Here is a 57,671-nt window from a genome sequence, read left to right on the forward strand (position 1 = left end):
CTAGTATAAATGTTAAAATACCGACACGCCCGATAAACATAAGTACAATGAGTACAAGTTTACCAACAGTTGTTAAATCTGGCGTAATACCTGTCGATAGTCCTGTCGTCCCGAAAGCAGAACAGACTTCAACAATTAAACTCATAAGCGGTACATTTTCCGTAATAGATAAAATAAATAGTGCTGTGGCACATAATAAAATCCCCATTGTCATAACGACAGATGCTTTCAGCACGTCCTCTTCATGTAGCTGACGTTTGAAGACTCTAACCGTTCTCCCGCCTCTTGCAAAAGTGTATAGTGACAATATACTAACAGCAAATGTTGTTGTACGTATCCCGCCCCCAACCGAACTTGGAGATGCTCCTATAAACATTAATATACTCATAAATAAAAGCGTCGGTTGTGACAATTCAAGTATATCCATTGTAGCAAGTCCCCCGCTTCGCGTCGTCACAGATTGGAATAGTGTATAGAAAACTGTTTCATGCCATGACTTTCCTGCTAAAAAATGATTTCGTTCTAGTAAAAAAATCATAATCGTTCCAACGACCACGAGCGCAAAAAATGTTGTTGTCGTCAATTTTGTAAATAGCGAAAAACGAAATAGTTGCTGTCTCCTTTTACTAAGGAATTGTTTCACTTCCATTAATACAGGGAAGCCGATTGCTCCTAAAATAATAAGTAACATATGAATCATTTGAACAATGTAATCTTTTTTATACGGAATTAGCGATTGTCCTGTTAAATCAAATCCACCGTTCGTAGTTGCACTAACAGCCGCAAAGAAACCGTGAAAATAAGCTTCTTGCCAAGTTGGAAAATAAAGTAGGAATCTCGTGCCTAATAATATTGCTCCAATAAGTTCTATCGAAATAATTACAATTAAAATAGAACGCATCAATTCTACAAGGCCTGATAAGTTCCCTTGATTATGGTCTGCCATAATGAGTCTTCTTCTCTGCAAACCAATCTTTTTCCCCGTTATGATCCAAACAAATGTACCAAGCGCCATAATTCCTAAGCCGCCTAATTGCAAAATAAGGGCTAAAATAATAATTCCTGCCGTAGTAAATGTATCTGAAATTGTAACAACAGACAGACCCGTAACACTTACCGCACTCACAGATGTAAATAGAGCATCAATAAATGTCCATTTCACACCTGCCTTCGTAACAAACGGTAAACTAAGTAATATTACCGATACAACTACTGCTAATAAATAAAATAAAACAATAAGTTGTACGGGACGTAATTTTTGTAAAAACTTTTTTATATCTCTCATTCCATCACTTCGCTACCTTTTTTCTATCGATTAAATAAAGAAAAATCTTCCCTTTCTTTATTTGTAAGTAACTGCTCAAATATTTTTGCAAATACCATTCCATACACAGTTCCATTACCTCCATGCGGTAATGCGTAAAATAAATTATGTATCTTTTTGTCTTCTTTTAAAATAGGAAGACCATCATGACTACTGCCAAATGCTGCTGCCCAATAGTAGTCTGCCTGTATAGTTTTATACTGCGGGAACATCTCTTTTACAATGTTAATAAGGATGTCACGCTTATGCAATAATTTCGTATCACCGATTGTTTGAATTTGCATTGCTTCATCTAATCCGCCTACAATAATACGGTTTTTATACGTTCGAAAATATAAATACGGCCGTGCTGTTTCCCAAATTAATGATCGCTCATACCAACCTTCAAACTGATCTATTTCATTTGTTACAATTGCATAAGAAGTTTCTACTATTGCATTTTTTTCTTTCTTTCCAAAAAGTGTTTCATAACCCGTCGCCATAATAATATTCTTTGCTACAATTTGATTTCCTGTTTTCGTATAACAAATTAAATCATTTTGACGTTTTTTTATATGTATGGCCTCTGTATGTTCATATATAGTAGCACCCATTTGATTTGCTTTATGCAAAAGGCTATGCGCTAATAAATACGGATTTACCTCAGCATCACCGTGTGTATATAATGCCGCTTGTTTTGTAAAAGGATACCGTTCCTTAATATCAGATGCTGTAAAATACTCAACTGGAAACTCATAATTCTGTAACGTTTTGTATTCCTCTTGTAAAAATAAGACGTCTTCACTTTTACTTGCATAATATAAACTATTTCGCGGAATAAACTGGGGATCGATATCGAGAGTCGGTACAACTTTCTCCATTGTTCGTAACGCTTCGTAACAAAGCTTATATGCTCGTACCCCTTTTTCTTCACCAAATGTATGGATAAGTGAGGTTAACGATTTATCATGAAGAAATTGTAATAACCCTGTATTCGCAGCTGTGCTACCACACGAAATCATATTTTTTTCAATAAGTATAACGCGCATTCCAATTTTCGCTAACGAATACGCTATTTGAGCACCTGCTTCGCCGCTTCCAACTACGAGCACATCACATATCATATCATTTTCTAACGATGGATAACAAGGTATAGAAGCTCCCGTATCCCAAAACAACTTACCAGTCATAAGCTTCATAATTATACTCCTACAATATAAATTTCTCCTTTCTATGTTTTGTTATTTTCCATAAAAAAATCCAACTAACATAGGCTAGTTGGATTTTTTATTTTTACTTCGAACGCTCGTCAAGCCAATCTCCAATCGTCGGATACGTTTGTTTTATAGCTGTTCCGCCATAAACGATTGACATATGTCCCGTTGGTAAACATACATATTGTTTATCTGTGCTAGAAATATGATCCAGCAAAGCTTCTACTTGGCATGGCAGGGCGATATGATCACGTTTCCCTGAAATATTTAAGACATTCGCCTTAATATTTGCAAGGTCTACCTTTTGTCCACGAATAACGAGTTCACCCTTAACCAATTTATTGTTTTGATAAAAATCACGAATCCACTGTCTGTATGATTCACCTGGGAACGGAATACCATCGCCAACCCACTTTTGAACTAACCTCCAGCTTTCAACGAAGCGCTCATTCTCTGAACGATCTACTAAAGCAACATATGGACCAACAAAGTTCGTAATTGGTTTTAACATTTTGTTTCCGAAATCAATCATTTCTGGCGGAATATTTCCAAATGTATCAACCGCTTTATCTAGATTGAAGTATTTCTCATCTAATAAAGGACCATATAATCCTGTTTCAGAGAAATCAAAAGGACTTGTCATAAAGATTAGGTTACGAATTGGCATGTGCGGATGAAGTGCCGCATAAATAGAAGTTAACGTTCCCCCCATGCAATAACCAAGTAAAGAAATCTCGTCCGATTTTGCAGTTCGCATTACTTTTTTCACTGCTTTTGCAATATAATCAAACACAAAATCATCAAATTTCAAATGACTATCTTCTAAACCAAATGTGCCCCAATCAAGCATATACACATCAAAACCACGGTCCACTAGATATTCCACTAAACTATTTCCAGGAGTTAAATCCATAATATATGGTTTATTAATAAGAGCATATATTAATAGAATTGGAACTCTTTGTGTTTTTTCTTGTTTTGGAATGTAGCGATAAAGCTTCGTCTTATTCTTCGTCCAAATAACCTCTTTCGGCGTTAATCCTACTTGTGGCTCTGGTTCACGTAATAAAATTTCACTCGCCCTTTTCACTCGGCGGTATGCTTTTCGGTATTCTTCTGGGTATAGCTCTAATTGCTTTTCCCATTCTGTTGCGAATGTAGTCATTTTTCTATCTCCTTTTTGGTCAATTTCCTTCTAAAAAAAGAAGTGCATTCCTGCTATGGATATGCACTTTTTTCTTACTTCATTACATATATAATCCGCCGTTAATGTTTAATTGCTGACCTGTGATATAAGCACCGTCACGGCATAGGTATACTACACCTTTTGCAATTTCATCAGCTTGACCAAAACGTTTTTTCGGGATTTTCGCAACGATTTTTTGGCGTACTTCTTCTGGTACTTCTGCTACCATTTCAGTATCAATAAATCCTGGGCAAATAGCGTTTACAGTTACATTTGTTTTTGCAAGCTCTAATGCTAATGATTTTGTAAATCCTAGCATACCTGCTTTCGCTGCTGAGTAGTTTGTTTGTCCAAATCCACCGGCTTGACCAATAATAGAAGAAATGCTAATAATTCTACCTTCTTCTGCTTCCGTTATGTATGGAAGTACCGCGCTTGTCGTATTAAACACACTGCTTAAGTTCACGTCAATTACGCGTTCCCAATCTTCACGATTTAACTTTTTGAATGTACGATCTCTTGTAATACCAGCATTATTAACAAGAATATCAACTTTACCAAAATGATTCACTGCTTCTTCTACAAGTCGATTTGCGTCTTCTACTTTAGAAACATCTGCTTGAACTGCATAAACGTCATGTCCTTCTTTTCCTAGTTCATTTACCAAGTTTTCAGCTGCTTCTTTGCTGCTGTTATAGTTAATAACAACTTTTGCGCCCTCTTGTGCTAACGCTACTGTGATCGCTTTTCCAATCCCTTTTGCCCCACCTGTTACGATTGCTACTTTTCCATTTAATTGAACCATTTCTTTTCCCCCTTAAATGAATTTGTGAACGACTATTATGAATCATTTTGGTACTCATACTATGGAGTCCCTATATAATTATGTTTCGCTGTTTATACATAGAAAAGAGATTCTCCCTTTCTCTTTCATATGTTATAAACAAGCGCTATTATCACTTTTTATTTTCTGGCTTATTCGTAGGTTTTACTTCTTCTTTTACAGGTTCTTGTAGTTTTGCTAGTACTGCATTTTGCTTTTCTAGCAATTCTAAAATTTGATCAACTTTCGTTTCTAATGTGCGAATATCTTGTTTTACTTTCGTAACATCGCGCTTTAATGTAGGAGCTTGTCCTACTGACTCTACCTTATCTTCTAGAAACTCCTCAATGTTATCCACTTTATTTTCTAAGTTAATAACAAGCGTAGCCACTCTAGCGATATCCTCTTTCGTAGGCACATTCACCTGCTCTAAATAATTTTTTGTCGTATCATTTAATGCTTTTTGATAAAACAAATTCAAATCTAGAACGCTGCCCATCCAAGCAGAATATTCTTCTGTTTTAATTGTTTCATTGAGCGCTTTTCCCCAAAATGTTTCGGTTTGTTCATAAGCATTTTTCCATGCTTGTAGTGGATCGAATTTTTGATCAATCACTTTACCTACACTCCCTTTTTTGTTTTTGAAACAATTCAACCTATTCATTATTTTCTAATATTCTGAATAAAACTTCAAGTCTATATTTTATTTTTTTCTATTTTCTAACAAATGTATTGACTTTAAAAACAGATAGGTGTAAATTGCACTTATAAGCAAAAAATTCCATCTAACTGATTCATGAGGTGATGCACAATCATGCTACATAATGAACCAGAACAACGCGAAAGTTTGGAGAACAACCAAGCAAAACAACCAAACTCCATGCCAAAAAACTTCTTAGTTCCCTTCTTACTTCTCTGTCTTAAAGACTGGAGTCTTCATGGTTACAAACTTATTCAAATGCTAATGGATATCGGCTTTTCTTCTGTTGACCAAGGTAATGTGTACAGAACACTACGCAAATTAGAAAAAGAAAACCTTATTTCTTCTACTTGGGATACAAGCGACGGAGGGCCAGCAAAAAGAATTTATTCTTTAACTGAATATGGAGAGCAATATTTAACAACATGTGCGACTTCTTTTGAGCATTATCAAAATATGTTGCGGACGTTTTTCACGTTATACACCAATGCATTCTTTCCATTTTCTACTTCTCCAGAAAAGGATGAAAAAGATTCTTCATCTTCACCTGGTGATACAGCAGAGTAATCTGCGTTCACAATATGTAAAAAAACATTTGGGGGTCAAACAATGGAAACTAAACCATACGAATTAGTCGATGCATTTTGGAAAAACTGGTCTCAATCACTTTCCCTTTTCTCTTCAGCTGGGAAACAATTAGAGCAACTTACTTTAGAAACATTAAAACAACAACAAGATGCTTTGCATAAATTAACATCAGGAGTAGATGAACTAGAAAAAGAACTGCAACAATTTACTACTCAATTCAATAATCAGTATACAGATTACGTGAAGCAATTAACTGGGAACTCCTTAAATGATCAAATTAATGAGTGGCAAGACAAATGGAAAGAGCTTTCTGCTCATATGCAACAGCTAACTGTTTCTCCTACAAAAACATCTTTGTCTATCCTTACTCAAACAAGCGGTCAATTTGAAGAAACAACGAAGCAATTTATTGAACAACAACAATTACAACGTGAAGAGGCTCAAAAACAGTTAGAAGGTTTTTTGGAAGATTTCAAGACAAAACAGTTGGAACTCGCAAAAAAGTTCGAGGAAAACTCAAAAAATCTATTTACTTCCATCAAGTAAGAAAAATGTGGGAGCTAACTGCAGCACAAACAAAACTCTTTCTTCCTCCTACTACATCAAGATGGCTAGCATTTTTCGATATGGAAAAGAAGGAGGACAAAATGAATCCATTTCAAGAAGCACAAACCGTCCCGGAGCTTCGTTATGATGAGATTCAAGTCGGTGATCAAGCATCACTTACAAAAACGATTACGGATGAGGACGTTATCAATTTTGCAAAATTGACTGGAGATGTGAATCCTATTCATATTTTAGATTCTTTTGCAAAAACGACAATGTTTAAAGAACGTATTGCTCATGGTATGCTCGTTTCAAGTTTTATTTCTACCATCCTTGGAACGAAACTCCCGGGTAAAAATACGATTTATTTATCTCAAAACGTTTCATTCCGCGCTCCTGTCAAAATCGGCGATACACTTCGCGTTGTAGCAGAGGTCATCAAAAAACGTGACGATAAAAAAATCATTACGTTGCAAACAAATATATATAATCAATCGGATGATATTGTCGTGGAAGGTACAGCGACAATACTAAAAAAAGAGTAGCAAAAATTGCTACTCTTTTTTCTATCCAATAACTTCTAATCACACCGATTACTTCCGCGTATGAGCACGCCGGTTCCACATAAAATAACGGTACCAGTTCAGATACATACTTAGCTGAACTGGATTACTCATAAGGATGTGTATCATCATGGCAAAAACAAACAAATTACTAGTTCCAGGTGCTGAACAAGCACTTGATCAATTTAAATATGAAATTGCACAAGAATTCGGCGTAAGCTTAGGGTCTAATACTGCATCACGTTCTAACGGATCAGTTGGCGGTGAAGTAACAAAACGTCTTGTTTCTTTAGCTCAACAACAATTACGTGGATAACAATATAACATATGGCTTAGAGGCAGATATTCTCTGCCTCTTTCTATTTTTAACATACATAATGGTGCTTTTTCACATACTAGTAAAAGCAAACTGAAAGGAACGATATGTAACATGAAACGGATTAACATTCACATGAGTCCTCCCCGTGTTCTTACTTTGTCTTTTATTATGTTATCAATTATCGGTACATGCTTATTAAAATTGCCAATTGCTACAACGACGTCTATTTCATGGCTCGATGCTTTATTTACAACCGTTTCTGCTTGTACGGTTACAGGTCTTGGTGTTGTGGACACTGGGAAAGTATTTACCTTATTTGGCCAATGTGTCATTTTAACACTTATACAAGTGGGTGGACTTGGCATTATGAGCTTTGCCGTTTTAATTGCGATTATGCTAGGTAGAAAAATTGGTCTTCAAAACCGAATTTTACTGCAACAAGCGTTAAATCAAACGAATATAGGCGGTGTCATTCGTCTTGCCAAAGCATTATTTTTATTCTCTTTTACAGTCGAATGTATCGCTGCTTTCATTCTTTCTTTTGAATGGATACCGAAATATGGGATTGCTAAAGGGCTCTATTATAGCTTTTTTCATTCCATCTCTGCTTTTAACAATGCTGGTTTTTCTGTATGGAGCGATAATTTAATGTCCCATTCTCATAGCATTCTTGTCAATCTCGTCATTTCCTCCCTCATTATTTTAGGTGGGATTGGTTTTACAGTAATCGTAGATATAAAAAGAAAGAAAAATTTTAAAAACCTTACATTACACTCAAAACTTATGCTCTCTTCTACTCTAATCATCAATATTATTGCGACTGTTTTTATTTTTATATTCGAGTTTCACAATTCTCTTTCTATGAGAGGCTTTACCCCATTTGAAGAAGGCATGGCTGCTTATTTCCAAGCTATTTCAACGCGTACTGCCGGGTTTAATACAGTTGATATTTCCGCATTATCAAAGCCTTCCCTACTATTAATGATGCTCCTTATGTTTATTGGCGCTGGTAGTGCTTCAACTGGCGGTGGGATTAAGTTGACAACATTTTTAATCATGTTTTTTGGGGTATTTAAATTTTTACAAGAACAAGATGATATTGTCGTGTTTAAAAAATCCATTAAAGATACTCTCATTGTCAAATCATTGACCATCGCTATTATTTCTATTTCATTTATTTTTTTTGCTATTTTAATTTTAAGTATTACTGAGCGTGTTCCTCTATTGATGAGTGCTTTCGAAGTATTTTCAGCATTTGGGACTGTCGGTCTCAGTATGAATTTCACACCACACTTAACTATGATCGGAAAAGCTATTATTATCTTTATGATGTTCTTTGGGAAGATGGGACCTTTAACATTGGCTTTTTCATTTGCACGTAAAAAGAACCGAAAAATAAAATATCCGAATGAAGACATTTTAACAGGTTGACAACCGTATAAATTATCCATATAATGAGAGTACAATAGCATATCTCCAAAGGGGAGTAGCGTCCAAGAATATTTCTTGGAAACAAAGTCGTCATTACGTAGAACTTAGTTCTTCCGGCTTTGTTGGCATTTTCATTACATATGTCTAGCAAGACCTTTGCCTATTAACGGCAGAGGTCTTTTTTGCATTCATTACCAAATTCTTCCAAAGTTAATAGGCAGGAGTATGGGGAAACTAAATAGTGGGGAAATTCTTCACTTATTTAGTACTTATAGAAATGAGAGGAGAATGTACATGGATGTATCATTATTATTGGAGTATGGTTGGGTATTACTCATCCTAATTGCACTAGAGGGGATTTTAGCTGCTGATAACGCGCTTGTTCTTGCAATTATGGTAAAACATTTACCAGAAGAAAAACGTAAAAAAGCATTATTTTACGGATTAGCGGGAGCATTTGTTTTCCGATTCGGATCGTTATTTATGATTTCGTTCCTAGTCGATGTATGGCAAGTGCAAGCAATCGGTGCCATTTACCTTATGTTTATCGCTGGTAATCACTTATTTAAAACGTATGTTAAAAAGAATACAGATGAAGAAACTGAAGAAAAAGAAGCAAAGAAAAAACAAGAGAACTTTTGGTGGACTGTATTTAAAGTTGAAGTTGCAGATATCGCCTTCGCAGTTGATTCTATTTTAGCTGCTGTTGCATTAGCAATGACTTTACCAAAAACAGGATTAGGTACAATTGGTAGTCTTGATACTGGACAATTCGTTGTTATCTTTGTAGGTGGACTTATCGGATTAATCATTATGCGATTTGCAGCAACTGCTTTCGTACAAATCTTAAAACGTAAACCAGGACTTGAAACTGCAGCATTCTTAATTGTAGGTTGGGTTGGTGTGAAACTAGCAGTTTATACGTTGGCACACCCTGCATTAAATGTAATTCCACATTCATTCCCAGAATCTACACCATGGAAGCTTACATTCTGGATTGTATTAGTTGGAATCGCAGCTGGTGGTTGGTTCTTCTCGAAAGAAGTAGAAACAAAAGTCGAAAAGAATTTAGACGAAAAAGCGCTGTAATTACAGCGCTTTTTCTTTTTTCCTTGTCCCCTCTCTATGTCCAGAAAAAATTCTATTATACTATTTTTTGTAAGCGTTTTCTAGGTGTATGTATGTCCTTTTTGTGAAACATTGCACAAACTTATTGAAACTATGACAGAATCCATGTACTTTATTCATATAAGAAGTATTTATAGATGATGTACTAAAGGAGCGTATTACTCATGCTAGAACAAGGATTGGATTATGTTGTCAAACTGGCTAAGAGCAAAAAACAAATGTTAGATACAAACCCGATGCAATATTTCATTCGTGCCGCACTTGCGGGTATTTATATCGGTTTTATTATTGTACTATGTTTTAAATTAGGTAACTTTTTTCACATTGCAGATTCACCAGCAACTTATTTAGCTGCTTCTATGTTTTTCGGAATTGCTCTCGTACTTATTATATATGGTGGTGCTGAATTGTTTACTGGAAACACAATGTACTTCACTGTAGCAACTTTAAGAAAAGAAACAACAATTGCTGATACACTTCGTAACTGGTTTGCTTGTTATGCAGGCAATTTAGCTGGCGCTTTATTCTTTGCCTTACTATTTTATGCCACTGGAATTTTCGAAACAATTGATCACGGTCATTTCATGAATAAAGTCGTTGAGGGAAAAATGAATACACCTACAATGCAACTATTCTTTAAAGCAATTTTATGTAACTGGCTTGTATGTCTTGCTTGTTTCTTACCTTCTCAAGTTAAAGGTGATACAGCAAAAATTATGATGATGATGATGCTCGTTTTCACATTCTTCTTATCTGGTTACGAGCATAGCATCGCAAACTTATCACTGTTTGCTTTATCTTTGGTTTCACCGCATCCTGAGACAATTTCTTTTGCAGGTGCTATTCATAACTTAATTCCAGTTACAATCGGTAACATTATTGGTGGGTCTGTATTTGTCGGTATGGTATACCATTACTTAACAAAGAAAGTACCTGACGTGAAACAAGAAGAAACTGAATTAGGAGCAGCTCAACAAGAAGAAATCATTCCGTTGCAAGCGCATATGAAACATTAAAAACTCCAAAGTTTTACTTTGGAGTTTTTAGCTCCCCACATATTTAACAACAAGATTAGGGTTAATCTCTCCTTCTTCCTTTCCCTTATTCATTCTCTGTTTCATCTTATGCATACCGATGACATCATTCGTATGAAAGTGTATTTCATTGACGTATAAACCCTCTTTACAAAAAGCCTCTACAAAATCTAATCCACTTTTTTCTCCCCATCCCATATTGAAATCAAGGGAAAGAACATTCACCTCATAATCTCGTACCATTTGCAAAGCACATTCTACTGTAGTTGCGAGCACGTAACCATACGGACAACTTCTTTGATCATCCATATATACATTCATTTTCTATCCCCTCTCTATTTTGCATACGTGACCAACATGTAACATATTGCCCCAAGACTAATAAAAGGACCAAACGGTATTTGAGTCCTCATTTTCATACGTTTTAATACGAGGCCAGCTCCAAAGAAACAGAGACTAAAGCAAGATGCTAAAAATAAAACGATAAAAATCCCTTTCAGTCCCACTATAAATCCAAGTAACGAAAGTAATTTTATATCCCCTCCCCCAAGCCCTTCTGGATATATCTTTTGCATGCAGTATAACAAAATGAATATAACGCAACTACCAACTATACTATCTATCCAAGTGACTAACGGTATAAAAGCACATTCTAAAATGAGTAAACAAGCAAACCAAGCTAAAATACGATTTGGAATTAACATATATATGTAATCTGTAACTGAAATAATAAGAAGTAACGAAAAAAGTGATAAAACGATAATAAGCTCTCGTTCCACCCCAATCATATATACAGTAAGAAGACATATCATTCCAGTTACAAGTTCAAATACTACGTACAAAATTGAAATTTTCCTCTTACAATTCGTACAACGCCCTCTTTGCATACAAAAAGAAATGATTGGAATCAATTCTTTTGGCTTTAGCACATACTTACAATAATGACAATATGAACGCGGGGTTATGATAGACTCCCCTAGCGGAACTCTCATCGCAATTACCATAAAAAAAGAACCAAACACCATCCCCGCTAACAATGCATATACATAAGTGAACATCCCTTCCTCTCCTTTCCAGAAGAACATAGCAAAAAAAGGAGAGAACTTCTACTTCATATTATCTCTATTCTATTAAAAAAGCAGGCCATTTTCTGGCCTGCTTTCCCCTATTTTATACGATGAAATATACTGCTTTTAATGGTCCATGTACTCCGACAACAAGATTCATTTCTATATCTGCCGAGTTACTAGGTCCTGTAATAAAGTTAATACAAGATGCCACTGTCTCGCCATTTTCTACACGCTTGTTCATATCCTCAACTGCTTGTGTAATACGAGGTACAAGTGTTTCACGTGGAATAATAGCAAAGTATACAGTCGGTAAAAAGTGTAAAGAACGGCCTTGGCCTTTATGACTTTGTACAACGATCGTACCAGATTCGGCTAAAGTATAATCACTAAATGCAATTCCAATATTCGCTCTTTCCGCGATACGCATATTCTCTTCTTTTTTCTCAGGATCCCATACGTTCACTTCAACATTTTGCTTTGGAAGTTCTTCTTTAAATAAAGAAGTCAACCCATAAGAATCAAAACGTTCATCTGCCGATAACATAATAGGTCCCCCGCCGTTTTCAACGATTACTTTTTGAATATCTTCACGTAAACGGTCATTTGTCGTTTCCACAACAGTTGTATGAATGTTTGTACATTGATTTTTAAATACTTCTAACAATTCTTCTTGTGAATAATTTTTTAACGTTTCTTTATTCACATTGTTTTTCCATACTGGACGTTTTACACCATCCGTTTTACGCGCGCGTCCAAGTTCTTTTGCAATATTTTCTAGAAAGGACTCACGGTTTTGAATTAATCCTGTCATTATTTGTCCCCGCCTTTCTTATGATCTTTATACCAATCACGGAATCGTTCTTTACTTGGAGCCGGGAATTCACGAATATCTGTCCAGTTTTTAAGTGGCCCAACACCTTTTGATACACGGTTACCAGATGTAAATGGACTCATTGCTGCTGGCGCCATCTTTGATCCCATTTTATATAAAGCTGCTGAAGATGCGCCCATACTAAACATTTTCATTGCTAATTTTTCTGCAAGTGGAGCACGCCCTTCTTGCTCAACGATAACTTGACGATGTTTTAATAATAAATCATGCAATGGAATTTTTACTGGACAAGCTTCTGTACACGCTCCGCATAAACTAGAAGCATAAGGAAGCTCTTTGTAATCATCATATCCACCTAAAAGTGGTGTTAATACCGCCCCAATTGGTCCTGAGTATATAGAGCCATATGAATGTCCACCAACATGTCGATATACAGGGCATACGTTCACACAAGCAGCACAACGAATACATTGCAACACTTGACGGAATTCAGATCCGAGAATTTGAGAACGACCATTATCAACCACAACTAAGTGGAATTCTTCTGGGCCATCTACTTCCTCTTCTTGAATTGGTCCCGCTACCGTTACATAACTTGTTAACTTTTGACCTACTGCACTACGACATAGTAAACCAACTAAAACATCTAATTCTTCCATTGTCGGAACCATACGTTCCATACCCATAACCGCAATTTGTGTTTTTGGAATCGACATAACAAGGTCGGCATTACCTTCATTTGTTACTAAACAAAGAGAGCCAGTATTTGCAACAGCGAAGTTACAACCTGTCACACCAATTTCAGCATCCATAAATTTTTCACGAAGTTGTTTACGAACAAACTTTGTCATTTCGTATGGATCATCAGAATTTTCATAGCCAAGCTTTTCTTTAAATACGTCACGAATTTGCGTTCTATTTTTATGAAGAGCAGGCGCAATAATATGTGAAGGTGGATCGTTATCTACTTGCAGAATATACTCTCCTAGATCACTTTCTAACACTTCACAACCGATTTCTTCAAGCGCATGGTTCATACTAATTTCTTCTGTTACCATTGACTTTGATTTTACTACCTTTTTTGCCTGCTTCTTTTTTGCAACGTCTTGAATATACTTTGCTGCTTCCTCTTTCGTTTTCGCAAAGTACACATGTCCGCCTCTTTTGGATACATTTTCACTTAACTGCATTAAGTAATAATCAAGATTTTCTAACGTATGTTGACGAATTTCTTCACCGAGTTCACGCCATTCTTCCCAGTTTCCTAATTCATCCGCTGCTTTTAAACGATTCGTATATAAGCGTGTTTGTGCAGAAGATACTGCTCCGCGCATAAACGAATCTTGAATTCCATCGCCAACGCGATCATTAAATTTTTTCTCACTGATTTTCATAGACATAGCTTATGTTCCCCCTTCATGAGCGACTATTCAGTACCTCAGCAATATGCATTACTTTTATTTCTTTTCCTAAACGCTCAATACGTCCGCCAATGTTTAACAAACACCCACAATCTGCACCGATTAAATAATCAGCGCCTGTTTCCATTGCACTATCTACCTTTTCATCTACCATTTGCTCAGAAATTGGAGTCATCTTCACTGAAAACGTTCCCCCAAACCCGCAACAATTTTGCACATTTGGTAACTCTCTCACAGTTAACCCTTTTACATTTGATAATAAAATTCCTGGTGCCTCTGTTACTCCAAGCATACGTGTCATATGACATGATTTATGAATAGTAGCAATCCCTGGTAAACTTGCACCAACATCAGTAACCTTTAAAACGTCTACAATAAATTGTGTAAATTCATATGTTTTATCAGCAACTTTTTGTGCACGTTTAGCCCACTTCGGATCATCTTTAAAAACATGCGGATACTCATGAAACATTGTCGCACAAGAACCAGATGGCGTAACGATATATTCTGCATCTTCGAAAGTTTCAATCATATGTTTCATCGCTTCTTTTGCAGCTTCTACATGGCCGCTATTATAAGCAGGCTGACCGCAGCAAACTTGTGCTTCTGGAAATTCAATTTCACAACCTAAACGCTCCAACACCTCAACTGTTGCTTTGCCGACATTTGTTTCAAACATATCGACTAAACAAGTAACAAATAAAGTAACTTTCATAATTATTACTCCCCCTTTTTACAACTCCACCAACAAACATATGGTCATCAGATGACTAAGGAGAGAAGAAATAGGCTCAACCATGGCCTATCCTCTCCCTCTTCTAAAGAAAACGCTTACTTAATCTCTCTCTATTTTATCAGAAAATTAGATTTTTAAAAGATTAAATTAAGAATTTATATCGTTGCTACCTGTGACAATATGTTCTACATTTGTTAAATGATCTAGCATTGCTTGCTGCGCTAATTCTACATCTTGCTTTAACACTGCATCATATATAACTTGATGCTCTTCTATAAGTCGTTCTGATGTTGTTTGTTCACCATATAAAATAATGCGTCTTGATTCACCAATCGTTTCAGCAATCATCTCTGAAACATGATTCATAAGTTCAAGCAAAATGTTGTTATGCGAAGACTCTGCAATTCCCATATGGAACTGAAAATCTGCTTTTTCACCAGCTTTTTCATCTCCAACGCTCTTTGCCATTTCATCTAACCAATGCTTCATATTTTGTAAATTATCTTCCGTACGTTTTGCCGCAGCTGCTCGAACTGCCCCCACTTCAAGCACCTTTCGTACTTCTAATAAATTCAAAATATCTTCTTTCTTCATCAATAATCTATTGTTTAATGATTTTGTTAATGAAGAAGAATCGAAGTTCTTCACATATGTACCTTCTCCTTGTTTCATCTCAATTAAGCCCATTGCTCTTAGCGCACTTAGCGCTTCACGAACAGCAGATCTACCAACTTGAAACTGCTCAGCTAATTGATGTACAGGAAGTAGTTTGTCACCAGGTTTTAACGTACCATTTTTAATCATTGTTAAAATAGCTTCAGATACTTCTTCATAAATCTTTTTCGGTTTAATAGATTTGTACTCCAGTTAAATCACCTCAGTATCTTCCAAACAACAATTGAAACGATTTATAAGAACTTTGCATCATAACTATTTTAGAACGAATTGGTAAGAAGTACAAATGTTTTGTTCATAAAATCGTCAAAATTCCGATATTTATTACATATTAATTTATATCTTACGTATAATTATTGTCTTCCATATAAAGAGCATGCCCTAAAAATTAGAACATGCTCTCCTCATCCTGTACTTTCAATTTAATACTAACCGTCGTACCGTTCCCTTTTTCACTTTCAATCCGCCACTGTCCGTCATGTATATGAACAATTTGTCTTACAATTGCCAGGCCTAAACCTGTTCCACCATGTTGACGACTTCTCGCTTTATCAACTCGGTAAAAACGCTCGCCAAGGTTTTCCAAATGCTCTGTATCAATACCGATCCCCGTATCTTTTATGTTCAATTCACAGTAATCATCTATCTGTCTGAGCGTTACCATAATATCCCCGTTTTGATTTGTATACCGTATCGCATTATCTAACACGTTATGAAGCACTTGTTGCATACGATCCTCATCAATCATTACAATGATTTCTGGATTTAAATTTGTTGAAATACGAATTTTCTTTTCTATAAACTTAATCTCATACGTATCTAACACATCTTCAATTAGTTGTGAAAAAACGATAGGTTGTTTCTTTAACGGAAAATGTTCACCTTCTAATTGTGCTAAATCTAATAAATCATGAACGAGACGCTGCATACGATCTGCTTCTTTATGAATAAGCTGTGTTACTTTTTCCTGTTGTGGTCCCTTCGCTACACCGTCTAAAATAGCCTCGCTATATCCTTTTATATAACTAAGCGGTGTTCTTAGTTCATGCGAAACGTTGGCTAAAAACTCCTTACGCTTTACGTCTTCTGTCTCCAAAGAATTTGCCATTTTATTAAATGCTTTTCCTAATCGCCCAATTTCATCTTCAGAAGAAATTGTAATTCGTTCTGAGAAATCCCCCGTAGCCAAATGATTGGCAACTCGTTCCATTTGCGAAAGTGGTTTCGTAATAGCAATAATAATTTTTCTACCAATCCATATTGTCAGTAAAGTTATAGCAAGTGCTAACGGTGCTAAAATAAGACCCATATCATATATTAAGTCTTTTATACTTTTTAAAGGAATATAAGAATATACAATACCAACTAATTTTTTATTTTCTAAAACAGGGATGACAACCCCCATAATATTACGATCAAAATGTTCCTCGTATCCTATCTTTGTCACAGTTTTTCCATCTAATAATGCTTGCCTGTCCCCTTCACTTATAAGAGAATGATGGTGCACATCAAATGGTAAACATGCACTTAAATCACGTGGGTTCGATACGAAAAGAACGTCTGAACTAGATATTTGATCAAATGCTCTTACTTTCTCTTCAAAAATTGATATTCCTTCGCGCTTATCATATTGCGCAGAAAGACGCTTCCCTTCCATTACTAATGAATCTTTTAAATTATCAACGTATAGCTTTTCATACGAGTATAAAGATACAAAATAAAGAAAGGAAACTGTTACAAATACTGCACATACTACTGTCAGCCAAAGCTTCTGTACCATCGTAAACATACGTTACACCTCAAATTTATAGCCTACACCCCAAACAGTTTGAATGTAGTTTCCACTTTCTCCAAGCTTCAAACGCATCGTTTTCACGTGCGTATCTACGGTTCTTGTACTTCCGGCATAATCATATCCCCATACCTTTTCCAGCAATTGTTCTCGGCTAAATACTTGTCCCGTATGTTGGCAAAGAAAATAGAGTAAATCAAACTCTTTTACTGTAAGAGAAATTGGCTCACCATCCACCTCAATTTTCCTACTTTTTTCATTAATAAGGATCGGCCCAAACTGAAATTCCTCTTGTTGCTCTTGCTTTGTATAACGCCTTAATACAGCTTCCATACGAGCAATTAATTCACCAGGACTAAATGGCTTTACAATATAATCATCTGCTCCCATACGTAAGCCGTTCACCCTATTCCACTCTTCACCTTTTGCTGTTAAAAATATTATTGGTACATCTGACGTTTTTCTAATTTCTTTACAAACTGAAAGTCCATCCATCTCTGGCATCATAATATCTAGTACAACGAAATCATAATGATTTGTCTCTAATTTTTTCAGAGCTTCTTTTCCATTTTCAGCTTCTTCCCACTCGTATCCGAAATTATCTAAGTACATTCCAACAAGTTGCCTCATATCACTTTCATCATCTACAACTAGCACCCTATATTTACTCATTGTCCTTCCCTTCTCTCTCTATGAGTTGAAACGGTCCTTTTCCGACTTTAATTGTTTGTTTTATTTTCAAATTCTTCATATCCATGACGCACACTTCATCACTATCATAGCTTGCTACGTATCCTTCTGCTCCGCTCTTCAAAAATGCAAATGGGTTTGATCCTACTTCTACAGAAGCCACCTCTTTATACGTGCTAACATCAAACTTTCTAAGCGTATTCGAACCGTGACTTAATGCATATACATACTTATTATCCTTCGTAATATTCACAGGCATAAACGGAGCGTGTAAAGAACGTACCATTTCTCCGCTCTGCAAAGAATACACTAATACTTTCTCATTTACCTGATTTCCATCACCATGTCCGCCAATCCATATTTCTTTCCCATCTGGACTAATTGTTGCCCCCGTTGACGCTGGTGGAATCATAAAGGATTGTATTACTTCTTTTTTCTTTGTATCAATTGTCGTTAGCTTCGTATCATAAAAGTTTAATACAGATAACTGGTTATAGTACTCTACCATCGTTATTGGTCCTTTTCCTGTCGAAACATTTCCTGTTTCTTTTCCATTAATCGTAAAGAACCTTATCTTTTGGGCATTTTGATCGGCAGCAAATAATTGCTTTTTATCTTCTGATACGACTACATTTACAATGCCTTTTCCTGTTTTATATTTTTCCACTTGCCTTCCTTCTGCTAGTGAATATACATACATGTACTCTAACTGCTTACCATATACAAGTATGTCCTCACCATTTGGAAGTAGTAGGGTCCCTGCCATCGGCTCGTTAAGTTCCCATGTCGTAATTAACTTTTTAGTTTGCTTATCGACAAAACTAATACTGCCTTCTTTTATATTCGTTGTTATAATAACACTTTTATCTTTAGCAATCGGTGTATACGAGCTTCCTTGACACCCTACTAATAGAAATAAAAAACAGAGAAGAAAAACATACTTTCTCAAAAGATCCCCTCCATCTTCGGATGATTTCGTTATAATTGTAAAATAACAAATAAATGTGTGGAAAGTGTGAAATTTCCCTTTCCTACTTCATTTACATATATAATGTACAACAAATAGAATTTGAGGTGTGCCAATTATGCTTTTTCCTGATTTAGCGAATAAAATTGTACGAGAAGTACGCAGGCTAATTAAAGAAAATATTATTATCATTAATATACAAGGCGTTATTATCGCAAGTACAGATATAGAAAGAATCGGCCAATTTCATGAAGGCGCACTCCGCTGCGCAAAACAAAAGAAAACTGTCATTATTACAAAAGAGGATGAAAGACGTTTGCATGGCGTAAAAGCGGGTATGAATCTCCCTTTACTATTCCATGACGAAGTAATTGGTGTCATTGGAATTACAGGCGAACCTGAAAATATTTCACAATACGGAGAAATATTACGTAAAATGACCGAACTACTCATCCATGAAAACTACTTTTTAGAACAACTAGAACTTGAACACCGTTCTTATGAGGCATTTGTCTTTGATTGGCTTCAAAATACAGACTGGTCTCCAAGCTTTCTCGATCGTGCCAAAACACTTGGTATTGATTTATATAAGAAAAAACAACTTATTTTGTTCTCTATCGATCGAAATGACACGATGCTTCAGCGTAAGATTTGGCAACATGTACGCAATCTATTAACAAAGGAGCATTTATTTATTCGCTGGGGAAATGATCGATTCATTTTATTTACAGCCACGAACTCCAAAGAGCAAACATATCAATTTTTAAAACGATTAAAACAAGACTGTGAAACTTTGTTTTCTGTTCCTTTATATATCGGGATTGGACAATCCGTTACGCCAAGCAATATGAATTTATCGTACGAACAAGCATTACAAGCTCTTTCCGTATCACTTGCAACGAAAAAGATTGTATTTAATGAAGATTTACGTTTAGAAATGTGCTTACAAGATATTTCTGCGGAAACGCGGGAACAGTTTCTAAAGCGCACCATCAAAAACTTGCTATCATCGCCTGAGCTTATGCACACTTTACGTTTATTTATCGATTATAACCAATCCTATAAACAAACAGCGGAGCAATTACATATACACATTAACACATTGCATTACAGACTTAAAAAAATTGAGGAGTATACAGGACTTGATCCGAAACAATTCAAGGACTTAAACATTTTATACTTCTCGCTCCTCTTATTAGATAATCACACAAAAAAGAATGATAAAATAGATTAATCTTTAGATGATTATACATAGAAAGAATCCCCCGACTTTTTTATCATTATAATGAAAGCACTGTGACAACGTTTTTTATTATGACTAATTACGTTAACAGTTTGAGGGGGATTTCCAATGTTAGAAAAACAAATTATTGATTCATTCGTATCCATTGTTGGCGAAGATAATGTAGATACATCCAATATGGGGCGTTTAACGTATAGTTATGATGCCACTCCAAACTTCCAAGCAATGCCTGATGCAGTCATTGCTCCTCGTAATACAAATGAAGTAGCTGAAGTATTAAAAGTATGTAACACTCACAACATTCCTGTATATGTTCGTGGGTCTGGAACAAATCTTTGCGCAGGGACATGTCCACTTGAAGGCGGTATCGTCCTTATCTTCCGCCATATGAATAACATTTTAGAAATTGATGAAGAAAATTTAACAATTACTGTACAAGCTGGTGTTATTACGCTTGATATTATTAAAGCAGTAGAAGAAAAAGGTTTATTTTATCCACCAGATCCAAGCTCAATGAAAATTTCTACAATTGGCGGTAACATTAATGAAAACTCCGGTGGATTACGTGGATTAAAATATGGCGTAACACGTGATTATGTGATGGGGCTTGAACTTGTCTTACCAAATGGTGATATGATTCGCACTGGTGGTAAATTAGCAAAAGATGTAGCTGGTTACGATTTAACTCGTTTATTTATCGGTTCTGAAGGAACACTTGGTGTCGTAACAGAAGCAATATTAAAACTTGTTCCTATGCCTGAAACGAAGAAAACGATGCTTGCACTCTATGAAGATATTAATGAAGCTGCACGTGCTGTTTCTTCTATTATTGCAAATAAAATCATTCCAGCGACACTTGAGTTTTTAGACCAGCCGACAATTGAAGTAGTAGAAGAGTTTGCTCAAATCGGTTTACCAACTGACGTAAAAGCAATTTTATTAATTGAACAAGACGGTCCGCCTGAAGTTGTTAATCGAGATATTGAAAAAATGGCTAACGTTTGTCGTTCCATGAATGCAGTTGATGTTCGCGTCGCAAAAGATGAAGCGGAAGCAGATGCGCTTCGGACAGCTCGCCGTAGTGCACTGTCAGCACTGGCAAGATTAAAACCTACTACAATATTAGAAGATGCAACGGTACCACGCTCACAGATTGCTCCGATGGTTGAAGCTATTAATGCCATTGCCAAAAAATATAATATTCCTATTTGTACGTTTGGCCATGCTGGCGATGGCAACCTACACCCAACTTGTATGACAGATGCTCGCAACGAAGAAGAAATGCACCGAGCTGAACAAGCTTTTGCTGAAATATTTGCGAAAGCAATTGAACTTGGTGGCACGATTACTGGTGAACATGGTGTTGGTGCGATGAAGGCTCCGTATTTAGAAATGAAGTTAGGTAAAGAAGGTATTGCTGCTATGCAAGGAATTAAACAAGCCTTCGATCCAAATAACATTATGAATCCAGGAAAGATGTTCGCGAAGGACACTCGCAAAAGAGTGGTGGTTGAGCGATGACAACATTAAATAAAGAAAACATTCAAAAGGAATTTAAAGAACGATTAAGTGAAGATGAACTACTAAACTGTATGCGATGCGGTTTCTGCTTACCAACTTGTCCTACTTACATTCAATCTGGATATAAAGAATCACATTCCCCGCGTGGACGTATCGCATTAATGAAAGCGGTCGTTGACGGCTTAATTGAGCCAGATGAAGATGTTGAAAACACATTAAATGTTTGCCTCGGCTGCCGCGCTTGTGAACCTGTTTGTCCATCTGGTGTGAATTATGGGCATTTATTAGAAGAAGCTCGTGATATTATAAATCAAAACAAAAAGTTTTCAATGCCAGTGAGAGCTGTTCGTAAAGTCGTTTTTGAAGGACTTTTCCCGCATCAAAATCGAATGAGAACATTAACAGGATTAATCGGATTTTACCAACGTTCCGGTTTACAAACGCTAACACACAAAACAGGAATTATGAAGTTATTCCCTGAAACACTTGCAACAATGGATCTCGTTTTACCAAAAGTCCCAAAAATGAAAGCAATGAAAGATCGCCCTGAATTTTTACCTGCTGAAATTACAAAAAAGAAACAAGTTGCATTCTTCACAGGTTGTTTAATGGATACGATGTTTTTAGAAACAAATAACGCAACGATGAAACTACTTCAGTTAGCTGGTTGTGATATCGTTATTCCAAAAACACAAAGTTGCTGCGGGGCATTACATGGACATGCTGGTGAGAAAAATGGAGCAAAAGAATTAGCAAAACGCAATATAAAAGCATTCGAAGATTTAAACATCGACTATATTATTACGAATGCTGGTGGTTGCGGAGCTTACCTCGTAGACTACGATTACTTGTTAAAAGATGATTCACAGTGGGCTGAACGTGCAAAGCAGTTCGTTTCTAAAATTAAAGATATTACTGCTATTCTAGTAGAACTAGATTTCCATAAACGTAATGACTTACGAGTCACGCCGCAAGTTATTACGTATCAAGACTCTTGTCACTTACGCAATGTTATGCGAACATCTTCAGAACCTCGTATGTTACTAGAAGCAATTCAAGGCGCAACATACCGTGAAATGAAAGATGCGGATCGCTGCTGTGGTTCTGCTGGTATTTATAACATTGTTCATTCAGAACTATCTATGGAATTTCTAGATTACAAAATGGACCGTGTGCATGAAACAGAAGCAGCAACCATTGTTACTGCAAATCCAGGTTGTTTATTACAAATGAAATTAGGCATTGAACGAGAAGGCCTTTCTCATAAAATGAGAGGAATTCACATCGTTGATTTATTATTAGAAGCAATTGAAACCAACTCGTAATAACTCGTAACATACGTAATAATAGGAAAACGGCTATCTCCTTCGTCTATGTAAAGAGATAGCCGCTTTTTTGTCCGCTACAACATTAAAAATATGTTACTTTATTATAAAAAAGAACAACAGAAACATTACAGTTTTGTAAAAATCAATCCAGTATATTCCTTAAAAAAACGCTCAAACCATTGATACAATAGGATTCTTCATTTTCAATATAGGTACATTTATCCAAAAACCGCGTCTTATAACCAAGTATAAAAATGCTGAAAATTCCTTTTATACTCTATGTTTCTCTTATTTTTCCCCTTTTCCCCTCTTAGGATAAATTAGGTAAATTTTAAGTCTATGAATTTTTTTCCATCTTTTTTCTCACAAAATCTATGCTACGATGAATTTGTCAGTCAGACAGGCTGTCAAAAACAAATCGTGTGAAAACAAATTAAAACTTTATATAGGGGGACACACATCATGAAAAAGCGTGTTTTATTATCTGTAGCTGCTGCAACGGCTCTTACTTTAGGAGTATCTTCTCTAGATGCACAAGCTGCAACAGTACAACCATCTAACATAAAGGTTCAAAATATTCAGCATTCAAAAGTGATGATGAAGCAAATGAGCCAACAAGAATTACAAGCATTCTTACAATCTATGGGCGTTGAGTCATTAGCACAATGGCAACAAGGAAACTTCCAACCAAATTGCATTATTCCTGGTCAACAACCTACTGAAAATGTTGTAACTGAGCAACCGACAGCTAAGCCAGAAACTCAAAAGCCTGCTGAGCAAAAACCGGCCGAGCAAAAGCCTGCTGAAGAAGTTCAAAAACCAGAAGCTCAAAAGCCTGCTGAAAACAATAATACGCAAAAACCGGCTGAACAAAAACCAGCTGAGCAAAAGCCTGCTGAAGAAGCAAAATCTTTAAGCGAGTTCGAACAACGTGTTGTTGAATTAACAAACGCTGAGCGTGCAAAACAAGGTTTACCAGCTTTAAAAATCGACACTGAATTAAGCAAAGTAGCACGCATTAAATCTGAAGATATGCAAAAAAATAACTACTTTGATCATAACAGCCCTACATACGGGTCTCCGTTTGACATGATGAAGAAATTTGGTATTTCTTATACATCTGCAGGTGAAAACATTGCCCAAGGCCAACGTACACCTGAAGAAGTAGTACAAGCTTGGATGAACAGTGCTGGACACCGTGCAAACATCTTAAATAATGGCTTCACTCACATCGGTGTTGGCTATGTAGAAAGCGGCAACTACTGGACACAACAATTTATTACGAAGTAAATAGATTAAAAGAGTCTTCTCATAATGAGAAGACTCTTTTTTACGTTTCATAACTTTCTATTATGTATGAGTATAAAGCGTAGAACATAAACAAAATAGAACCACCACTTATTACGCTAAGTAACACATAAAATCCCCATTTCAAGTTCAAAAACAATGAAAACAATATACTACATGCCATCACTTGAAAAATCCGTCTACTCACTAAACGGATTTTTTTTAATTTGATTGAGTCTTTTTCCGTACTCTGAACTTTTTTAAACGCCTTACTAAGCATAAAGAGAAACATACTAATCCCAATTGTTAGTCCTGTTTGAAAGGATATCATGCTTCCAAAATTAATAAAAAGAATGAGCATATGGATAAACAACATAAATAAAGTAATCGTCTTTAGAAATCCACTTATAATGACATGCTCGTCTTCATTAAACTTATATATATTATGTGAAATAATATACATCAATCCATGTAAGAAAATAATAAGACAAGGAATAAGTGCTATAACAACTTGTTTACTCATAAACTCGTTTGGCCGACCATTTCCATCCCAATGTACCGCCAAATGCTCTGGTAAATATGGATAGAGACATAGAGTAACTAAAAGACAAGCGAAAAATATTCCTAGTATATATTTATATTTGATCAAGTGATTCTCACCTCTCTTTTCTCTTAACGGCTTCGCTTCTTTTAGAGAAATTCCTGCAAAAATCTACTTTCTCAAATTTAAACTTACACTTTACGCATTTACTCTTTGAAATTCTTTCATTGTGTCATTTAATTTTGTAGGAAATGGTACATCCACTTCAATCTCTTCTTTCGTAATTGGATGTAAAAAGTTTATCTTCATCGCATGTAACGCTTGCCTAGACATATATTTCGTTCCTCCACCATATAAAACATCCCCAACTAACGGATTACCATTATAGCTCATATGAACACGAATTTGATGGGTTCTACCAGTTTCTAATTGTAACGTTACAAGCGTAACATTTTGTTTTCTAAAATACTTCTCTACTTTATAATATGTAATTGCTTGATCTCCCTTTGGAGAAACACGTCGTCTCGTCGCATGATGGCGATCTCTTCCGATAGCCGCGTCAATCGTTCCTTGCTTCTTTTTCACTTTGCCTTCTACAAGAGCTGCATATGTTCTTTTAATTTTTCGTTCCATTAATAAACGATCCATAATTGCACCAGCAATTCTATGTTTGGCAAACACGACACCACCTGTCGTATCTTTATCTAACCGATGAATATGACGAACCTTCGTCTCTAAACCTTGCATTTGAAAATGAAAGGCAACAAGGTTTGCAAGTGTTCCCATCCCACCTTTTTCAGAAGGATGCGTATCCATCTTCTCAGGCTTATTTACAATGAGTACATGATCGTCTTCATATACTACATGTAATTCACCATATTCAGGCTCTACATCGTATTCTTCCTCCATAAACATATGAACTTGCAACTTATCGCCTTCTTTTAAAAGCTCATTCCATCTTCTCTGTTCTCCATTAACGGTAACACCTTTTTCCATACGAAGCTGATGTAACAACTTTTTCGGTATTTCCCATTCTATTTTTAATAACGACTCAATGCTTATACCATTCCATTTCGCTGGCACAGTCATTTCGCACCATTCGCCCTTCTTCTTCGTTTCCATACTGTATCACCTTATCTTATTTCTATTGATTCTCTCATTGTAACGGAAAATACACTTTGATGCACCGTCAAAAATAGAGGACAGTCTTATAATAGACTGCCCCTCATGCTCTACGCCTTCTCATTTCCTGCAACACTTCTTCCGCTTTTTGTTCATATGATAAATCTTTAAAGAAATCCGCCAACCTCTTATAATCGTTATACGTATCTAATAAGTCATCCATCTTTTCTGTTTTCATCACTTGTTGTTTTTGCTTCATTTTTACCGGATAACGATAGCCCGATACTTCTTGTATTTTGTAATACTCATCCTCTACTTGAATGACCTTTACAAGTTCCTCTTCTTCCGCATCCATCGTATACCCATCAAAATCCCTAAGCAATTCATAAATAATATGAGTCCATTCATCTTTTGGATAAAATCCTTTTTCTAACCGATAACCGACAATGCGATACATATGCCCATCGTTTTCTGCAAACTGTACTGTATCATTTAGCTTAAATTTAAAATAACGAAACATTGCCTTCACCTACTTATATGTAATGTTCTTATCACATACTATTTGCAAAATGTAGGTCTTGCTATTCATAAAAAAATACTCATCTATAAGATGAGTATTTTTTACGATGATTTTTCTTTTTTCTTTCGAAATGGTAACCACCAGTTCCAGTCTCCAAACAATTTCATTAAACTTGGTACGAGCATAAGACGAATAATTGTTGCATCAAGGAATATCGCTAATGCGACGCCAAGCCCCATTTGTCGTACTGGTAAAATATCAGTAAAAGCAAACGCACCAGTTACAACAATCATAATTAAAGCGGCTGACGTAATAATTCTACTTGTTGACACAAGTCCTTCTAACGTCGCTTGATTATTATCTCCTGTTTCTTCATATAATTCATGGATACGTGAAATAAGAAAGACTTCATAATCCATGCTAAGCCCAAAGACGAGGCCGAAAATAAAGATTGGTAAAACAAATAGAACTGGACTTGCTTCTAAACCAAAATGACCACCTTCAAATAACCAAACAACAATTCCAATTGTTGCGCTTAAACTAAGTATATTCATAATAATTGCCTTAATTGGAATGAGTATAGATCGGAATGCAAATAATAATATAACGAAGGTCGATCCAAATATAACAGACATACCAATTGCAACTTTATCTTTAATTTCATCTTCTAACTCTTGTTGGAACGTCGTCATTCCGCCTAGATAATACGTAACATTCGTTTCTTTATAATTTTGTTTAAAATCACGCACCCACTGTTTCGCAATTTCTGTACGTGGTTTTGTATCTAAAAAGACTTCGATTGTTGTCTTATTTCCTTTCGTATACGCTTCAAATACCGGAGCTATTTTAGCAGCTTCTGGCGACTGTAACATCCCAGCAACTTGATCTGATTTCATTCCATTTAAACTGTCGTATAAACTTCTTACTTCATATACTTTCTTATCATCTTTTAACTTTTGAACGACTTCTTCTACCTTTTGTAAACTTTCTTTTTCTCTCATATCTTTTTTCGTCTCTACCACTAACGTAGCATCAGCATGTGTTTTTGCAGTTTTATTAAATGCCTCTTCGTACTTCTCATATGCAATTCTTGTATCACTTTGTTTAGGTAAAGCTTCTACGTCAGGGAACTGTAAATTAGCTGTACGTAATGGTAATAAACAAATCACAATAAATGTTGTAACAACAATAATCATCGCAATTGGGTGTTTCATTACAAATTGTGCAAATTTACGCCACGCCTTTGCCGGCGTATGTGCTACTTGATTCTTTTTTAATATTCGTTTACCGATTAAGGATAATAGCGCTGGAAGGAGTGTGAGCGAGAATACAATACTCATAATCACAACAATCATTCCACTAATTGCGACAGACTGAATATAATCGATTTTAAAGAAAAACAAACCGGATAGGCCAACGAATACACATAATCCTGAAAATACGATTGCCCGCCCTGCTGTCTGATATGTAATTGCTATTGCTTCTTTTACCGTTCGCTTTGCAACTTCCTCTCGAAAACGATTTACAAATAATAGCGCAAAATCAATAGATAGCGCAAGTCCGATCATCGGTGCAACATTTAACACAAAGATAGATAGTTCTTTATCGCTACCTATAAAGTATAATATGCCCATCGTACTTATAACACTAAGTGCCCCATTTACAATTGGTAAAATAGATGCCAAAAGGCTACCAAATGAAAATAGTAATACGAGAAATGCAATCGGTAACCCAATCATCTCTGCCACTTTTAAATCATTTTGCGTTCTTTCATTAATCTCTTTATTAATTTTTGGAAACCCTGTAGGTGTTACTTTTAATGCTGTATTACTTTCCTTTTCAATTTTATCAGCAAATTGTAATGTCTTTTCCATTCGTTCTTTATTTGTTTTCCCGGAAAATAAAATTGTCGCATAGCCGATATCATCTTGTAACATTTCTTTATTTTGCACTGGATGATGGAAAGATTCATATGTCTCTTTCTCTTGAACATTCTTTACAATTTCCTCTAACTGCTTTTTAAATTCCTCATGTGAAACACCTTTATTTTTTTCAAAAACGAGTAGGAGCGTATCTTGAGACCTCTTAAAATCTTTATCTAAAATTTCTTTCGTTTTTTGATAGTCCCCTTCCGTTTGAAAGCCATCACCACCTAATACTCCCGGTAACTTTGGAGCGAAAATACCCAGTGCTATCGCAAGCAATAATAATGCTACAATTACTGTATAACGAAACTGATATAAAAAAGCGCCTAACTTCCCCCACTTATCTACTTTATGTACATTTGTTTTCACACATTTCACCTACTTTACATCATTCAATTGTTACTTATAATGTATCACATCTTCATACAAACAAAAAACGTCTAAAAAAACTATAATAATAGTTTTTCTAGACGTTTTTCTATCTCTCTTTATGAAGAGCAAACCTCTCAGTAAGTAAACGATGGTAATAAATCGCCATAATTAATAAAATACCACCTACGCAGTAGCCTGCTAAAATATCAGTTGGATAATGTACATTTAAAATGACTCTACTTAATCCAATCGATACGATTACTATTCCCATGAAAAGCGTTATCACATATTTTCCGGTCACACTCTTCAAATTTGCTGCAATGATATAAGCAAGAAACCCGAATGTCATAATAGATAACATCGCATGCCCACTAGGGAAGCTATACCCAAGCGCATCCAACGTTTCATTTAACGACGGACGATCCCTTTTCATAATTTCTTTTATCCCTTTATTCACAAGATGTGTTGTTAAAATGCCCATTGGATATACGATCATCGCAGCATAATAACGTTTTCTCCAAAAAACAAGTAAACTTATAATGAGCGTAGTTACGATTCCAATGGCAGACCCTAATTTTGTATAATGTGAGAAAAATGCAAACGACTCTTCTGTTTGTACTCCTTTTACTAATCCTCGGACATATGTATCCATCACTGTAACGCCACCCGCATGTACGCGCCAAGCAACAATGCCAAATACAGCAAGTAATAAAGCGATACATATCAGCTCATATTGATGTAACTTCTTCTTCAAACGATTTCCTCCTACTATGAAAAAATGCGATTTCTACTGTAGAAACCGCATTTTCTTACTTATTTACCTTTTGTTTTTAGCTCTGTCCAGTAACGATCATAGTCTTTTAACTTATCGTCTACATCAACAAGCCATTCTGTACGATCTAATTCTTCCTTCGTTAAGAAAATCATGTGGTTATCACGATATTCTTTACTATGAAGAGGATGAGCTTTTTCATTTGGATTACTGTATCCAATTGACTCGTAGTTTTTCACACTTACTTTTTCATCTAATAAGTAGTTCATAAACTTCTCTGCAAGCTCTTTGTTTTTCGCACCTTTTGGAATTGCTAACGTGTCAGCCCAAATTGTGCCGCCTTCTTTTGGTACAACGTACTCTACATCTTTATTATCTTTAGCGATAAATGCTGCATCTCCAGACCAAACTGTTCCGATCCACGCATCTTCTGTAATAAATTTCTGTTTAATATTATCTGTATCAAATGCTAATAAGTTTGGAAGCAGCTTCTTTAAATCATCTGCTGCTGTCTTTAACTGCGCATCGTCTTTCGTGCTGTTTGAGAAACCATGCTTTTTAAGACCCATTCCTAACACTTCACGAGAATCATTTAATAAAGTTACATGCCCTTTATATTTCTCATTCCATAAGTCAGCCCAGCTTGTAGGTGCTTCCTTCACATACTTTTTATTGTATGCGATTCCTGTTACACCCCAAGTATATACTAAAGAATATTTATTCTCTGGATCAAACGCAGGTGTTTTGAAATTAGAAACCATATTTTCGATATTCGGGATATTCTTCTTATCTAACGGTGCTAATAAGTCCATTTTCGCCATTGTTTTAACCATGTAGTCAGATGGCTGAATTAAATCATACTTCGCGCCACCTGCTTGTAATTTCGCAAGCATTTCTTCATTACTTGCATACTTATCATAGTTTATTTTCACGTTATATTTCTTTTCAAAATCTTTTAGCACTTGCTCATCAAAATTGTCAGCCCAGCTATAAATGTTTAACTCTTCTTTTTTTTCACCACAACCAGCAAGTACACCAGCAACAAGGCTAAAGCTAATTGCTGCGCCGGCTAATCTTTTCATCAATTTCATCGGTTTATTACCCCCTCGTACTTTCTATATCGTTCGTATTATAAAGGAAGGTGTCCTCCAGAGTTTTCTTCACCATCTGCACCTTTGTTACGGAAGATTTCAGATAGAACCATTAATCCTACGATAGCTACAATTAAAATTGTAGAAAGTGCATTAATTTCTGGTGATACTCCGCGCTTAACCATACTGTAAATGTATAATGGCAATGTTGTTGATCCTGGTCCTGATACGAAGAAACTAATTACAAAATCATCAATTGATAATGTGAATGTTAATAATGCAGCCGAAATAACTCCAGGTGCAATCGCTGGGAACGTTACAAAACGAAATGTTTGCCACGGCGTTGCTCCTAAATCATTCGCAGCCTCTTCTAAATCACGTCCCATACCAGAAAGACGTGCTGCTAAAATAACGACAACAAATGAAATGCTAAAAGTAATGTGTGCAATAATAATTGTTGTTTTACCAAGCTCCATACCTAATTGACTAAATAAAATAAGTAAAGATAATCCCATTAAAATATCAGGAATTAAAATTGGTAAATACACAAGACCATTAATGGCCCCTTCATAACGATATTTATAACGATGTAATGCAATTGCGAAAATCACACCAAGAACAGTCGTTACAATCGTCGTTACGATCGCAATCGTCATACTATTTACAAATGCATCAATAACATCTTGTTTTTGAAATAAATCTGTATACCAATGGAATGTGAACCCTTCCCATTCCGCATTAATGCGAGAATCATTGAAGGAATATACCATTAAAACCATCATTGGAAAATACAAGAACAATAAAATTAACCAAGAATAAGAAACTAAAAACTTCTTCATTTTTGCCTATTCCCCTCCGTTCCCATCATATTTATATACTTTCGTTGCACGATAATATAAGTAAATTAACAGAACAGAGAATAGAACAACAATCATAGATAACGCAGATCCAAACGGCCAATCACGCGCTCCTAAGAATTGATTTTGAATTACGTTTCCGATTAATGCTACTTTCGATCCACCCATAACGTCTGATACAACAAACATTCCGATAGAAGAAACAAACACTAAAATAGAACCGGTAGCAATCCCTGACATCGTCATTGGTACTGTAACATTCCAAAATGCCTTTACTGGTGTTGCCCCTAAATCATAAGCTGCTTCTAGCTTACGCTTATCAAGCTGCTCAATCGCTGCATACACCGGTAAAATCATAAATGGTAATAAAGAATATACCATCCCAAGTATTACAGAAGGTGTATTGTATAGTAAATTTAACGGTTCACTAATAACGCCTAGCTTCAATAACAATGTGTTTACAAGACCTTGTGAACGTAAAATAACAATCCATGCGTATGAACGAACAAGGAAGTTAATCCAAAACGGGATCGTTGCCAATAATAAAAGAATCGAACGATATTTACGATCAACAATTGTAATTGTATACGCAAATGGATAACCGATCAGTAAACATATTACTGTCGTAATAACCGCAATTTTCACTGTTTCCCATAACGTCCCCATATATAATGGGTCAAATACACGTGCTATGTTCTCTAATGTAAATTGCATTTCCACTGTCCCATATGCTCCGCGCTGCATGAAGGCAAATGCCAATACAAACAGAAGGGGAATTAGGAAGAAGATTAACAGCCATGCGACTGTAGGTAGTGCGAGTAATTTCCCTTTTTTCAATTTAAGGTCACCTCGTCCTCTTGCTCCCAGCCTACGTATACATTATCTCCAATGCTCCACTGCGCTGCTTCTTCAGCAGTTTGATATGCCATTAGTAATTCTGATGTTTTCTCATCACGTACATAAAGCTTTTCCATATTTCCAACAAACTCAATGTCTTCAATATGTCCAAGATGGTATTCTTTTAAAACCGGCTCTTCAACCGAACGCACTTTTACGTTTTCAGGGCGAATTGCTACATAGCCTTCCCCGTTTTTCACAATATTATTTTCACCGATAAATGTCGCAACGAACAATGTTTTCGGCTTATTATAAATTTCTTTCGGCGTTCCAATTTGTTCAATATGTCCTTTATTCATAACAACGATACGATCACTCATGCTCATCGCTTCTTCTTGATCATGCGTTACGTATATGAACGTAATTCCTAAATTACGTTGTAAGTTTTTCAATTCACGTTGCAAGTCTTTTCTTAACTTAAAGTCTAACGCCCCAAGTGGCTCATCTAGTAATAATACACGCGGGTTATTTACAATCGCTCTCGCAATTGCTACACGCTGCTGCTGTCCACCAGAAAGCTTCGCAGGTTTACGATTACGGAACTCAAGTAACTGCGTTAAACGCATTGCCTCTTCAGCACGCTCTTTCTGCTCTGCTGCCGGTACTTTCTGCATTTTCATACCGAAACAAATATTTTTCTCCACATTCATATGTGGGAATAGCGCATAATGTTGGAACACTAGGTTCATATGACGCTTATATGGTGGCAAATCGTTAATCTTTTCATCATCTAATAAAAGATTCCCTTTAGTTGGCGTTTCAAATCCTGCGATCATACGAAGTAACGTCGTTTTCCCGCAACCACTCGGTCCTAAAATCGTTAAAAATTCCCCTTCTTTAATATCTAAAGAAAGCGGTGGGATAATCACTTGATTTCCAAAATGTTTTTCTACTGCTTCAACTTTAATAATCTTTTTCATTTTCCCGTCCAATCTACCTTAAATTTTAATTTTTATATTCATGAATAAATATTTATGTTCTATAGACTATTTTTTGTTTCGATCCAAACAAAAATGGTTATTTAGCAAACGTTCACTTCTATTCTTTATGTAGTATGTTTGATTCATTTTCGCCTGATACATAATGTCGAACAGAAAAACCCCTTCCATTGCGAAGGGGCTATTATCATACGGCTACGCCTACTGATAAACACCATCATCATTTTAACAACTTTCGTATGAATTTTAAAGCACTTTTTGTAGAAGAGTAACGAATTTTCATATCGAATGCCGTAGATTGGGCTAAAATGCTTTTATAATGTGAAAAAGTCCGAAAACTTTCTTCCCCATGATAACTCCCTAATCCACTACTTCCGACGCCTCCAAAAGGTAAATATGGCGTTGCAAGATGATAAACAACATCATTAACACAGCCTCCGCCATACGAAATATTACTCGTTACTTTCTTTTGCACTTCTTTATCTTCAGAGAATACATATAACGCTAACGGTTTCGGATGTTGCTGAATTGTGTCAATTGCCTCTTCTATGTTTTCGTACTCTATAATTGGTAAAATCGGACCAAAAATTTCATCTTCCATAACAGCATCTTGCCATGTAATATTCGTTACTACTGTCGGTTCAATATGCAAAGTTTCTTTTTTATAGTTCCCGCCAATTACAGTTTTACCATCTTTCAAAAACGTACATAAACGTTCAAAATGACGTTCACTCACAATTCGTACATAATTATCATTGTGTAGCGGCTCTTTTCCATACTGCTCCTCAATTTCATGTCGCAACGCTTCAATTAACTGTCCTTTCACCGAAGCATGCACATACAGATAATCAGGCGCTACACACGTTTGCCCTGCATTTAAAAACTTTCCCCACACAATCCTTCTTGCCGTTACATCTATTTTCGCATCTTTATGTACAATACATGGACTTTTCCCGCCAAGTTCTAACGTAAGCGGCGTCAACTGTTTTGCTGCTGCTTCCATGACAACTTTCCCAACGCCCACACTACCTGTGAAGAAAATATAATCAAATGGTTCCTTCAGCAAAGCTGTACTCTCTTCAACGCCGCCTTCTACTACCGCTACAAGCTCTTCTTGGAATAAATCCGCTAACATCCTTGTAATCACTTTGGAAACGTTTGGCGTTAACTCCGACGGTTTTAAAACGATTGTATTTCCAGCTGCTAGAGCTCCTACAAGCGGTGCAATTGCTAATTGAAACGGATAGTTCCACGGTGCAATAATAAGTGTCACACCGTACGGTTCAGGCACTACTTTCCCCTTTGATCCAAAATGAGTAAGTGCTGTTCGAACACGCTTCGGTTTACTCCACGATGAAATATGCTTCAATTGAAAAGAGATTTCTTTTAATACATATCCCACTTCCGTTGTAAATGACTCATGAACTGACTTATTTAAATCTAATTTTAACGCCTGAAATATTTCTTCTTCAAAACGCTGAATGCCTTCATAAAGCTTCTTCAAATTATTCTTTCTCACTTCTACACTTCTCGTATGGCCATTATAAAAATATTCCTTTTGTTTATTTACAATAGAAGAAACACTCATTCATTCACCTTCTCCCACTATTTTCATCCAATTCTTTCATTATTTATATAGACTTCATATATAATAAATTTCTATTCGTAAAGTTACATTATATATAATTTCTTTTTGTATATAAAATTCATTGCTCACAAAAAAACTACCGAAAGAAAATCTCTCGGTAGTTTTACTGTATTAACGATATAAACGAACAGCACCTGCAGAATTATCATCAGCTTGTCCTACTACTTCAAATTTCAAACCAAGCTTCGGCAAAATACGTCCTGCATCTGGAATCTGTTGGTTAATATACGTTTTCGAATCATCAAACTTCGGTACACCCGCTAAGCCATTATACGTATACGTTCCACGCGTTGGAGATACAACTTTCCATGCTGGCGTTTTATCAAATGAGAACGCCGCATCAGCGATTTGGAATCGTGTACTACTTTCAATTGTCGGTTTACCATTTAAAGTTCCTACAATTGCTTCTGGATGAGAATCCACTACACCAAGGAAACCATGCCCTGGATGTAAACCAACCCAGTTATCTGTGTAAGCTGAGTCTGCATACCATACAACCATACCAGAGTTATATTCTGGACCGCGAGCAAATTTCAATGCGCTATCTGATCCAGTATGATTTCTCCACTCTACATAGTAGTTATGTTTTTTCTTCTCAGTTCCGTTAGAAACTACAAAACCATCTAATTTAAATTGTGGTGTACCTTCTGCATCATCAGAGAATACTACTTTACCATCTACTGTTAATGAAGCATTATCAAGTAAGAAACCGTTTAATGCTAAGCCACCATCTGTAATGTACTCAAATGTTAATTTTACTTTCTTACCTTTGAATTGGCTTAAATCATATGATTTATCAATCCATTTTCCATTTGTCGAATCGGCATTTCCACTATTTGCTTTCTCACCAAGTTTTTCAATTAACGTTTTTTGACCATCTTCTGTTACAGCATGTACTTCAAGGAAGTCATACTCTGCTTCAATTTCATATAACGATTTGAAATCAAATTTCGCATTCGTTGCATTCGTTAAATCGAACAATGGTGTTTCTAACGTTGTATGCAGATTGTCACCTTTTGTGCTGTAGTAATACTGCTTACCAAACGCTGGAGCAATCGTTTTTATATCTTTATCAGGTAAGTTCACACGAATCATACCTGGTCTTGCTGATTTCGTAACACTTTGGTCTAAATATGTTGCTAGACCGATACCTTTATTTAATTTCTCGTAATCTACTTCTACGATATTTGCCCAGTTACCACCAATTGTTTTTTGGAAAAACTCTTTATTTTGTGGTGAGAAACTCGTTGGCGTTGTTCCCGCAATCTTACCAGCCCAGCTTCCGCCACTCATAACAGACCAAGCTTGAATTGGCTCACCATGACCGGTATAGTCTGTATCATACTCATCTGGAAGACCTAAATCATGACCGTATTCATGCGCGAATACACCAACCGCGCCATCTTCCGGTTCAATTGTGTAGTCGAATGCTGCGATCTTTCCACCCCAATATGGAACTTTCGCTTGTGTGCCTTCAATTGGGAATGGTTTTGGTCCAACAGTCCAGCGATGTGACCAGATTGCATCGTCACCTAATTTACCACCGCCTGCTTCTTGTCCAACACCCGCATGAATAATCATTAAATGATCGATTAAACCATCCGGTTGTTTTTGATTTCCATCACCATTTACATCGTATTGATCGAATTGGTCAAACTCTGATAAATCAATACCGCTATCTACAGCTGCTTTTAATGCATCTTTTACTAAATCACGTGGTCCTTTTGGTCCTTTATTATCATGACCTGTACCAGCATCTGCACCGTAATCAGCAGCTTTACCAGGAACTGTTAACCATTTTGTAACTGTTCCGTCTACTGTATAACTACCGCCAGATTGCTCTTCGTAATATTGTTTAAACGTTTCAATTTTGCTACCATCTTCTAATGCGAATGGCTCATTACCGAATAACATTTTTTCATAATGTTCTTTGTTAAAGTCTTCCGAATACATATAACCAGGTTCTTTATCGATATTGTTATGTTTAAAGTCAGCGTACTCTACAAGTAGAACGAGTACTTTATCTTTACGAACATCACCGTTGTACGCTTTTTGCTTTGCTGGAGATGTTGGTACTTTACCATTTAGACCACCCTTAACTGGCCCTGTCGCTGCAGGTGTTCCTGTCGCAGGTTTATCTAACTTTTCTTTCGTATCTGCTTTCGCATCTTTCACTTTCTTTAAAAAGTCAGATGCTTCTTTCGTAAGTGGGTCCCCATTTGATACTTCTTTCCCAGGATTTTCACCCTTTTTGTTCTCTACGTATTTTTCGACAGCTTTCTTTGTTTCTGTCTCTGAAGCCTTCGAATCAATTACCCCACGTTTTTTTAGCGCATCTGCTAAACGTTCTTCCGGAATTAAATGATCATCAACTGGGCTCGTAGCTGTCTTATTAACAGGCGTTTCAGCATATGCAGACTGACCACCTGCTCCGAATGAAAGACCTAATACAGCTGTCAAAGCGATCGATGATAAAACTTTGAACGGTTTCTTGTTCATCCCTTATTTCCTCCCCTAATAAATAATATGTATTACAAATTGAATTTTATTAAAAATTCAATATTTTTTCAATATTTAGTCATATTATGTAATGTTTTTAATATATTTGTAAAAATTCCATAGTTAGCATACGAATATATCACAATTCAACAATGTTTTCTGAAAATATTGAAAATATTTGTCAGAAACTTTATAATCGCCATAGAGGGAATTTAATGGGGATTTTATCTTTGTTTTATCTACAAAATATTTGATAATTCACTACATAAATACAAAATCTGATTGTATTATCACGTATTCTGTAGCAGCAGTTATGACCGATAATTAGGGAGGAATTACATTTGTACAAAGATAAGACTGACGCATTGGATCAAGAATGGATTGATTTAATACTTGAAGCTCTAGACGCTGGTATCGCCTTGCAAGATATCGAACATTTTTTCCAACGTATGAAGCCGGCCACTCAGGCTCAATAGGTTTGTTCTTTTTAGCGAAGTTTATGTTATAATAATGACATCATAAGACGACGACATATTGATAGAAAGGTGCGCAAATATGATTGGAGAACGTATAAAACGCCTGCGTTTACAAAAAGGTATTTCATTAACTGAACTTGCCGAAAAAGCTGGCGTTGCTAAATCTTATATTAGTTCTATAGAACGAAATTTACAAAAAAACCCTTCCATTCAGTTTCTTGAAAAAATTGCAGCAGTTCTACAAATTCCAGTTGATACTTTACTTCATGATGAAACAACAAAGGAAAATCACTTAGACTCCGAATGGACACAGCTCGTTAAAGATGCAATGAACTCCGGCGTCTCCAAAGAACAATTTCGTGAATTTCTTGAATTTACAAAATGGAAGCAAGATCAAAAATAATAAATAGAAAGAAGTGCTTACAATCAGCACTTCTTTTTTCTTTATAAAAAAAGCGGGGGATACCCGCTTTTTTATTATTTTTCTTCGCCAGCTTCTTGGTTAGCATTGAATGTCCATTCTAAATTCAACGAATCACCTTGGAAGATATTTTGGTCTTTTCCATCATCTACAAATTCAAATTGTACCCATAAATAATCCTCTGTACCAGCTTCTAATCCACCCTTTTCTCCCCACTCAGGAGCAAAGATGTCTTTAGCTAAAAGATCTGGATCGGTTTTTTGTAAGTCTGCTAAAGTTGTTTCATATACAGGTTCACTTTGTTTATCCCAGTTCCAAAGGAATTTCACTTTAATGTGCTTACCAAAGTCTTCACCAGCATTATCGCCTTTTGCATCTTTCACAGTATACTTTGTCGCTAATTTAACGTCTTTAATTGTTAATGAACCGCTATTCTTTAATAAGAACTCTTTCTTAACAGAATCCCCTGGTTTTAAATCTTTAATATCTACAAGCGTTGTAGGGTCTAATGTAAGATCTAACGTCCCAGCCGCAAATGTATTATTCGATACTTCTTTATCGCTAAAGTATGCGAATGTTCCTCCACCAATTAAAGATAACCCCAATGCTGCTGATGCAACTCCCATACCTAATTTCTTTTTCAGACTCACAATCAATTCCCCCTAGCTGTTTTTTATATTTTTTATTGCTATCTCTTATTTAAAATAAGAGATGTAACTAAAACTATATTAGCTTAGCTAATATGTGTTCTTTTTTAAAAACCTTATGTTCATTATAACGAACATAACTATAGAAATACAACACATATTTATTAATATTTTCAGTTATTTTTATTTCTCAATATTATTTTGATTTTTCAGTTAAATATTGATAAATCAAAATAATATTGTTGATCTCTTGACTTATCCCCACTAACTAATAGCCTTCATCCATCTAACTACCTCTAGGTGGCTAAATAATAAAATGAGCAGGACATGAGAAATAGGCGAGTGATAGTGCTCTCCTCACCTATTTATTTATGATCCCTATCTACTCTAGAATATTACTATATTTTACTTGCTATCTTTATTTTTCTGCTCTTCTTGTTTCTTACTCTCTTCTAGCTTTTTCGCTTCTTCTTGTTTCTTCTCTTCTAGTTTTTTCGCTTCCTCTTGTTTCTTACTCTCTTCTAGTTTTTTCGCTTCCTCTTGTTTCTTACTCTCTTCTAGTTTTTTCGCTTCCTCTTGTTTCTTACTCTCTTCTAGTTTTTTCGCTTCCTCTTGTTTCTTACTCTCTTCTAGCTTTTTCGCTTCTTCTTGTTTCTTCTTCTCTTCTAGCTTTTTCGCTTCTTCTTGTTTCTTACTCTCTTCTAGTTTTTTCGCTTCCTCTTGTTTCTTCTCTTCTAATTCCTTTTGCTTCTCAGCCTCACTCACTTGTTTTGCTGTTTCATCTACTAGTAACTTCTCAAACTCTTGAATTTGTTTATCGATCGCCTGTAAATTTACTTCTTTATCGACATACTGACAGTTGTCTTTTACTATTTGGAAGCCAGCATTCACATACGAGAATACTTGCTTATTCGATTCAGTTCCATTTCCTTTTAACTCTTCTTGTACTTGATTATAAGGTTCTTCTATTGATTTATATACTTTTTGTAACGATTCTCTCTCAGTAGCTATCTTCTCACGCCCTTGCTTCCATATAACAAGCGCCTGTTCTAATTCCTGAGTGGATCTAGCAGTTAATTTTGATTTCATCCCTTCGTACTCATGCAAAATAACTTCCTTATGCTGCTTAGCTTGTTCTATTAATTGATCAACTGTTTTCGGAAAAATACTTGCTGTAGAAATAGTGGCCTCTACTTTCGTCTCATGAATGAAAGCTGCTTCTGTATAAGTCATCATTTGAGAGCCTAAATAAAAAGTAATAGAACACAAACATGGCAATATAAGCATCTTTTTGAATTTACGAGGTGGCTTCAGCATTTTAATCTCTCCTATCGAACAACACGTTCTTTATCAAGAACTATATCTTTATTATAATAAAATGAATTACAAAATGATATAAAAATTATGTTTCTTTTTACATTTCACTTTTAGCAGAAAAAGAGACTATCACTTTCGATAGTCTCTTTTTGTTGTCCTTATTATTTTGTTTCACCATCGCCTTGCTGTGCATCAAACGTCCAAGTTAATTGTAACTTATCGCCTTGGAATTCATTTTGATCTTTTTTATTATCAACGAATTCAAATTTCACTTTGAATTTATCAGATTTACCTGCTGAAATACCTTTTTCATCCCAGAACCAAGCAGCTAAATCATTATTTACAGCAGTAAGTGTGTCACCCTTCAATTTATCTAGCGTTGTTTCTTTTACGATTGTTTCATGCTTGTCTACATTTTTTAAGAATGTTACTTTAATATGTTTACCAAAATCATCTTTATTATCTTTCTTCACATCTTCTACATTGTAATCTGTTTTTAGTAGTACTTTTTTAATATCTAATGTCCCTTTATTTTCTAATTTAAATTCTTTTTCAACTGTATCACCAGGTTTTAAATTCGATACATTAACAACTGTTGATGGATTTAATGCTAAATCAAGCGTACCAGACGCAAATGTATTATTTGACACTTCTTTATCGCTAAAGTATGCAAATGTTCCTCCGCCAACTAATGCCGCTCCTAATACTGCTGATGCGATACCCATCCCTAATTTTTTCTTTAAAGTCATGTCCATATCCCCTTAATATATATATTTGTTAACTTCCTAAAAGGAAAGTATAACCAAACGAACTAGACGGATTGTTCTACTTTTTTCTCTTTCTTTTCTCCGTCAATGCTACGAATCGCACTAAAGATAGTAATAGCGGAATAACCTAGTAAAAAGACTCCTGGAATAATAAGAAGCAAAGCAGCTCCCGCTTTTGAATTCGCATAATTTAATGCATACCCTGCATAAGGAACTGTAATATCTGCATATTTCCCAATAACATTCTCCGCAAGTACCGGTTCTAAATCTGGCCCGTTGTTGTTATCTCCTTTTGTTTCATACATTACTTTTCCATTTGTATCTTTTACACCGATAATACGGTGAGTGATAATTTTTTCATCTTTCTCTTTAAAGGTAATAACATCACCTTTTTGATATTTAGAACCATCTTTCGTCGGCTCTATCGCAATAATTGATCCTGTTAAAAATGTTGGTTCCATCGATCCTGAAAGAACGCTCTTAAATTGATATCCCATCACCGTTGGATCCCCACCGCTCGCTTTTGAAGAAATAACTACAAAAGCTAAGCAAACCATTAACGCAAATAAAACAAATGAGATAACGTTGCTAATCACCTTCCAAATTAATTTCATCGTTTCTCTTCCTCTCCGTTGTTTTATATTATTTGAAGTATGCAATATTCAGTTTTGTTCTTTAACAAGAACACAACTAAATAATATAACGAACATATTAGAAATGCAATAAGAAAATTTACAATTATTAGTTATTTACAATATAAAAAAGGACTGTGAAGAAGTCTCTTCACAGTCCTTTTAAACTAGTAATTTATTTTTCTTCTGATTTCATTCCTTTTGTATTTCGGCGTAGCACTACAAATAAAATGGCTCCAAATAATATGGCGGCACCTATTCCAATGCTTATTATTTTCACGTTTGATTCGTTTACTTCAGGCTCGATCGTATCTTTTTTAGGCATCGCAAAAGTAACATCTTCTTTAGAAAGAACATTTACCGTCGCAATTGTTTGATTATTTTTCGTAATATCAACTGCACCAACTACTTCACCACGATGAATTCCTTTATGATACAAAGAATCTTTATCTAATGTAGCCGCCCGGAACGTCGTCTTCACATTTTTTCCTTCATCTTTCTTAAGCATCACTTCTGCACTTTTTTCAAGCTCGCTATCAATATCTTTATTTAAATACGTTGTCTTTTGATGCCAACTATGTTTATCCAGTACAGTTTGCTTCACAAATTGACCAAAAGAATAGTCCGCCATCTGCTTTAAATCTTCATAAATTTCAGGTCTTTGAGAAGCCATTACTACATTTATAATACGATTTCCATCCTTCTCATTTAATAGAACGAGCGTATTGCGCGCTTCATTTGTAAAACCTGTCTTACCGCCAATACTAAATGGATTTTCAAAATAAGTAGATTTATTAAAAATAGACACCGTCTGCCTAGATGTCGTAACTGTCGTCCTTTTCGTATTCATCGCTTGCAAAATCTCAGGGTACTTTTGCACACCTCTCGTAATCATAGCCATATCATATGGCGTAGTATAATGGTTCGGATCATGCAATCCATTTGGTGTTACAAAATGACTATCGGTAGCCCCTAATTGCTTCGCTCTCTCATTCATCATATTAGCGAAATTCTCAACACTTCCGCCAATACGCTCCGCAATCGCATACGACACATCATTTGCACTCAGCACCATTAAAATCATAAGTGCAGTATTTCTATTAATCGTCTCACCAGGTTGAAACTCAATTTGATAATTACTCTTCTCTTGATCTAATGCTAATTGTGAAAACGTAAATTGATCCTCTGGCTTCGTATGCTCCATAAGTAAAATCGCCGTTAACACTTTCGTCATACTAGCCGGAAACGCACGATGATGTGCGTTTTTATCATACAAAATATCTCCAGTTTTCGCATCGATCGTAGTTGCAAACTGACTAAAAACATTTGGCCCTTCCTTAGGTGGTGGTGCCACTTGTTCTGGATTCACTCCAATATTCGTCTCAGCACGTAACGTCATAGGTGTCAAAAAAAATAAACAAATAACGGTAATAAAAGCCAAAATTTTCTTTAAATTTACCATATGACTCTCCCTTTTCACTATACTCTCACAGTTTAAAAATTGAATCTACCAATCTATATGTAATTTGTATTAAATTGGAAGAAAATTAACTGTTTTTTACTATATCATACTTTTACGATAAAGAACATAAATATACAATAAAAAATAAGAAAGAATTATTCTTTCTTATCCTTCTCATCAATTAATGAATCTATTAAATTTTGACTAGCTTCCTCAGGTGTAATCTCATCGGTCATCCCCATAAACGACCAACCTTTAGAATCGACCCACTCAACAAACTCTTGCAAAAACTCATCATGTGTAACATCCACATCAAGAATTGAGCCATTAATTGAAATCGTTCTATTTTTAGATACGCGCATCTTGAACGTCTTCCTTACCATTACGATAATTCTCCCTTTGCTTTTGAATATTTATAAAATAATCTTGTATCTCTGTTATACATGATTTTAAGTAAATTGTAAAAAGGATATATTGGCCAATTTGGACATTAAACATAGAAATCTCTTATCCTACATAAACCTCGTACGATATACAAATGGTCATAGTATTCAACAATTAGACCATTTAGATGAATAAAAAATTATGGTCTTTTGGAAGATATCACGCAAAATAGTATAATTTAAATACGGGAACTAAGGCAGCACCATTTAGCTGGACTCTTACGTTGTAGACTTAGAGACCGATGCGAAAATTACTATTTGGTTCCTATTTCTATACATAATATCTTTGGAAAGAAGGTAGTACGGTGAAAACAACAGAAAATTTTACTGACAAGGCCGATATATATGCGAAATATCGCCCTAGTTATCCTAATGAATATATTGATTATTTGCTTTCGGCTAACGAACTAAATGAGAATCAAATTGTGGCCGATATTGGTTCAGGTACAGGGATATTTAGCCGCCAGCTGCTTGAAAGTGGTTTACATGTTATTGGAGTGGAGCCAAATGATGACATGAGAAAAATGGCAGAACAATCGTTAAACCAATATCCTCGTTTTCAATCTATAAAAGCAACTGCTGAAAATACCACTTTAAAAGAAAATAGTGTAGATTTAGTGACTGTTGCCCAAGCGTTTCATTGGTTTGATAAAGAGGCTTTCAAAATCGAATGCCAACGAATTTTAAAACAAAAAGCAAACGTTGCACTTGTTTGGAATAGTAGAGATGTAACTAGTCCACTTATTAAAGAGAACGCAGAAATTTGCCAGAAAACCTGTCCAACCTTTAAAGGCTTTAGCGGTGGAATAGATGAAACTCCAGAAATGTTTAACAGCTTTTTTAAAGATGGAAAATACGAGTTTAAAGAATATCAAAATGATTTACTTTTTGATTATGAAGGCTTTTTAGGAAGGAATTTATCAGCGTCCTATGCTCCGAAAGAAAATGACGAAGAGTATAAAAGCTTTGTTCTTCTCCTATCAGAGTTATTCGACAAATACAGTAAGAATGGAAAAATTATTCTCCCAAACTTAACGCGAAGTTATTTGGGCAATGTGTAAACAGCCTGATACAAAGAGACTTTGATCGGAATTAAAACAAGCCTACCCCCTCCCTAAATGTAGAACGAGGTTAGGCTTGTTTTACGTGTTGAAATGTAATCACTTTATTGTCTTTTTACAAAAAACAAAACAACTTGCATTTTACCACATCAAATTCAAATGACTTTCGTACAATAAAGTAGAATATATTAGAAAACACCTTAAAATGAGGAGGAACTCAATGGCGCACTGTACGTATTGTAAAACGAAATGGAAAGTAAAAGATGTATGGTCGATACTCGTGACATTTGAAAAAGATTGTCCCTATTGTTTCGGAAGGCAATACCTATCAAAGAAAACAATAAACGCTATGCCAGAACTTTTAAGCTTACCTTTACACTTCTTATTCCCTTTTCTTGTTGATTTGAGTGATGAAGGTCCTTTAGATTGGTATCAAAAAAAATAATATAACCGCTCTATTTTAACCCACTTTTCATTACATTCCCTACCTATATATTCCTTAATACACTACTAAATTGACTCCAAACTCTTCCTATTCAAAAGATTACTATAAAAATATTGTAAAATTTCAGTTAATTATATATAATTGTTTTAACATAATGAGTAAAGATGCTGTTACATAAGCATTTTTGAAGATCCCGTAGCTCAGCAGGGAGAGCGCCACCTTGACAGGGTGGAGGTCGTGAGTTCGAGCCTCTCCGGGGTCATAAAACTAAAGAGGGCTACATCTAGATCAGCTGATTTAGATGTAGTCCTCCTTTTAATTCCTACGACCTATTTCTAAAGGTATCATCTATAAATGTCGTTAATATCTTTATAGACTCTACTTTATATAAGTCACTCCAAGCTTCGCGACTCAAAGTTTAGCACGGCTTTCGTGAGGTTATTTTCACTTCTAAAGCTATGAAATATACGATCCTATACCGTAACTGTTTTTAATAGCATTAAATTTATTGGTAGTATTCATTTTCTAAGGGTTTACTCTAAAATAAGTTAAACTTTTTATATTTTTCCGTGTAAATCAAATTTCCCACATGCCCAAATTTCTTCCCGATCCATAAACACCTTATAGACTATTAAACAAAAAAAATAAGGCTGCTTGAGTTTGATTCCTATTACATGCATGATAAATAGGCTCGAATACAGTTCCCATCCAGTTAGAACCAGGCATCCATCCTGATGTATGAATTTCATCTTCATTAATTATCTGATTTAATACATATGTAATACGGTCAAGATCCTCACTCAATAGATTCACTTTCCACTTTTCATATTTTTTTGATAAGGCAATTTCGTTTTAACCTTTCCTGTATCTACTGAAATAATCATATTATCCCCCTTAGCTAAATTTGATTATATTCTTGTTCCTTAATAACTAACTAAAAATTGATTTTAAATGATTATATTCTTGCAAGTAATTTAAGCATACAAAAGAATACTCCCCAGTTGCGGCTTTTCCTTTTACACGTGACATACTAATAAATAACGCATTCTTTATTTGCTGTGGATTAGCTGTTTGAAAAGAAATCATCCCATTTAAATAACGTGTTGACGGAGAATCTAATACCAAAATAATATTTGGTGTTTGCCAGCCTTTGTAACTATGATATGAACATACCTTTAATCTACCTGTCCCACCATGGAATTTCCATTTTTCAGACCGACGACGATCAATATCTCCCCCGCGCTGTAAATCATATACATGAGAAGTTTTAATTCCCTGTCCCTCGAAAAATTCAACAATAGATGCTCCTGTATGCTCGTTTGTTGTTAAAATCGTAATATCTTCCCAATCGTTTGTTTCACGTAACCGGTTTACATGATTATTTAGTTGGGATAGCTTCTCCCATATTATAGAAGCTTGATAGTTATGCCAAAATGCAGTTTGCAGTAAATTCCCTTGTTCTTGCCTAGCAACTAAAATTTCCTCTCCCTCAATCTGTAATCGCTCTCGTACACGGTGGATTTTTTGCACCATTGTATCTGGCAAACGATGTGTATATTTTAAATTCCCTGGTTTCCCTTTAAAACCAATACTCTTTACCTGCTCTGGTTCTTCAATCCATACCCCCTTCTTAAATCGCCCAAACAAATCCTGTGCTTTATCATAAACGATGAATAGTTCCCCTTGCTGTGTAAAGAACTGCTTTAAAAACAATATCCAATCACGCTTAAAATCTTGTCCTTCATCAATCAAAATATAATCATATTGAAAATGCTTCTTTAACTTATTGGAAGCAGCATATTGCCTAATCGCGTTCATCCATCGATCTGTAAACTCAGCTCCCTCTTCCTGTAAATCTACTGCAATTTCATGCTCAGTCATTAGTATTTTCAATAGACCATGGAAATGCACAATCGTTAAATCTTCTCGTAGCTTTCTCCGCGCCTCTTTGTAGCTACCTACACCAAATTGCTGACTACATAAATCTCTTAAATAATGGCGCAGTGTAATATTAAATGTAACTACTAACACACGTTTATCATCCTTCAAGGCTTTTACTGCCTTTTCCGCTAATACTAATGATTTACCTGCTCCTGCCACACCACTCCAGCGACGAATGGAGCCTGGATTAAGATCAGCTAGATCTCGTTGAGCACGAGTTAGTACATATGGCTGCTTACGCTCTAAATTATAATCCGCATATTGTAAATGCTTAGTTAACTCTTCTACTAAATGTGCCAATAAACCATTTTCATTAAATCGAGATTTTTCATTAGTTAGAGCATATGTATAATCTTGAGCTCTTAATTTGTTTTTCTCATTATAGATGATTGATAAATCCTCATCCGTCCAAATTTTTGTATAGCTATTTCTTGGTTGGCAAAATGCTAGTGCCTGCGCCTTTGATATCCCATGAAAATAAACAACCGTTTCTATACAGCCATAATAGTTACCATAGTTTTCTGCAAGATAAACACTATTTTGTAGTTCAGACTTTAAGATTCCATCCTTATAATTTTCTACCTGATTAATCGGATCTTTTTTATGAGCACGTCCATCCGTTCCACGAATATATGCCCCGCTTTCATAAACGCTTAAATTTAAATTCCAATCCTTTACCTCAATAATAACAATGCCTCGTTCAGGGTGTAGTAACACAAAATCAGGCTTCATCGAGTTTATATGTGGCTGCTCAAAAATTATCCATTCTTCAAAACGCGAACTACTTCGAAATAGCTGTAATAACCTTTCCTCTCCTGCCGTTCGAGGATCATTTTGATTGAGACTCTCAAAAATTTTAGACATCAAATTCCGCACCTTTTCATTTTATTATATTAATATTAAGAAATTAATTTCAAATAAATAATGCACAATTAAAGAAACCCATAAAATAAGAGACTGCTCTAAAACATTCCCTTTCATATAATAAACTAACATTAATAATTATTAATATTATTTCTCTCTTTTAATTTTTGCATGGCAGCTAAAACTTTATCAAAATCAGTTAATTCATTTTCTACATTAGGAGTTGTTAATATATGAGCAACTCTTCTATAATTAATACCTGTTTTATATCCCATTAAAACATATATAGCTCTATTATAATTTTGATTTTCATTCCAATCTACATCACCATACACTACACGATAAAATGCTCCTTCACTATGTTGTGGCGCTGGAATATCGATAAAATCAATCGCTTCTTGATAAATAGCCATACATACCCTCCATATATTCCATATAAATACCTTTACTTATTATACCAAAACAAACCATATACTGGATACACTCTAACCGCTTATAAAACTACTTATCTTCATTAATACTATATTTAGCATTCCATACGAAATAATATAGACTTACTAATTTATAAAAAAAACGAAAAGACACAAAAAGTTCCTTTCCGTTCGTAATCACTTCCCATCAAACATCTGCTTCAACGACTTCGCATTAGCAAACAATACTTCTTTCAAGTTATCATCTGCAACGATTTTATAGTCGCCATCTTTATTTTTCTTTAAGTTCAATGTAACTTTGCGAGTTGCCATGATTGCATCTTTATCTGATAAATGTTTGATGATCGCTGATGTCATTGTTTTTTCGATTGCTTTTTCAGATTGTTCTTTGTCTTCGCTAAATGCGCTAGCAAAGGCCATTGGCATAACTTCTCCCACTGCTTTTGTTACAGCAACGGATAGATCAGCAGATGTAATTTCCACTTGCACTTCTGCTTTGTCATCCTTTTTCGATACTTCTTCTAGCTTTTCAAATTTAAAGTTTTTCGTAATGGCGCTCAGCATTGCTTTCGCTTCCGCATCATCTGTTTTTTCATTTAGTTTATTAAATTCTTTGTCACTCTCAACAAATGTACGAGCCTTTTCTACATCACCTTTTTGTATCGCAGTTAAAAATTCTTCTGTCGTATCTTTCGGATTTGCACATCCTGCTAAAACACCGACTGTTAATCCTACTACCATCATTAACAGCAATAATTTCTGTATCTTTTTCACGTTCATTCTCCTCTTATCTTTTCTAGTAAGTCAGCAGTATACAATAGTATGAAACTTACATTACAAACATTTTTTAGTATAGCATTTATATGAGTCATTCTTTTCTATTTTTTCAAACGTTCCTGCTTTCCATCTCATAACGCCCACTACTCTCTATTAAAAATTTGTTTCTTCATTATAAATAGCAAAATAAAAACCAGCAACTTTAAGATTGCTGGCTTATCTCTTATTCATATTCGAAAATACAATAACAATTGCTCCAAGCACATAATGCCCCGCTACCATCCACATGCTCCGGTCCAAAATTATAAGTGACACCCAAAGCGATATATTAATAGCAGCAAATAATACGTATAAAATAAAGTCTCTCTTTTGTAGTGCCCCCCTATTCATTACAATGTAAATTGCACCGATTGGCGGAAGGATGAAGCAAAGGAAAAAAACAAACATTTTTCTTAACGACTATGGATATGAGGTTACTGTCTGCATATGAGTCTCCTTTTCACTTTATAGTACTTGGAACCTCGGTCTTGCTACTCTATATTCGTCACTATAAGGCTCCTTTATGATTAAAGGTGAGTGAGGATTTTTTTCTTCTTCTACCATTGTGAATACTTTTGTTTTTTCTTGTAATATGTTGGATTCACTGTTTTTAGTAGATTTTTTACTCGTTTCGATTTTCTTCGTTACTTCTCCGAGCCTTTGTCCAACTTTTTCAGCTTCGGCAGGTTCATGCGTTACATAGTATTCCTGACCCTCCCATACTAACATAGGTGGCACTGGTTGGCGTTTGTTACATATTATATAAGTAATACTAGCTATAAGTAGTAGACATGTTAGTCAACTCTCCCCACTGAGATAAAACGTTTCAGTGGGGGCTTGAGTTTGAATGCTAGGTCTTTTCGGTCTATCACTAGACCGTTTGACGCTCTAGCATTCATGCTACCCTACAGTAACACCCCAAGTATGTTTTTGGTTGGTACTGACAAAGAACGATTGTTTTCCCACTTGCACCACCCTTTCGCAAAAGAGCAGTTCTTCCTTGCAGAAGAAGCCACCACTCAGATGAATCTGGCGTGTGCTACAAGCCCCGACAAGTCGAGTACACATGGATGGTTGACACACCCACTAAGCTATGCGCGAAGCAACAGCCTTACGTTTTTGCACTCCTAATAGAATCGGCGTTTTTACCTTGAGATTGTCGTCCAATTCTATAACTTTTGATTTTTGCAATGTATTCAGCGCACCATTAATATCAGCGTGGATGCATGTTCCTGCTTTACTTTGATACAGACCACGAGTAATTCGTTTGCCACTAAAGCGATAATGCGTCCTATCTTCCTTAGACCAAACTGGAACTGGATCTTTATCAAGAAAACTAGCTTTTGAAGTATAGCTTTCTTCTTGTTTTAAAAATTGTATACCTTCTTTTACACACTTATTCTCAATTGCTGCCATCAGTTTATGAAATGGGATTTGAACAAATGTTTGATTATTCTTTTTTCCCATATCAGATTTTTGTTTCCAACCCGCGTTATACCCTACGACAATCGTATCTATATCGAATGCTTTCACTTTTTTGAACAATAAGCCTACCGTTTGTGAAATGTAACCATTGATTTGTCTTTCCCGTTTATGCCAAAGTGCAGCAATTTTATTCGTTACAACGCGTTTTGAAAGCCCGTTTTCTATATTTTTCCGTTGCAGATTACGTATCATTTTGTTGAAGTACTGGTTAATAGATTTTAATTTTTTTCCATCAATTAAAAATGCATCGCCTGTATTGGTTACACAACTTACTAATCTATCTACACCTAAATCGCAACTCAAAGCGTTACTCGTAGTCGTGGATGGTTTCTTCATTTGAGAAACGTGCATTTCATATGTATAATGCACCTCAAAGAACCGACCTTTTTGCTTCGGTACAATCTCAATGTAGGAGATTTTTTTATGCCTTACGTTTTTCGGCATACGTATTTTAATGGAACCGAATTTTTTTCTAAATGCAACATTCATCGGAATCATCCAATACCCGTTATCATCCACTTTTGGAATTTGATAGATTTCAATGATTCGTTTATCCGTTGAACGAGAATAATTCGGAAACTTAGGACGACCTGTGAAGGTTTTAGGGTTTTTCTTCCACTGTTCCAACGCTTTAAAAAAGCTCTTCACTTCTGTAAATAAGGCTCTACGAATCGCTTGAACAGAGTTTGATTGAACGCCCGAGTAATTCAAATCAGCTTGCATGGCAGTGTCCACTTCTTTTACAGTAGCCATCTTGTTATAGTTCAAGTAACTTTGTTTAATCGTGTACAATCCGACATTTCGCAACGCTTTTGAACTATGTGACATACGTTGCAGTAAGCGAAATTCTTTTGCAGTAAGGCAAGCTCGTCCGATATTCTGTTTCTGCGTGAATCGTTGCATGGTTTCTCTTTTCTTTTGTCTCCGTAATACTTTCACTGCTTTCTTTCTAGCCATTGTTTTCACCACCTTTCTCAGAAAGTTCATTAAAATTATTTCTTTCCTAAGATCGTGTTTTTTCTTAGGAAAGAAATAATTTTGTAACTGTTAATTACTTTTGACAAATCAATATTTAGAACGGAACAAAATGTGAACATGTTCTTCATCTTAATTTCTTTTGGTTCAAGCAGCCGAATGATTATGATTATCTAATTTCGTTGTCCTACAATATATCCCCTCCTCATCTAGAGCAGATTATATCGTAAGACAAAAGAAACAAAATTGTTTCGTCTACCTGCTGACGGCAATTCATCTCCACCTGAATTGTTGTGCTTCACCCGTAACACAAATCTCAGATGGAGTCTTCTTGCCGAAAAGGATAAAAAAGAAGATAGTTTTTTTATTCATATACTATGCTCCCTATCTATCATTTTATCAAATTATATAATATCAATTATATGTAGCAAATGGATTTAGTGGGGATTTTCGGATTTTATACAAAAAAGAAAAACCTTACTCAAGTAAGGTTCATTCTATAGTGACCGATTTATTAAAACGATCATTACGATAATCGCTATAAACATAACAACTAAACAGCCGATCATTTTATAAAAGCCTCTTTTCGTTAACGTCCCGCCTTGCACGTCTTTACGAATAAATAAGAATACGGCTAAAAATAATACAAGCCCAATGCCAAAAGCATACATCATTTGCATATGTTAATCTTCCTTTCTCTCTTCCATCTTAATATCTTTTTGCCAAAACAACAAATGAGATAAAGACGGTACTCATCGTAAGTGCCATAAGTATATTCAATAGTTCAATAGCAGATAGTGTAAGTATTTTTAAGTTTAAGCCGATAGAGAAAAGAAGATAATATGCTGTTAATGCAAAAAAGGTCACGAACATTCCTTTATAACGAATAAGTTTCATTCGTTCGTCTTTTTCTTTAAATTGTGGATGTAAGTAGCTTAAGCAAAAACACATAATCATCATTGCGAGAACTGTATAAGTTGGAGTCGGTGGTGCTGAATGCGTCATTATACCCGCTAATACCATAGTTCCACTCATAATAAAAAAAATAATTCCCATGATTAAAAAGTACTTTTGTGAATAGTTCATCTTTATTCCTCCCCTTCTTTTCCTTCATAAATAAATACATGTTCTATCGTTGTCTGAAATGTTTTCGCGATTTCAAATGCTAACGGAAGTGATGGATCATATTTTCCCTTTTCAATTGAAATGATGGTTTGTCTGGAAACGCCGAGTTTCTCAGCCAATTTTTCTTGAGATAGTCCAAATTTTTTTCGATATTCGACCATTTTATTTTCCAAGGAAATTTCTCCCTCCTTCCTTATAACGAGTATATACGTAAAGGAAACTTTACGTCAAGTTTCCTTTACATCCGTTTTGTTTATTTTTCGTTCTATTTATATAGAAGAAACTTTTTAATTTCAGCACGTCTATTTTGAAACAAAATACGGAACACTGTAACTAACAGTTACTATATCTCCTCTTCTCTTTTTTTAAAATTTAATATCTCCATATTTGTTTTATCCTTTTAAAATATTTCATTTATCCCTTTATTCGGCGAAATGTGTTATTGGTTTTACGGTGTTTTTCGTCATATTTATAGAAACTAACTGTTTATAAAGCATTTTTTATGTTTAGCAACTTTTTTTGTAGAAATCCTTCATTTTCCTTTCAATATTTAACACTATCTAAATAAAGTTTACGATAAATTCATAATTTTTTATTTTTTATACTATATTCCGTTATATTGTTGTATAATATCAATGAAAGCGCTTATTATTTCAATATACATAATTCGAACTTATTTTTATCGAAACATTCTAACTATTATACTTATATTTACATGCAACAATTTTAGTTATTCGTATAGGTATACCAAATATATCCACCCTATTTTTCTGTAAAATTACTTTATAACATGAAAGATTAACTTGGGTGATAAGTTATTGTGAATGTTTTTTTACAAAACAGATAAGTAATAGTGTTTGGTATTATGTAAATTATTGTAATAACATAAGAGTAAAGAAAAACATTTACATTGATTATTGGTTCATCAATTATTGAAAAGAGCAAAATGCACCTTTTTGTATGGAAAAAGGATTATATGCATTGGGAGGTTTAAACAAATGACGAGGAAGAATACAACGACAAACCCTTGGGCCAAGTTCCACGGTCCGAACCTTGGTTATGTTATTGAACAGTATGATCTTTACGTAACTGGAGCAGGTTCTGTTGATCCGGAATTACAAGAGCTTTTTGAAATTTTTGGAGCTCCTTCGTTTCAAGATGATGTCGTAACAGGGGACAACACAGCAACACATTTTTCTCCTCAAAACACAGGTAACATCGAAAAGATTCTTAAAGTCGTTCAGCTTGTTGAACAGATTCGTTCTTTCGGGCATACGTTGGCTCACATCAACCCGATGGAGGATGCTGCAAATGGACAATCTCTTCTTGAAAAAGCAATGAACGAACTAAGCGATGCTGATTTGAAAGCGATTCCAGCTAAAACAGTATGGCAAGATGCACCAGAAGGTATTCACACTGCACTTGATGTAATTCATAGATTAAAAGAAGTGTATACACAATCTTTAGCTTATGAATTTTCTCATATACAAGATAGTGAAGAACGCGCGTGGTTGCATCAAATGGTGGAATCAAATTCATTGCGTCAACCACTATCAAATAAAAAACGAACTGCTCTTTTAAAACGTTTGACAGCTGTTGAAGGTTTCGAGCAATTCTTGCATAAAACATTCGTTGGGCAAAAGCGTTTCTCTATCGAGGGCGTTGATATGCTTGTACCTGTTCTAGATGAAATTGTGCTAGAAGGTGCAAAGAACGGCGTAGAAGATGTCATGATTGGTATGGCTCACCGCGGTCGTCTAAGCGTACTTGCACACGTATTAGAAAAACCATATAGTCACATGTTTGCTGAGTTCAAACATGCAAAAATAGAAGGCGCAGTAGCAAACTCTGGTTGGACTGGCGATGTAAAATACCATTTAGGTAGAGAACAAGTCGTTAGTAACGAAGAAGTTAGCACTCGCGTTACATTAGCAAATAACCCAAGTCACCTTGAGTTCGTTAACCCTGTTGTAGAAGGTTTCGCACGTGCGGCTCAAGAAAATCGTAAAAAATCTGGTCTTCCAGAACAAGATACTTCAAAATCATTCGTAATTTTAGTTCATGGTGATGCTGCATTCCCTGGTCAAGGTATTGTATCTGAGACATTGAACTTAAGTAGATTGAACGCGTATCAAACAGGCGGAACAATTCATGTTATTGCAAACAATGCAGTTGGTTTTACAACTGATAGCTATGATTCTCGTTCTACGAAATATTCAAGTGACCTTGCAAAAGGTTTCGATATTCCGATTGTTCACGTGAACGCTGATGATCCAGAAGCTTGTCTTGCTGCTGCTAACCTTGCGATTCAATATCGCATGTTGTTCAAAAAAGATTTCTTAATCGATTTAATTGGTTACCGCCGCTACGGTCATAACGAAATGGATGATCCAGCAGTTACACAACCACAAGTGTACAAAAAGATTAAAAATCACCCAACTGTAAGAGCAATTTATGCAGATCAATTACAAGCTGCTGGTGTTCTAAATGCAGATGAAATTGAAACAATTACACAGTTTACGCAAGAGCAATTAAAATCTGACTATGCACAAGTACCGCCAGCTGATACGAGCGATGCAACAATTCACGTTAAAGTGCCAGATGTTGTTGCAAAAGGTATTCAGCCAATTGATACTGGTGTTGAGCTTGACTCACTTCGTGCAATTAATGAAGGTCTACTCTCTTGGCCAGAAGGCTTTAACGTATATCCGAAAGTGAAGAAAATTCTTGAGCGCCGTAAAGATGCTCTTGAAGAGAACGGTAAAATTGAATGGGCACTTGCTGAGTCATTAGCATTCGCTTCTATTTTACAAGAAGGTACGCCAATTCGTTTAACTGGGCAAGATTCACAGCGTGGTACATTCGCGCATCGTCACATCGTATTACACGATACTGATACAAATGAAACATATTCACCATTACACCGCTTACCAAACATCAACGCTTCCTTCTCTGTTCATAACAGTCCGTTATCAGAAGCTGCTGTTGTTGGTTACGAGTATGGTTATAACGTATTCGCTCCGGAAACGCTTGTTATGTGGGAAGCGCAATATGGTGACTTCTCAAATACTGCGCAAGCATTATTTGATCAATATGTTTCAGCTGGAAGAGCAAAATGGGGTCAAAAATCTGGTTTAGTTCTTCTATTACCACACGGTTATGAAGGTCAAGGGCCAGAGCACTCTAGTGCACGTCCAGAGCGATTCTTACAGTTAGCTGCTGAGAACAACTGGACAGTTGCAAACTTAACGAGTGCAGCACAATACTTCCATATCCTGCGTCGTCAAGCATCTATCTTAGGAACAGAAGCTGTTCGACCATTAGTACTGATGACTCCGAAAAGTTTATTACGTCACCCACTTACGCTTTCAACTGCTAGTCAGTTAAGCGAAGGACGTTTCCAACCTGCTTTAGAACAAGAAAACCTTGGCATGAAACCAAACAAAGTAAAACGTCTTGTTTTAAGTACAGGTAAAATGGCGATTGACTTAGCAGCAGAAATCGAGTCTGGTAAGCATGAGTACAACTTAGATGAAATTCATATCGTTCGTATTGAACAGTTGTACCCATTCCCTGCTGAGAAAGTTCAATCTATTATTAAACGCTTTAAAAACTTAGAAGAAATTATTTGGGTTCAAGAAGAGCCTCGTAATATGGGCGCATGGCATTACATGGCTCCAATTCTGTTCGAACTAGCTGGAGATAAAGTAAAAACAGGTTACATCGGACGTCCAGATCGCTCTAGCCCATCTGGCGGCGATCCATTCGCTCACAAAGCTGAGCAAGAACTAATTGTTGCACACGCTTTAGATGTAAAGTATAACTTCCGTCAAGATAAACTAGAAATTGAAGTTTTCAGCAACTAAAAAGTAACAATGAAGTTTTCTAGCTTGTTCCTTGGGCAGATATTCTGCCCAAGGTCAGGCTAACAAATGGAGATTACCGAAGACAAAAGAAGAAAAAACACACCGTTAGGCAAATAAGGGGAGGACATTTAAAATGATCGAAATTAAAGTACCTGAGCTTGCAGAATCTATTACTGAAGGAACTATCTCACAATGGCTTATCAACGTAGGCGACAAAGTTGAGAAAGGTGGCAGCGTTGTTGAGCTTGAAACTGATAAAGTCAATGTAGAAATCATTGCAGAAGATTCAGGTATTGTATCGAAGTTACTAGGCGAACCTGGGGATACAGTTGAAGTTGGCGCAACTATCGCAATTTTAGACGCAAACGGAGCACCAGTTGCAGTAAGTACACCTGCACCGTTGGCTGAGCAACCGAAACAAGAAACAGCTGAAGCACCAAAAGCTGCGGCACCAAGTGCTGAACAAACTGCAACTTTACAAGGTTTACCAAATACAAACCGTCCTATCGCATCACCAGCTGCTAGAAAAATGGCTCGTGAATTAGGAATCGACTTAAACGACGTACGTAGCACAGATCCACTTGGACGTGTGAGACCACACGATGTACAAGCTCATGCTGCAGCACCAAAAGAAGCACCAGCTGCTCCAAAAAGTCCAGCTCCTGCTCCAGTTGCAAAAACTGAATTCGAAAAACCAGTTGAGCGCGTGAAAATGTCCCGCCGCCGTCAAACAATTGCAAAACGTCTTGTAGAAGTTCAACAAACATCTGCAATGTTAACAACATTTAACGAAGTTGATATGACTGCAATCATGGAATTACGTAAAGAGCGTAAAGACGCTTTCGAGAAAAAACATGATGTACGTCTTGGTTTCATGTCATTCTTCACAAAAGCAGTTGTTGCAGCATTAAAACAATT

57 protein-coding genes, 1 tRNA gene and 1 riboswitch (2 of these 59 cut by a window edge) are annotated in these 57,671 nt (G+C 35.7%); of the genes, 18 read left to right on the forward strand and 40 right to left on the reverse strand.

Features of this window, described 5'->3' with window-relative positions; all coding sequences use genetic code 11:
- The 5 genes from MR147_RS08050 to phaR form a co-directional block, all read right to left on the reverse strand.
- Positions 1-1,285: the 5' portion of a TrkH family potassium uptake protein gene (locus MR147_RS08050; protein ID WP_074607952.1), read on the reverse strand. 65 nt of this gene lie to the left of the window's left edge; 1,285 of the gene's 1,350 nt are visible here — the first part of the coding sequence; the start codon lies at positions 1,283-1,285; the stop codon falls past the left edge of the window.
- A gap of 23 nt (positions 1,286-1,308) precedes the next feature.
- Positions 1,309-2,502 carry an NAD(P)/FAD-dependent oxidoreductase gene (locus MR147_RS08055; RefSeq protein WP_242303911.1) on the reverse strand — a complete coding sequence of 398 codons (1,194 nt, stop codon included), beginning with the start codon at positions 2,500-2,502 and terminating at the stop codon, positions 1,309-1,311.
- 94 nt (positions 2,503-2,596) lie between these two features.
- Positions 2,597-3,682: a class III poly(R)-hydroxyalkanoic acid synthase subunit PhaC gene (gene phaC, locus MR147_RS08060; protein WP_000206334.1), complete on the reverse strand. Its 1,086-nt coding sequence runs from the start codon at positions 3,680-3,682 to the stop codon at positions 2,597-2,599.
- An 82-nt stretch (positions 3,683-3,764) separates the two neighbouring features.
- On the reverse strand, positions 3,765-4,508 hold the full coding sequence (locus tag MR147_RS08065; RefSeq protein ID WP_000250412.1) for an acetoacetyl-CoA reductase: 744 nt from the start codon (positions 4,506-4,508) through the stop codon (positions 3,765-3,767).
- A gap of 151 nt (positions 4,509-4,659) precedes the next feature.
- Entirely contained in the window at positions 4,660-5,142 is a 483-nt protein-coding gene (phaR, locus tag MR147_RS08070) for a polyhydroxyalkanoic acid synthase subunit PhaR (RefSeq protein ID WP_000566940.1), read from the reverse strand.
- 198 nt (positions 5,143-5,340) lie between these two features.
- On the opposite strand from phaR, the gene phaQ reads away from it, so the two are divergent.
- The 7 genes from phaQ (at position 5,341) to MR147_RS08105 (ending at position 10,817) form a co-directional block, all read left to right on the forward strand.
- On the forward strand, positions 5,341-5,793 hold the full coding sequence (gene phaQ, locus MR147_RS08075; RefSeq protein ID WP_000903020.1) for a poly-beta-hydroxybutyrate-responsive repressor: 453 nt from the start codon (positions 5,341-5,343) through the stop codon (positions 5,791-5,793).
- Between the two features lie 42 nt (positions 5,794-5,835).
- The gene (phaP, locus tag MR147_RS08080) at positions 5,836-6,360 is read left to right on the forward strand and encodes a polyhydroxyalkanoic acid inclusion protein PhaP (RefSeq protein WP_000448589.1); all 525 of its coding nucleotides are present in this window, start codon (positions 5,836-5,838) and stop codon (positions 6,358-6,360) included.
- Between the two features lie 101 nt (positions 6,361-6,461).
- Positions 6,462-6,905, forward strand: a complete 444-nt coding sequence (locus MR147_RS08085) for a MaoC family dehydratase (RefSeq protein ID WP_001067916.1) — start codon at positions 6,462-6,464, stop codon at positions 6,903-6,905.
- A gap of 148 nt (positions 6,906-7,053) precedes the next feature.
- Complete coding sequence (locus MR147_RS08090) at positions 7,054-7,239, forward strand: alpha/beta-type small acid-soluble spore protein (protein ID WP_001140707.1); 186 nt, start codon at positions 7,054-7,056, stop codon at positions 7,237-7,239.
- Between the two features lie 114 nt (positions 7,240-7,353).
- A complete protein-coding gene (locus tag MR147_RS08095; RefSeq protein ID WP_242303912.1) occupies positions 7,354-8,673 on the forward strand; it encodes a TrkH family potassium uptake protein in 1,320 nt (439 codons plus the stop codon).
- Between the two features lie 38 nt (positions 8,674-8,711).
- Positions 8,712-8,877, forward strand: a riboswitch (yybP-ykoY riboswitch).
- Positions 8,878-8,967: 90 nt separating this feature from the next.
- Positions 8,968-9,762 carry a TerC family protein gene (locus MR147_RS08100; RefSeq protein WP_000383322.1) on the forward strand — a complete coding sequence of 265 codons (795 nt, stop codon included), beginning with the start codon at positions 8,968-8,970 and terminating at the stop codon, positions 9,760-9,762.
- 203 nt (positions 9,763-9,965) lie between these two features.
- Positions 9,966-10,817 carry a formate/nitrite transporter family protein gene (locus MR147_RS08105; protein WP_074607957.1) on the forward strand — a complete coding sequence of 284 codons (852 nt, stop codon included), beginning with the start codon at positions 9,966-9,968 and terminating at the stop codon, positions 10,815-10,817.
- A gap of 27 nt (positions 10,818-10,844) precedes the next feature.
- Here MR147_RS08105 and MR147_RS08110 read toward each other — a convergent pair whose 3' ends face one another.
- The 9 genes from MR147_RS08110 to MR147_RS08150 all read right to left on the reverse strand — a co-directional run bounded on the left by MR147_RS08110 (position 10,845) and on the right by MR147_RS08150 (position 19,000).
- Positions 10,845-11,156, reverse strand: a complete 312-nt coding sequence (locus MR147_RS08110; protein WP_001103780.1) for a cyclic-phosphate processing receiver domain-containing protein — start codon at positions 11,154-11,156, stop codon at positions 10,845-10,847.
- A 14-nt stretch (positions 11,157-11,170) separates the two neighbouring features.
- On the reverse strand, positions 11,171-11,893 hold the full coding sequence (locus MR147_RS08115) for a prepilin peptidase (RefSeq protein WP_000495748.1): 723 nt from the start codon (positions 11,891-11,893) through the stop codon (positions 11,171-11,173).
- A 112-nt stretch (positions 11,894-12,005) separates the two neighbouring features.
- Positions 12,006-12,716: a LutC/YkgG family protein gene (locus MR147_RS08120; protein ID WP_044792797.1), complete on the reverse strand. Its 711-nt coding sequence runs from the start codon at positions 12,714-12,716 to the stop codon at positions 12,006-12,008.
- A complete protein-coding gene (locus MR147_RS08125; protein ID WP_000061914.1) occupies positions 12,716-14,137 on the reverse strand; it encodes a LutB/LldF family L-lactate oxidation iron-sulfur protein in 1,422 nt (473 codons plus the stop codon). Before MR147_RS08125 ends, MR147_RS08120 begins: the two co-directional genes overlap by 1 nt.
- Positions 14,138-14,153: 16 nt before the next feature.
- The gene (locus tag MR147_RS08130) at positions 14,154-14,873 is read right to left on the reverse strand and encodes a (Fe-S)-binding protein (protein WP_000869149.1); all 720 of its coding nucleotides are present in this window, start codon (positions 14,871-14,873) and stop codon (positions 14,154-14,156) included.
- A gap of 168 nt (positions 14,874-15,041) precedes the next feature.
- Complete coding sequence (locus MR147_RS08135; RefSeq protein ID WP_255254326.1) at positions 15,042-15,731, reverse strand: FadR/GntR family transcriptional regulator; 690 nt, start codon at positions 15,729-15,731, stop codon at positions 15,042-15,044.
- Between the two features lie 226 nt (positions 15,732-15,957).
- The gene (locus tag MR147_RS08140; protein ID WP_000494834.1) at positions 15,958-17,358 is read right to left on the reverse strand and encodes a sensor histidine kinase; all 1,401 of its coding nucleotides are present in this window, start codon (positions 17,356-17,358) and stop codon (positions 15,958-15,960) included.
- A gap of 3 nt (positions 17,359-17,361) precedes the next feature.
- The gene (locus tag MR147_RS08145; protein WP_000049872.1) at positions 17,362-18,033 is read right to left on the reverse strand and encodes a response regulator transcription factor; all 672 of its coding nucleotides are present in this window, start codon (positions 18,031-18,033) and stop codon (positions 17,362-17,364) included.
- On the reverse strand, positions 18,026-19,000 hold the full coding sequence (locus MR147_RS08150; RefSeq protein WP_242303913.1) for a YncE family protein: 975 nt from the start codon (positions 18,998-19,000) through the stop codon (positions 18,026-18,028). Before MR147_RS08150 ends, MR147_RS08145 begins: the two co-directional genes overlap by 8 nt.
- 136 nt (positions 19,001-19,136) lie before the next feature.
- On the opposite strand from MR147_RS08150, the gene MR147_RS08155 reads away from it, so the two are divergent.
- The 4 genes from MR147_RS08155 to MR147_RS08170 all read left to right on the forward strand — a co-directional run bounded on the left by MR147_RS08155 (position 19,137) and on the right by MR147_RS08170 (position 24,400).
- Positions 19,137-20,252 carry a CdaR family transcriptional regulator gene (locus MR147_RS08155; RefSeq protein WP_242303914.1) on the forward strand — a complete coding sequence of 372 codons (1,116 nt, stop codon included), beginning with the start codon at positions 19,137-19,139 and terminating at the stop codon, positions 20,250-20,252.
- 117 nt (positions 20,253-20,369) lie between these two features.
- A complete protein-coding gene (gene glcD, locus MR147_RS08160) occupies positions 20,370-21,782 on the forward strand; it encodes a glycolate oxidase subunit GlcD (protein WP_000890743.1) in 1,413 nt (470 codons plus the stop codon).
- Entirely contained in the window at positions 21,779-23,107 is a 1,329-nt protein-coding gene (locus MR147_RS08165; protein WP_242303915.1) for a (Fe-S)-binding protein, read from the forward strand. Before glcD ends, MR147_RS08165 begins: the two co-directional genes overlap by 4 nt.
- A gap of 465 nt (positions 23,108-23,572) precedes the next feature.
- Positions 23,573-24,400 (forward strand): CAP domain-containing protein, encoded by an 828-nt coding sequence (locus MR147_RS08170; RefSeq protein WP_000747582.1) that lies wholly within the window; start codon positions 23,573-23,575, stop codon positions 24,398-24,400.
- A gap of 40 nt (positions 24,401-24,440) precedes the next feature.
- Here MR147_RS08170 and MR147_RS08175 read toward each other — a convergent pair whose 3' ends face one another.
- The 11 genes from MR147_RS08175 to inhA1 form a co-directional block, all read right to left on the reverse strand.
- Positions 24,441-25,046, reverse strand: a complete 606-nt coding sequence (locus MR147_RS08175) for a DUF1648 domain-containing protein (RefSeq protein WP_000598989.1) — start codon at positions 25,044-25,046, stop codon at positions 24,441-24,443.
- Positions 25,047-25,136: 90 nt separating this feature from the next.
- Positions 25,137-26,060 carry an RluA family pseudouridine synthase gene (locus MR147_RS08180; protein ID WP_000448363.1) on the reverse strand — a complete coding sequence of 308 codons (924 nt, stop codon included), beginning with the start codon at positions 26,058-26,060 and terminating at the stop codon, positions 25,137-25,139.
- Between the two features lie 103 nt (positions 26,061-26,163).
- Positions 26,164-26,580 (reverse strand): hypothetical protein, encoded by a 417-nt coding sequence (locus tag MR147_RS08185; protein WP_000490293.1) that lies wholly within the window; start codon positions 26,578-26,580, stop codon positions 26,164-26,166.
- A gap of 101 nt (positions 26,581-26,681) precedes the next feature.
- Complete coding sequence (locus tag MR147_RS08190) at positions 26,682-28,874, reverse strand: MMPL family transporter (RefSeq protein WP_074607968.1); 2,193 nt, start codon at positions 28,872-28,874, stop codon at positions 26,682-26,684.
- A gap of 109 nt (positions 28,875-28,983) precedes the next feature.
- Positions 28,984-29,631, reverse strand: coding sequence for a phosphatase PAP2 family protein (locus MR147_RS08195; protein ID WP_139302782.1), 648 nt, complete (start codon positions 29,629-29,631; stop codon positions 28,984-28,986).
- A gap of 59 nt (positions 29,632-29,690) precedes the next feature.
- Positions 29,691-30,740, reverse strand: a complete 1,050-nt coding sequence (gene potD, locus MR147_RS08200) for a spermidine/putrescine ABC transporter substrate-binding protein PotD (RefSeq protein WP_074607970.1) — start codon at positions 30,738-30,740, stop codon at positions 29,691-29,693.
- Between the two features lie 38 nt (positions 30,741-30,778).
- A complete protein-coding gene (potC, locus tag MR147_RS08205; protein ID WP_000714198.1) occupies positions 30,779-31,579 on the reverse strand; it encodes a spermidine/putrescine ABC transporter permease PotC in 801 nt (266 codons plus the stop codon).
- Positions 31,580-31,585: 6 nt separating this feature from the next.
- Positions 31,586-32,434, reverse strand: coding sequence for a spermidine/putrescine ABC transporter permease PotB (gene potB / locus MR147_RS08210; protein WP_070805543.1), 849 nt, complete (start codon positions 32,432-32,434; stop codon positions 31,586-31,588).
- A complete protein-coding gene (gene potA / locus MR147_RS08215) occupies positions 32,431-33,414 on the reverse strand; it encodes a spermidine/putrescine ABC transporter ATP-binding protein PotA (RefSeq protein WP_074607973.1) in 984 nt (327 codons plus the stop codon). Before potA ends, potB begins: the two co-directional genes overlap by 4 nt.
- A gap of 238 nt (positions 33,415-33,652) precedes the next feature.
- The gene (locus tag MR147_RS08220; protein ID WP_242303916.1) at positions 33,653-35,020 is read right to left on the reverse strand and encodes an aldehyde dehydrogenase; all 1,368 of its coding nucleotides are present in this window, start codon (positions 35,018-35,020) and stop codon (positions 33,653-33,655) included.
- Between the two features lie 171 nt (positions 35,021-35,191).
- Entirely contained in the window at positions 35,192-37,579 is a 2,388-nt protein-coding gene (gene inhA1 / locus MR147_RS08225; protein ID WP_074607977.1) for a M6 family metalloprotease immune inhibitor InhA1, read from the reverse strand.
- Between the two features lie 341 nt (positions 37,580-37,920).
- On the opposite strand from inhA1, the gene MR147_RS08230 reads away from it, so the two are divergent.
- Both MR147_RS08230 and MR147_RS08235 read left to right on the forward strand, forming a co-directional pair.
- Positions 37,921-38,055: an anti-repressor SinI family protein gene (locus MR147_RS08230; RefSeq protein WP_000276215.1), complete on the forward strand. Its 135-nt coding sequence runs from the start codon at positions 37,921-37,923 to the stop codon at positions 38,053-38,055.
- A gap of 79 nt (positions 38,056-38,134) precedes the next feature.
- Positions 38,135-38,458 carry a helix-turn-helix domain-containing protein gene (locus MR147_RS08235; protein ID WP_000578880.1) on the forward strand — a complete coding sequence of 108 codons (324 nt, stop codon included), beginning with the start codon at positions 38,135-38,137 and terminating at the stop codon, positions 38,456-38,458.
- Positions 38,459-38,532: 74 nt separating this feature from the next.
- On the opposite strand, the gene calY is transcribed toward MR147_RS08235, so the two are convergent.
- From calY to MR147_RS08265, 6 genes are all read right to left on the reverse strand, one after another.
- Positions 38,533-39,126, reverse strand: a complete 594-nt coding sequence (gene calY, locus MR147_RS08240; protein ID WP_061185640.1) for a biofilm matrix protein CalY — start codon at positions 39,124-39,126, stop codon at positions 38,533-38,535.
- A 402-nt stretch (positions 39,127-39,528) separates the two neighbouring features.
- The gene (locus MR147_RS08245) at positions 39,529-40,440 is read right to left on the reverse strand and encodes a DUF4047 domain-containing protein (RefSeq protein WP_242303917.1); all 912 of its coding nucleotides are present in this window, start codon (positions 40,438-40,440) and stop codon (positions 39,529-39,531) included.
- A 161-nt stretch (positions 40,441-40,601) separates the two neighbouring features.
- The gene (locus MR147_RS08250; RefSeq protein ID WP_000172849.1) at positions 40,602-41,189 is read right to left on the reverse strand and encodes a CalY family protein; all 588 of its coding nucleotides are present in this window, start codon (positions 41,187-41,189) and stop codon (positions 40,602-40,604) included.
- Positions 41,190-41,251: 62 nt separating this feature from the next.
- Positions 41,252-41,821, reverse strand: coding sequence for a signal peptidase I SipW (sipW, locus tag MR147_RS08255; RefSeq protein ID WP_000767813.1), 570 nt, complete (start codon positions 41,819-41,821; stop codon positions 41,252-41,254).
- Between the two features lie 193 nt (positions 41,822-42,014).
- Positions 42,015-43,301: a D-alanyl-D-alanine carboxypeptidase family protein gene (locus tag MR147_RS08260; RefSeq protein WP_242303918.1), complete on the reverse strand. Its 1,287-nt coding sequence runs from the start codon at positions 43,299-43,301 to the stop codon at positions 42,015-42,017.
- A 155-nt stretch (positions 43,302-43,456) separates the two neighbouring features.
- Entirely contained in the window at positions 43,457-43,684 is a 228-nt protein-coding gene (locus MR147_RS08265; RefSeq protein ID WP_000251858.1) for a hypothetical protein, read from the reverse strand.
- A gap of 365 nt (positions 43,685-44,049) precedes the next feature.
- Between MR147_RS08265 and MR147_RS08270 the strand changes: the two genes are divergently transcribed.
- From MR147_RS08270 to MR147_RS08280, 3 genes are all read left to right on the forward strand, one after another.
- On the forward strand, positions 44,050-44,805 hold the full coding sequence (locus MR147_RS08270; protein ID WP_074607982.1) for a class I SAM-dependent methyltransferase: 756 nt from the start codon (positions 44,050-44,052) through the stop codon (positions 44,803-44,805).
- A gap of 220 nt (positions 44,806-45,025) precedes the next feature.
- Positions 45,026-45,250, forward strand: a complete 225-nt coding sequence (locus tag MR147_RS08275; protein WP_000929649.1) for a hypothetical protein — start codon at positions 45,026-45,028, stop codon at positions 45,248-45,250.
- 189 nt (positions 45,251-45,439) lie between these two features.
- A tRNA-Val gene (locus tag MR147_RS08280) sits at positions 45,440-45,512 on the forward strand.
- 668 nt (positions 45,513-46,180) lie between these two features.
- Here the strand turns inward: MR147_RS08280 and MR147_RS08285 are convergent.
- The 9 genes from MR147_RS08285 to MR147_RS08325 form a co-directional block, all read right to left on the reverse strand.
- On the reverse strand, positions 46,181-48,055 hold the full coding sequence (locus tag MR147_RS08285; RefSeq protein WP_074607986.1) for a nuclease-related domain-containing DEAD/DEAH box helicase: 1,875 nt from the start codon (positions 48,053-48,055) through the stop codon (positions 46,181-46,183).
- A 131-nt stretch (positions 48,056-48,186) separates the two neighbouring features.
- On the reverse strand, positions 48,187-48,468 hold the full coding sequence (locus MR147_RS08290; RefSeq protein ID WP_074607988.1) for a hypothetical protein: 282 nt from the start codon (positions 48,466-48,468) through the stop codon (positions 48,187-48,189).
- A 195-nt stretch (positions 48,469-48,663) separates the two neighbouring features.
- The gene (locus tag MR147_RS08295) at positions 48,664-49,260 is read right to left on the reverse strand and encodes a hypothetical protein (protein WP_139302784.1); all 597 of its coding nucleotides are present in this window, start codon (positions 49,258-49,260) and stop codon (positions 48,664-48,666) included.
- A 219-nt stretch (positions 49,261-49,479) separates the two neighbouring features.
- Positions 49,480-49,710, reverse strand: coding sequence for a hypothetical protein (locus tag MR147_RS08300; RefSeq protein WP_074607992.1), 231 nt, complete (start codon positions 49,708-49,710; stop codon positions 49,480-49,482).
- Between the two features lie 57 nt (positions 49,711-49,767).
- Complete coding sequence (locus tag MR147_RS08305; protein WP_074607994.1) at positions 49,768-50,082, reverse strand: hypothetical protein; 315 nt, start codon at positions 50,080-50,082, stop codon at positions 49,768-49,770.
- A gap of 306 nt (positions 50,083-50,388) precedes the next feature.
- The gene (locus MR147_RS08310) at positions 50,389-51,744 is read right to left on the reverse strand and encodes an RNA-guided endonuclease TnpB family protein (RefSeq protein WP_074607996.1); all 1,356 of its coding nucleotides are present in this window, start codon (positions 51,742-51,744) and stop codon (positions 50,389-50,391) included.
- 515 nt (positions 51,745-52,259) lie between these two features.
- Positions 52,260-52,442 carry a DUF3976 domain-containing protein gene (locus MR147_RS08315; RefSeq protein WP_001178301.1) on the reverse strand — a complete coding sequence of 61 codons (183 nt, stop codon included), beginning with the start codon at positions 52,440-52,442 and terminating at the stop codon, positions 52,260-52,262.
- Positions 52,443-52,470: 28 nt separating this feature from the next.
- Positions 52,471-52,848, reverse strand: coding sequence for a permease (locus MR147_RS08320; RefSeq protein ID WP_074609782.1), 378 nt, complete (start codon positions 52,846-52,848; stop codon positions 52,471-52,473).
- Positions 52,849-52,850: 2 nt separating this feature from the next.
- The gene (locus tag MR147_RS08325; RefSeq protein WP_000428510.1) at positions 52,851-53,060 is read right to left on the reverse strand and encodes a helix-turn-helix transcriptional regulator; all 210 of its coding nucleotides are present in this window, start codon (positions 53,058-53,060) and stop codon (positions 52,851-52,853) included.
- 825 nt (positions 53,061-53,885) lie between these two features.
- Between MR147_RS08325 and odhA the strand changes: the two genes are divergently transcribed.
- Positions 53,886-56,753 (forward strand): 2-oxoglutarate dehydrogenase E1 component, encoded by a 2,868-nt coding sequence (gene odhA, locus MR147_RS08330; RefSeq protein ID WP_074609784.1) that lies wholly within the window; start codon positions 53,886-53,888, stop codon positions 56,751-56,753.
- A gap of 133 nt (positions 56,754-56,886) precedes the next feature.
- Positions 56,887-57,671: the 5' portion of a 2-oxoglutarate dehydrogenase complex dihydrolipoyllysine-residue succinyltransferase gene (gene odhB / locus MR147_RS08335; protein WP_000569915.1), read on the forward strand. 475 nt of this gene lie beyond the right edge of the window; only the first 785 of its 1,260 coding nucleotides appear in the window; it begins with the start codon at positions 56,887-56,889; its stop codon lies off the right edge, out of view.

It is taken from the genome of Bacillus cereus group sp. BfR-BA-01350, from assembly GCF_022663775.1.
GTDB classification, from domain to species: Bacteria; Bacillota; Bacilli; order Bacillales; family Bacillaceae_G; genus Bacillus_A; species Bacillus_A paranthracis.

Bases quoted from the DNA above. Each gene is read 5' to 3' on its own strand.
- MR147_RS08055 (WP_242303911.1), bottom strand. From the start codon at position 2,502: ATGAAGCTTATGACTGGTAAGTTGTTTTGGGATACGGGAGCTTCTATA.
- phaC (WP_000206334.1), bottom strand. From the start codon at position 3,682: ATGACTACATTCGCAACAGAATGGGAAAAGCAATTAGAGCTATACCCA.
- MR147_RS08065 (WP_000250412.1), bottom strand. From the start codon at position 4,508: ATGGTTCAATTAAATGGAAAAGTAGCAATCGTAACAGGTGGGGCAAAA.
- phaQ (WP_000903020.1), top strand. From the start codon at position 5,341: ATGCTACATAATGAACCAGAACAACGCGAAAGTTTGGAGAACAACCAA.
- phaP (WP_000448589.1), top strand. From the start codon at position 5,836: ATGGAAACTAAACCATACGAATTAGTCGATGCATTTTGGAAAAACTGG.
- MR147_RS08085 (WP_001067916.1), top strand. From the start codon at position 6,462: ATGAATCCATTTCAAGAAGCACAAACCGTCCCGGAGCTTCGTTATGAT.
- MR147_RS08090 (WP_001140707.1), top strand. From the start codon at position 7,054: ATGGCAAAAACAAACAAATTACTAGTTCCAGGTGCTGAACAAGCACTT.
- MR147_RS08095 (WP_242303912.1), top strand. From the start codon at position 7,354: ATGAAACGGATTAACATTCACATGAGTCCTCCCCGTGTTCTTACTTTG.
- MR147_RS08100 (WP_000383322.1), top strand. From the start codon at position 8,968: ATGGATGTATCATTATTATTGGAGTATGGTTGGGTATTACTCATCCTA.
- MR147_RS08105 (WP_074607957.1), top strand. From the start codon at position 9,966: ATGCTAGAACAAGGATTGGATTATGTTGTCAAACTGGCTAAGAGCAAA.
- MR147_RS08110 (WP_001103780.1), bottom strand. From the start codon at position 11,156: ATGAATGTATATATGGATGATCAAAGAAGTTGTCCGTATGGTTACGTG.
- MR147_RS08115 (WP_000495748.1), bottom strand. From the start codon at position 11,893: ATGTTCACTTATGTATATGCATTGTTAGCGGGGATGGTGTTTGGTTCT.
- MR147_RS08120 (WP_044792797.1), bottom strand. From the start codon at position 12,716: ATGACAGGATTAATTCAAAACCGTGAGTCCTTTCTAGAAAATATTGCA.
- MR147_RS08125 (WP_000061914.1), bottom strand. From the start codon at position 14,137: ATGTCTATGAAAATCAGTGAGAAAAAATTTAATGATCGCGTTGGCGAT.
- MR147_RS08130 (WP_000869149.1), bottom strand. From the start codon at position 14,873: ATGAAAGTTACTTTATTTGTTACTTGTTTAGTCGATATGTTTGAAACA.
- MR147_RS08140 (WP_000494834.1), bottom strand. From the start codon at position 17,358: ATGTTTACGATGGTACAGAAGCTTTGGCTGACAGTAGTATGTGCAGTA.
- MR147_RS08145 (WP_000049872.1), bottom strand. From the start codon at position 18,033: ATGAGTAAATATAGGGTGCTAGTTGTAGATGATGAAAGTGATATGAGG.
- MR147_RS08155 (WP_242303914.1), top strand. From the start codon at position 19,137: ATGCTTTTTCCTGATTTAGCGAATAAAATTGTACGAGAAGTACGCAGG.
- glcD (WP_000890743.1), top strand. From the start codon at position 20,370: ATGTTAGAAAAACAAATTATTGATTCATTCGTATCCATTGTTGGCGAA.
- MR147_RS08165 (WP_242303915.1), top strand. From the start codon at position 21,779: ATGACAACATTAAATAAAGAAAACATTCAAAAGGAATTTAAAGAACGA.
- MR147_RS08170 (WP_000747582.1), top strand. From the start codon at position 23,573: ATGAAAAAGCGTGTTTTATTATCTGTAGCTGCTGCAACGGCTCTTACT.
- MR147_RS08180 (WP_000448363.1), bottom strand. From the start codon at position 26,060: ATGGAAACGAAGAAGAAGGGCGAATGGTGCGAAATGACTGTGCCAGCG.
- MR147_RS08185 (WP_000490293.1), bottom strand. From the start codon at position 26,580: ATGTTTCGTTATTTTAAATTTAAGCTAAATGATACAGTACAGTTTGCA.
- potD (WP_074607970.1), bottom strand. From the start codon at position 30,740: ATGAAATTGATGAAAAGATTAGCCGGCGCAGCAATTAGCTTTAGCCTT.
- potC (WP_000714198.1), bottom strand. From the start codon at position 31,579: ATGAAGAAGTTTTTAGTTTCTTATTCTTGGTTAATTTTATTGTTCTTG.
- potA (WP_074607973.1), bottom strand. From the start codon at position 33,414: ATGAAAAAGATTATTAAAGTTGAAGCAGTAGAAAAACATTTTGGAAAT.
- MR147_RS08220 (WP_242303916.1), bottom strand. From the start codon at position 35,020: ATGAGTGTTTCTTCTATTGTAAATAAACAAAAGGAATATTTTTATAAT.
- inhA1 (WP_074607977.1), bottom strand. From the start codon at position 37,579: ATGAACAAGAAACCGTTCAAAGTTTTATCATCGATCGCTTTGACAGCT.
- MR147_RS08235 (WP_000578880.1), top strand. From the start codon at position 38,135: ATGATTGGAGAACGTATAAAACGCCTGCGTTTACAAAAAGGTATTTCA.
- MR147_RS08245 (WP_242303917.1), bottom strand. From the start codon at position 40,440: ATGCTGAAGCCACCTCGTAAATTCAAAAAGATGCTTATATTGCCATGT.
- MR147_RS08250 (WP_000172849.1), bottom strand. From the start codon at position 41,189: ATGACTTTAAAGAAAAAATTAGGGATGGGTATCGCATCAGCAGTATTA.
- sipW (WP_000767813.1), bottom strand. From the start codon at position 41,821: ATGAAATTAATTTGGAAGGTGATTAGCAACGTTATCTCATTTGTTTTA.
- MR147_RS08260 (WP_242303918.1), bottom strand. From the start codon at position 43,301: ATGGTAAATTTAAAGAAAATTTTGGCTTTTATTACCGTTATTTGTTTA.
- MR147_RS08265 (WP_000251858.1), bottom strand. From the start codon at position 43,684: ATGGTAAGGAAGACGTTCAAGATGCGCGTATCTAAAAATAGAACGATT.
- MR147_RS08275 (WP_000929649.1), top strand. From the start codon at position 45,026: ATGGCGCACTGTACGTATTGTAAAACGAAATGGAAAGTAAAAGATGTA.
- MR147_RS08285 (WP_074607986.1), bottom strand. From the start codon at position 48,055: ATGTCTAAAATTTTTGAGAGTCTCAATCAAAATGATCCTCGAACGGCA.
- MR147_RS08290 (WP_074607988.1), bottom strand. From the start codon at position 48,468: ATGGCTATTTATCAAGAAGCGATTGATTTTATCGATATTCCAGCGCCA.
- MR147_RS08300 (WP_074607992.1), bottom strand. From the start codon at position 49,710: ATGTTTGTTTTTTTCCTTTGCTTCATCCTTCCGCCAATCGGTGCAATT.
- MR147_RS08310 (WP_074607996.1), bottom strand. From the start codon at position 51,744: ATGGCTAGAAAGAAAGCAGTGAAAGTATTACGGAGACAAAAGAAAAGA.
- MR147_RS08315 (WP_001178301.1), bottom strand. From the start codon at position 52,442: ATGCAAATGATGTATGCTTTTGGCATTGGGCTTGTATTATTTTTAGCC.
- MR147_RS08320 (WP_074609782.1), bottom strand. From the start codon at position 52,848: ATGAACTATTCACAAAAGTACTTTTTAATCATGGGAATTATTTTTTTT.
- odhA (WP_074609784.1), top strand. From the start codon at position 53,886: ATGACGAGGAAGAATACAACGACAAACCCTTGGGCCAAGTTCCACGGT.